The organism is Allorhizobium sonneratiae, from assembly GCF_023700755.1.
Lineage (GTDB): Bacteria > Pseudomonadota > Alphaproteobacteria > Rhizobiales > Rhizobiaceae > Allorhizobium > Allorhizobium sonneratiae.
Genome location: NZ_JAMKOJ010000015.1, coordinates 1 through 54,674, shown reverse-complemented (window position 1 = coordinate 54,674; position 54,674 = coordinate 1). Strand labels below are relative to the sequence as shown.

The 54,674-nt window shown below is 56.2% G+C and carries 52 protein-coding genes and 3 pseudogenes; 26 read left to right on the top strand and 29 right to left on the bottom strand.

Features of this window, described 5'->3' with window-relative positions; translation table 11 throughout:
- The coding region (locus NAC44_RS20425) for a glycosyltransferase family 32 protein (protein WP_250943438.1) at nt 1–774 on the bottom strand (774 nt) is incomplete at its 3' end.
- A 432-nt stretch (nt 775–1,206) separates the two neighbouring features.
- Here NAC44_RS20425 and NAC44_RS20420 point away from each other — a divergent pair.
- The 3 genes from NAC44_RS20420 to NAC44_RS20410 are packed head-to-tail and all read left to right on the top strand — an operon-like array spanning nt 1,207 to nt 4,069.
- Nucleotides 1,207–1,947: a DUF6088 family protein gene (locus NAC44_RS20420; protein ID WP_250943437.1), complete on the top strand. Its 741-nt coding sequence runs from the start codon at nt 1,207–1,209 to the stop codon at nt 1,945–1,947.
- Nucleotides 1,928–3,037, top strand: coding sequence for a nucleotidyl transferase AbiEii/AbiGii toxin family protein (locus NAC44_RS20415; RefSeq protein WP_250943440.1), 1,110 nt, complete (start codon nt 1,928–1,930; stop codon nt 3,035–3,037). The genes NAC44_RS20420 and NAC44_RS20415 overlap by 20 nt, the downstream gene beginning before the upstream one ends.
- Nucleotides 3,038–3,079: 42 nt before the next feature.
- The gene (locus NAC44_RS20410; protein WP_250943436.1) at nt 3,080–4,069 is read left to right on the top strand and encodes a restriction endonuclease; all 990 of its coding nucleotides are present in this window, start codon (nt 3,080–3,082) and stop codon (nt 4,067–4,069) included.
- A 96-nt stretch (nt 4,070–4,165) separates the two neighbouring features.
- On the opposite strand, the gene NAC44_RS20405 is transcribed toward NAC44_RS20410, so the two are convergent.
- The 3 genes from NAC44_RS20405 to NAC44_RS20395 form a co-directional block, all read right to left on the bottom strand.
- Nucleotides 4,166–4,726 (bottom strand): PD-(D/E)XK nuclease family protein, encoded by a 561-nt coding sequence (locus tag NAC44_RS20405; RefSeq protein WP_250943435.1) that lies wholly within the window; start codon nt 4,724–4,726, stop codon nt 4,166–4,168.
- 72 nt (nt 4,727–4,798) lie between these two features.
- Nucleotides 4,799–5,782, bottom strand: coding sequence for an IS5 family transposase (locus NAC44_RS20400; protein ID WP_250943434.1), 984 nt, complete (start codon nt 5,780–5,782; stop codon nt 4,799–4,801).
- Entirely contained in the window at nt 5,772–6,101 is a 330-nt protein-coding gene (locus NAC44_RS20395) for a hypothetical protein (RefSeq protein ID WP_250943432.1), read from the bottom strand. The genes NAC44_RS20400 and NAC44_RS20395 overlap by 11 nt, the downstream gene beginning before the upstream one ends.
- Nucleotides 6,102–6,193: 92 nt before the next feature.
- On the opposite strand from NAC44_RS20395, the gene NAC44_RS20390 reads away from it, so the two are divergent.
- Nucleotides 6,194–6,496 (top strand): type II toxin-antitoxin system RelE/ParE family toxin, encoded by a 303-nt coding sequence (locus NAC44_RS20390; protein ID WP_250943430.1) that lies wholly within the window; start codon nt 6,194–6,196, stop codon nt 6,494–6,496.
- A complete protein-coding gene (locus NAC44_RS20385; RefSeq protein ID WP_250943428.1) occupies nt 6,489–6,815 on the top strand; it encodes a helix-turn-helix domain-containing protein in 327 nt (108 codons plus the stop codon). Before NAC44_RS20390 ends, NAC44_RS20385 begins: the two co-directional genes overlap by 8 nt.
- Before the next feature lie 180 nt (nt 6,816–6,995).
- On the opposite strand, the pseudogene NAC44_RS21465 reads toward NAC44_RS20385, so the two are convergent.
- The 7 genes and pseudogenes from NAC44_RS21465 to NAC44_RS20345 all read right to left on the bottom strand — a co-directional run bounded on the left by NAC44_RS21465 (nt 6,996) and on the right by NAC44_RS20345 (nt 14,069).
- Nucleotides 6,996–7,861, bottom strand: a pseudogene (locus NAC44_RS21465) (IS6 family transposase).
- A 256-nt stretch (nt 7,862–8,117) separates the two neighbouring features.
- Nucleotides 8,118–8,333 (bottom strand): hypothetical protein, encoded by a 216-nt coding sequence (locus tag NAC44_RS20370; protein ID WP_250943426.1) that lies wholly within the window; start codon nt 8,331–8,333, stop codon nt 8,118–8,120.
- Nucleotides 8,333–9,082 carry a COG4280 domain-containing protein gene (locus NAC44_RS20365; RefSeq protein WP_250943424.1) on the bottom strand — a complete coding sequence of 250 codons (750 nt, stop codon included), beginning with the start codon at nt 9,080–9,082 and terminating at the stop codon, nt 8,333–8,335. The genes NAC44_RS20370 and NAC44_RS20365 overlap by 1 nt, the downstream gene beginning before the upstream one ends.
- Before the next feature lie 35 nt (nt 9,083–9,117).
- Complete coding sequence (locus NAC44_RS20360) at nt 9,118–10,170, bottom strand: ABC transporter ATP-binding protein (RefSeq protein ID WP_250943421.1); 1,053 nt, start codon at nt 10,168–10,170, stop codon at nt 9,118–9,120.
- A complete protein-coding gene (locus NAC44_RS20355; RefSeq protein ID WP_250943419.1) occupies nt 10,167–11,879 on the bottom strand; it encodes an ABC transporter permease in 1,713 nt (570 codons plus the stop codon). The genes NAC44_RS20360 and NAC44_RS20355 overlap by 4 nt, the downstream gene beginning before the upstream one ends.
- 190 nt (nt 11,880–12,069) lie before the next feature.
- On the bottom strand, nt 12,070–13,035 hold the full coding sequence (locus NAC44_RS20350; RefSeq protein WP_250943417.1) for an ABC transporter substrate-binding protein: 966 nt from the start codon (nt 13,033–13,035) through the stop codon (nt 12,070–12,072).
- Between the two features lie 122 nt (nt 13,036–13,157).
- On the bottom strand, nt 13,158–14,069 hold the full coding sequence (locus NAC44_RS20345) for a MurR/RpiR family transcriptional regulator (protein WP_250943415.1): 912 nt from the start codon (nt 14,067–14,069) through the stop codon (nt 13,158–13,160).
- Between the two features lie 266 nt (nt 14,070–14,335).
- Here NAC44_RS20345 and NAC44_RS20340 point away from each other — a divergent pair.
- A pseudogene (locus NAC44_RS20340) lies at nt 14,336–14,677 on the top strand (IS21 family transposase); the annotation flags it as partial.
- 72 nt (nt 14,678–14,749) lie between these two features.
- On the opposite strand, the gene NAC44_RS20335 reads toward NAC44_RS20340, so the two are convergent.
- From NAC44_RS20335 to NAC44_RS20290, 10 genes are all read right to left on the bottom strand, one after another.
- Entirely contained in the window at nt 14,750–17,461 is a 2,712-nt protein-coding gene (locus NAC44_RS20335) for an ABC transporter permease (RefSeq protein WP_250943412.1), read from the bottom strand.
- Nucleotides 17,401–18,048, bottom strand: coding sequence for an ABC transporter ATP-binding protein (locus NAC44_RS20330; protein WP_420840003.1), 648 nt, complete (start codon nt 18,046–18,048; stop codon nt 17,401–17,403). Before NAC44_RS20330 ends, NAC44_RS20335 begins: the two co-directional genes overlap by 61 nt.
- A gap of 28 nt (nt 18,049–18,076) precedes the next feature.
- Nucleotides 18,077–18,739, bottom strand: a complete 663-nt coding sequence (locus tag NAC44_RS20325) for an ABC transporter ATP-binding protein (RefSeq protein WP_250943407.1) — start codon at nt 18,737–18,739, stop codon at nt 18,077–18,079.
- Between the two features lies 1 nt (nt 18,740).
- Nucleotides 18,741–19,340 carry a hypothetical protein gene (locus NAC44_RS20320; RefSeq protein WP_250943405.1) on the bottom strand — a complete coding sequence of 200 codons (600 nt, stop codon included), beginning with the start codon at nt 19,338–19,340 and terminating at the stop codon, nt 18,741–18,743.
- A 96-nt stretch (nt 19,341–19,436) separates the two neighbouring features.
- On the bottom strand, nt 19,437–20,243 hold the full coding sequence (locus NAC44_RS20315) for a COG4705 family protein (protein ID WP_250943402.1): 807 nt from the start codon (nt 20,241–20,243) through the stop codon (nt 19,437–19,439).
- 90 nt (nt 20,244–20,333) lie between these two features.
- Nucleotides 20,334–21,008, bottom strand: coding sequence for a class I SAM-dependent methyltransferase (locus tag NAC44_RS20310; RefSeq protein WP_250943400.1), 675 nt, complete (start codon nt 21,006–21,008; stop codon nt 20,334–20,336).
- Nucleotides 21,009–21,322: 314 nt separating this feature from the next.
- Nucleotides 21,323–21,577, bottom strand: coding sequence for a DUF1344 domain-containing protein (locus NAC44_RS20305; RefSeq protein ID WP_250943399.1), 255 nt, complete (start codon nt 21,575–21,577; stop codon nt 21,323–21,325).
- 231 nt (nt 21,578–21,808) lie between these two features.
- Nucleotides 21,809–22,372, bottom strand: a complete 564-nt coding sequence (locus NAC44_RS20300) for a dual specificity protein phosphatase family protein (RefSeq protein ID WP_250943397.1) — start codon at nt 22,370–22,372, stop codon at nt 21,809–21,811.
- A 14-nt stretch (nt 22,373–22,386) separates the two neighbouring features.
- Nucleotides 22,387–23,757 (bottom strand): sensor histidine kinase, encoded by a 1,371-nt coding sequence (locus NAC44_RS20295; RefSeq protein WP_250943396.1) that lies wholly within the window; start codon nt 23,755–23,757, stop codon nt 22,387–22,389.
- A complete protein-coding gene (locus NAC44_RS20290; RefSeq protein WP_250943394.1) occupies nt 23,744–24,427 on the bottom strand; it encodes a winged helix-turn-helix domain-containing protein in 684 nt (227 codons plus the stop codon). The genes NAC44_RS20295 and NAC44_RS20290 overlap by 14 nt, the downstream gene beginning before the upstream one ends.
- Nucleotides 24,428–24,759: 332 nt before the next feature.
- Here NAC44_RS20290 and NAC44_RS20285 point away from each other — a divergent pair, with 332 nt between their 5' ends.
- The 5 genes from NAC44_RS20285 (at nt 24,760) to NAC44_RS20265 (ending at nt 29,423) form a co-directional block, all read left to right on the top strand.
- Nucleotides 24,760–25,404, top strand: coding sequence for a hypothetical protein (locus NAC44_RS20285; protein ID WP_250943392.1), 645 nt, complete (start codon nt 24,760–24,762; stop codon nt 25,402–25,404).
- A 37-nt stretch (nt 25,405–25,441) separates the two neighbouring features.
- Complete coding sequence (locus NAC44_RS20280; protein ID WP_420840000.1) at nt 25,442–26,209, top strand: COG4705 family protein; 768 nt, start codon at nt 25,442–25,444, stop codon at nt 26,207–26,209.
- An 81-nt stretch (nt 26,210–26,290) separates the two neighbouring features.
- Nucleotides 26,291–26,842 (top strand): phosphatase PAP2 family protein, encoded by a 552-nt coding sequence (locus tag NAC44_RS20275; RefSeq protein WP_250943389.1) that lies wholly within the window; start codon nt 26,291–26,293, stop codon nt 26,840–26,842.
- Between the two features lie 14 nt (nt 26,843–26,856).
- Nucleotides 26,857–27,153 (top strand): hypothetical protein, encoded by a 297-nt coding sequence (locus NAC44_RS20270; protein ID WP_250943388.1) that lies wholly within the window; start codon nt 26,857–26,859, stop codon nt 27,151–27,153.
- A 113-nt stretch (nt 27,154–27,266) separates the two neighbouring features.
- Nucleotides 27,267–29,423: a bifunctional DedA family/phosphatase PAP2 family protein gene (locus NAC44_RS20265; protein WP_250943387.1), complete on the top strand. Its 2,157-nt coding sequence runs from the start codon at nt 27,267–27,269 to the stop codon at nt 29,421–29,423.
- Between the two features lie 38 nt (nt 29,424–29,461).
- Here the strand turns inward: NAC44_RS20265 and NAC44_RS20260 are convergent, their stop codons facing one another.
- A complete protein-coding gene (locus NAC44_RS20260; protein ID WP_250943386.1) occupies nt 29,462–30,049 on the bottom strand; it encodes a cation efflux transmembrane domain-containing protein in 588 nt (195 codons plus the stop codon).
- Between the two features lie 16 nt (nt 30,050–30,065).
- Nucleotides 30,066–30,341 carry a metal/formaldehyde-sensitive transcriptional repressor gene (locus tag NAC44_RS20255; protein ID WP_250943385.1) on the bottom strand — a complete coding sequence of 92 codons (276 nt, stop codon included), beginning with the start codon at nt 30,339–30,341 and terminating at the stop codon, nt 30,066–30,068.
- Nucleotides 30,342–30,469: 128 nt separating this feature from the next.
- Here NAC44_RS20255 and NAC44_RS20250 point away from each other — a divergent pair, with 128 nt between their 5' ends.
- A complete protein-coding gene (locus tag NAC44_RS20250; protein ID WP_250943384.1) occupies nt 30,470–31,627 on the top strand; it encodes a nickel/cobalt efflux transporter in 1,158 nt (385 codons plus the stop codon).
- Between the two features lie 10 nt (nt 31,628–31,637).
- Here the strand turns inward: NAC44_RS20250 and NAC44_RS20245 are convergent.
- Nucleotides 31,638–32,511, bottom strand: a pseudogene (locus NAC44_RS20245) (IS5 family transposase).
- A gap of 331 nt (nt 32,512–32,842) precedes the next feature.
- On the opposite strand from NAC44_RS20245, the gene NAC44_RS20240 reads away from it, so the two are divergent.
- Together NAC44_RS20240 and NAC44_RS20235 are read left to right on the top strand one after the other, a co-directional pair.
- Nucleotides 32,843–33,517, top strand: coding sequence for a response regulator transcription factor (locus NAC44_RS20240; RefSeq protein ID WP_250943383.1), 675 nt, complete (start codon nt 32,843–32,845; stop codon nt 33,515–33,517).
- A complete protein-coding gene (locus NAC44_RS20235; protein WP_250943382.1) occupies nt 33,514–34,896 on the top strand; it encodes a sensor histidine kinase in 1,383 nt (460 codons plus the stop codon). Before NAC44_RS20240 ends, NAC44_RS20235 begins: the two co-directional genes overlap by 4 nt.
- 22 nt (nt 34,897–34,918) lie before the next feature.
- On the opposite strand, the gene NAC44_RS20230 is transcribed toward NAC44_RS20235, so the two are convergent.
- The gene (locus NAC44_RS20230; RefSeq protein ID WP_250943381.1) at nt 34,919–35,977 is read right to left on the bottom strand and encodes an ABC transporter substrate-binding protein; all 1,059 of its coding nucleotides are present in this window, start codon (nt 35,975–35,977) and stop codon (nt 34,919–34,921) included.
- A 255-nt stretch (nt 35,978–36,232) separates the two neighbouring features.
- Between NAC44_RS20230 and NAC44_RS20225 the strand changes: the two genes are divergently transcribed.
- From NAC44_RS20225 to NAC44_RS21460, 4 genes are all read left to right on the top strand, one after another.
- Nucleotides 36,233–37,066: an ABC transporter ATP-binding protein gene (locus NAC44_RS20225; RefSeq protein ID WP_250943380.1), complete on the top strand. Its 834-nt coding sequence runs from the start codon at nt 36,233–36,235 to the stop codon at nt 37,064–37,066.
- On the top strand, nt 37,066–37,956 hold the full coding sequence (locus NAC44_RS20220) for an ABC transporter permease (RefSeq protein ID WP_250943379.1): 891 nt from the start codon (nt 37,066–37,068) through the stop codon (nt 37,954–37,956). Before NAC44_RS20225 ends, NAC44_RS20220 begins: the two co-directional genes overlap by 1 nt.
- Nucleotides 37,957–38,018: 62 nt before the next feature.
- Nucleotides 38,019–39,050, top strand: a complete 1,032-nt coding sequence (locus NAC44_RS20215) for an ABC transporter substrate-binding protein (protein ID WP_250943378.1) — start codon at nt 38,019–38,021, stop codon at nt 39,048–39,050.
- A 361-nt stretch (nt 39,051–39,411) separates the two neighbouring features.
- Nucleotides 39,412–39,624, top strand: coding sequence for a DDE-type integrase/transposase/recombinase (locus tag NAC44_RS21460; protein ID WP_420839999.1), 213 nt, complete (start codon nt 39,412–39,414; stop codon nt 39,622–39,624).
- Between the two features lie 305 nt (nt 39,625–39,929).
- Here NAC44_RS21460 and NAC44_RS20210 read toward each other — a convergent pair whose 3' ends face one another.
- Genes NAC44_RS20210 through NAC44_RS20195 form a run of 4 tightly spaced genes read right to left on the bottom strand, consistent with a single transcriptional unit; the run spans nt 39,930 to nt 41,983 of the window.
- Nucleotides 39,930–41,060, bottom strand: coding sequence for a site-specific integrase (locus NAC44_RS20210; RefSeq protein ID WP_250943377.1), 1,131 nt, complete (start codon nt 41,058–41,060; stop codon nt 39,930–39,932).
- Nucleotides 41,057–41,305: a type II toxin-antitoxin system Phd/YefM family antitoxin gene (locus tag NAC44_RS20205; protein ID WP_250943376.1), complete on the bottom strand. Its 249-nt coding sequence runs from the start codon at nt 41,303–41,305 to the stop codon at nt 41,057–41,059. Before NAC44_RS20205 ends, NAC44_RS20210 begins: the two co-directional genes overlap by 4 nt.
- 10 nt (nt 41,306–41,315) lie before the next feature.
- A complete protein-coding gene (locus tag NAC44_RS20200) occupies nt 41,316–41,693 on the bottom strand; it encodes a type II toxin-antitoxin system VapC family toxin (protein ID WP_250943375.1) in 378 nt (125 codons plus the stop codon).
- Nucleotides 41,690–41,983 carry a type II toxin-antitoxin system Phd/YefM family antitoxin gene (locus NAC44_RS20195; protein WP_250943374.1) on the bottom strand — a complete coding sequence of 98 codons (294 nt, stop codon included), beginning with the start codon at nt 41,981–41,983 and terminating at the stop codon, nt 41,690–41,692. The genes NAC44_RS20200 and NAC44_RS20195 overlap by 4 nt, the downstream gene beginning before the upstream one ends.
- Before the next feature lie 188 nt (nt 41,984–42,171).
- Between NAC44_RS20195 and NAC44_RS20190 the strand changes: the two genes are divergently transcribed.
- The 8 genes from NAC44_RS20190 to NAC44_RS20155 all read left to right on the top strand — a co-directional run bounded on the left by NAC44_RS20190 (nt 42,172) and on the right by NAC44_RS20155 (nt 54,476).
- Nucleotides 42,172–43,311 carry an RHE_PE00001 family protein gene (locus NAC44_RS20190; RefSeq protein WP_250943373.1) on the top strand — a complete coding sequence of 380 codons (1,140 nt, stop codon included), beginning with the start codon at nt 42,172–42,174 and terminating at the stop codon, nt 43,309–43,311.
- Between the two features lie 124 nt (nt 43,312–43,435).
- Nucleotides 43,436–43,912, top strand: coding sequence for a hypothetical protein (locus tag NAC44_RS20185; RefSeq protein WP_250943372.1), 477 nt, complete (start codon nt 43,436–43,438; stop codon nt 43,910–43,912).
- 146 nt (nt 43,913–44,058) lie between these two features.
- Nucleotides 44,059–48,648, top strand: coding sequence for an HTH domain-containing protein (locus tag NAC44_RS20180; RefSeq protein ID WP_338022111.1), 4,590 nt, complete (start codon nt 44,059–44,061; stop codon nt 48,646–48,648).
- Entirely contained in the window at nt 48,645–50,564 is a 1,920-nt protein-coding gene (locus NAC44_RS20175; protein ID WP_250943370.1) for a hypothetical protein, read from the top strand. Before NAC44_RS20180 ends, NAC44_RS20175 begins: the two co-directional genes overlap by 4 nt.
- Nucleotides 50,565–50,679: 115 nt before the next feature.
- Nucleotides 50,680–51,555, top strand: coding sequence for an HNH endonuclease (locus NAC44_RS20170; RefSeq protein ID WP_250943369.1), 876 nt, complete (start codon nt 50,680–50,682; stop codon nt 51,553–51,555).
- Between the two features lie 339 nt (nt 51,556–51,894).
- On the top strand, nt 51,895–52,386 hold the full coding sequence (locus NAC44_RS20165; RefSeq protein ID WP_250943368.1) for a MarR family transcriptional regulator: 492 nt from the start codon (nt 51,895–51,897) through the stop codon (nt 52,384–52,386).
- A gap of 123 nt (nt 52,387–52,509) precedes the next feature.
- Nucleotides 52,510–53,169 (top strand): Abi family protein, encoded by a 660-nt coding sequence (locus tag NAC44_RS20160; RefSeq protein ID WP_250943367.1) that lies wholly within the window; start codon nt 52,510–52,512, stop codon nt 53,167–53,169.
- A 77-nt stretch (nt 53,170–53,246) separates the two neighbouring features.
- Nucleotides 53,247–54,476 carry an HNH endonuclease gene (locus NAC44_RS20155; RefSeq protein WP_250943366.1) on the top strand — a complete coding sequence of 410 codons (1,230 nt, stop codon included), beginning with the start codon at nt 53,247–53,249 and terminating at the stop codon, nt 54,474–54,476.
- The last annotated feature ends 198 nt before the right edge of the window (nt 54,477–54,674 follow it).

Below are 54,674 nucleotides of genomic sequence, written 5' to 3'. Positions count from 1 at the left end.
TAGCAATGCCTCTTCACAACCAATCGGAATTTTCGCAACAGAGCCGCATCCTTCGTTGATGATTTCGAAGACTGATCGGGTGAGATTTCCCGGGCCGGTTGTCGCCTGAACCTCAGGCAACTCGGTCTCTTTGTGCGCTTCAAGAGATGCAGTTGCATTTAACAACGCTCTCTCCACGATTGGATGATTAGGCGGGGCGATCAAAGGCGTTGTGTTGAAGTAAAAAATCCATCCCGGCTCATTAGCGCCGGGCTCGGTGAATATTGCCGGTGGCACCATTTGAGCCGTGGGGATATCGTAACAGAATGGCTGCAGCTTCAATCGTCCATCTACAAAAAGGTGATCAATGGGCATGCCATGGTAGACATCGTCGGCGTCGATGTAGAAACCGCCCTCGACAAGCACGTAAGCGTAACGGAAGTAGTCCGACATCATTGAAGGGTGGTAGCAGGCCTTGAAAGCGTCCTCGTATCGCTCCCCTAGCCGACGCCGAATGAACTGGCTCGCAGAGATCATATCAAAGACTTCTAGCTCAAACCCTGCGCTTTCCAGTTGCCTCCAGGAATCCATGCACGCTCTGACATCATCGGGCAATCGCTGCAAATCGTCCCAGAACTGTACTATGCGTTTTGGGATCGGGCCGGGCCGCATCGTTAGATCAACCGGAGGGCACTCACGCCGCTGCACTATATCACGAACGAAATTAGATCGCGCACGTTCCCCAGGCGCCAATGGATCTGCCTCGACAGCTTGGTTCACTTTTGTTGCGTTCATTTGCGCTGTTCCCCCTTAGCAATGTGCTAAAGTTAGATCGCGCGGTAATTGTAGGAAATCCCATTTTCACTCGCGTACTCCGATTCTTGTGGACGAAGGTTCCATGGCGCTGGAACCATGCAACCTGGACGGCGGACTACAGTTGGATGCGAAGGACCCCTTAGTTTTTTGGGTCAGCTTTTTGTAGAATTTCCGCGGAGTCCCCTCGTTGGGCTCGGACGTGAGGCAATCGCAATATTGATTGATGACGTTATAACGCCGGGCAAGACCGGACGTTAATTGCCAGCGCTTGGCTTCTTATAAGCGTTGCCTGTAACAGCCAGTAACTATCGTACTGACCGATATTTCAATATAAAAATTGGTCAGTAGAAAACGATTTGTTGCAAGTGACCAAAATTTGTATATAATCTTCGGTCACAAGGTAGGATGGTTATGCCGGATCCCACATCGGACACTCTGGAACGCATTCACCAAAGGATCGCCGGTGCGGCGCCTTCGGGCGTTTGGTCGCGTTCCGATTTTTTGGACATCGCAACGCCTAATGCCGTCGAAAAGGCCCTGCAGAGGCTGACCAATCGCGGCGACATCCGCCGCCCTCATCGTGGTCTTTACGACAAGCCAGCTATCAGCCAACTGACCGGCAAGATGGTGTTTCCGCCACGCGCCTCATTCATCGATGCCATCGCACGACGTGACAAGCTTCGTGTTTGCGTCGATGGCATGACGGCTGCCAATGATCTTGGCCTGACGACGGCCGTCCCCGCCAGGTCTACAATCTATGCGGACACATATCCCCGAACCATCGAGATCGAGGCCAATGCCGGCGATGCGGAGGCCACGAAGCCGGTTATCTACATCTTGGACTTCAAGCGCATTTCGGCAAAGACCGCTTTTTGGGCGGGCCGGCCGGCAATGCGAGTGGTCCAGGCCCTCCATTGGTTTCGCGACGAGCGCTCCAATCTGGAGGCAGTTGTCGATGGTATCGTCCGCTACCTGGCACGAAGCCCCCACAGGCAGCCGATCATCGAGGATCTGCGCGAGAACATCCATGCCATCCCAGCCTGGATGTACCAGGCTGTGGAGACCATAACTGCCGATCCGTCGCCCCAGAAAGACGGAAGCACTCTGCCGGGCCGCGAGGGAATGGATGAACATGCGCCAGAGTTTCGTTGATATCCTTCGCTCAAGCGTTGACGAGCGGAGAGCACTATTCTCCGCCGCTGCGTCCGACCTGGAGACGCGGGCCGAGAATATCGAGAAGGATCTCTACGTCTGCTGGGTGCTAGACTTCTTGTTCAACCGGCGCAGGGACGATGCTATCGGCCTTTACTTTAAGGGCGGCACCAGCCTCAGCAAGGCATATGGCCTGATAAAGCGTTTCTCCGAAGACATCGACATCGGCATCCACAAAGCAGATCTAAAAGTTCCGCTGGAGGCCGATATCGCAGCCCTTCCCTCCGCCAATCAGCAGCAGAAGGCTCTGGCCGAGCAGGTGGACGAGGCAGCACGCCATTATATGTCCGGACCGCTCAAGCGTTTGCTCGATGAGGAAATCGCCGCGGTCGAGGCCCAGTCCGGGCAATCGGGACATTTCTCCCTTGATTTCGGATACGATCTCTACCGAAAGAAGGAGGCGCTCGATGTACTGGTTCTGGGATACAAAAGCGTCTTTGACACGAGCGGCGGTTATGTCGAGGCGGCAGTGCGTATCGAAGGCGGGGCCCGCCCGGATCCGGTTCCGGCCGAGAAGCGAGAGATAATTCCATACGTTGCCTCGGAGATGAGAAAAGGCACTGACCTGGTCGTCCAGAATGTAACGACCGTCAAGCCGGAGCGCACTTTTTGGGAAAAAGTTCTGATCCTTCACGCAATGACGGAGATGACGGAAAAACGAAGCATGCAGGGTAGCCCTGCGCTGAAAGTTCCAGACCTCAATCGATACTCGCGCCACTATTACGATGTTCATCAAATTTGGACGAATCCCGACTACGGCAAGGCCACTGCATCGATGCTCGACCTCGCCGAGGCTTGCCGCCGGCATAAGGAGCTGATGTTTCGCGCACCGGACCATCGATATGATCGAGCCGTGCCCGGTAGTTTTCGGCTGGTACCTACGACCGAGATGCGTAAGAAACTCGAAGCCGACTACGAAAAAATGTCCGCCATGATATTTGGGACGCCGCCTGAATTTGAGTCGGTCATGACCAGCATTCAGGAGTTGGAGGCCTATCTCAACTCAACCTCGGACAAGCCTTCACTTTGATGGCAAAGGCGAAGGAGCCAACCGTTGACCGGAGCCCGAACCATGACCGGCATCACAGCGGATAAGATAAACGCTGCGCTGGGACTTATCGATCGCTTCGAGAACGGCGAACAACCTCTGACGCCTCAGGATGCTGAGCAGCTTGTTAGAAGGATATTCGACGCCTGCGGCTACGATGTTACCCAATCTGGCTTCGTTGGGGGCGATCAAGGTGTCGACTGTTACTTTAGCGGATTGATCGACGGAAAAAATCAGACAGTCGCCGTCGAGGTGAGGGTTGGACGAAGGCCTGCGGATATCAAAAGTGTTCAGCAGGCCTTCGCCTTAAAAAACCAATCCCCGAATTTCGATCGGGCCATGGTGATTTCCAGGGCGGGGTTTCTAGCCGAGACGCTTCGAGAAGCCGAAAGCATGGGTCTTGGTGAAATCGATCTATTTGGCCCGGCCGCCTTACGCAACTGGGTCACGAAGCAGGTAATTCCGGAGGATGTTACCGCAAGCTACGAGAGGATCGTCGGCGGCGCCATGAAATCGCTTGCAGACTTGGTGGCGCGATATCCTCAAGCGCTCGCCAAATTACAGTGGTGGGAGGTTGAGGCAGTTCTCCGCGAAGCCTTTGAGGGCATGGGTTTTGGCGCCAGAAAAACGAGATCGTCCAAAGACGGTGGGTTCGATTTGGAACTTACTATATCAGAGGGAGGGAAACGGCGCGTATTCTTGGTCGAGGTCAAGCACTGGACTGATCAGCGGCCGGGTTCGGGGCATCTCAAGAAATTGATTAAGGTGACTCTGTCAAAAGAAGTCGAAGGAAGTTTCTTGCTATCCAGTTCCGGCTTCACCAAAACAGTTTATAGCGGCATCACGGAAATTTCGGTACCGGTGCGGCTTGGTGCCGGCGAGAAGATCGTTGCGCTCTGTCGCACCTACTATCGCCTCAAGAACCAGCTCTGGCGTGAAGACGTAAACCTCCATCAGGAGCTCTTATCCGGAACCTGGGCAATCGGTGATCGGACCCGTGGCAATAATCGATAGCTCAACATTGAACCACGGTGCTCTGCGACCGCAGTTCCGGCGCAGCGCCCGACGGGCCTGGATAAAGTCAAGCAGACGGTGCTCTCGTCACCTCCTTCAGTTCTGACCAAGTCGAAACAGCGCGCCAACAATCGGCATGTGTATCCAGAGTTCCGAGCAGCGTCGTCCGGTGATTGATTCCACCGCGCCTGCATAGGCAGCAAGCTGCGGCGCGTGGCCAACGGCTCGTTCTTCCCAAAGCTCGAAACGACCGGGAAAGCTCTTATGGTCGATAATAGCGAAATCACCTCCGGTCTCGACCAACATATCAATACGGCCCTTGAGAAGCTGATTGGCTAGGGGGGCTGTGACAGGCACTTCAGCAATGCTGCTGGCCGCCGGCCATCGGCCGCGGCGCCAAGTGGCCAGTCTGTCACTAGCGATAAGCGCGTCGTCCCCTTTAAAGCCGATGACGTCCCAGCGCGTCAGGATAGACGATGCGTCGGCCAGCCGCTTGTCTCGGTCGCGGTCTGGATCATCATAGCCGATGATGGAATGGAGCGCTTCGCCCAGCGCTGCGATGTCGGCGATCCCGTCAATCGGGAGCCTTCCGCCAAGGTCAACCCTTTCGACGATCTTCCAGCTTCCACCTTCCGCCTCGCTTGGTTTCAGGAACAAGGGCGGACGGGGTGGCGTAGCGTTGTTGCAGCGATCAGATTCCGGCCGAGAAAACCCTACCCTTTGGATTTTTCATGCGACACGCCTGAATTCCGGGCGGCCGAGTTTGGTCATCCGGTTGAGGACGCGGACGCCGATCTTTACTTCAGTCTTCTGATTTGGAAATGCCCGTGCTCTGAGTTTTTGCCCGATCACAGTCTTCCAACGACCCATCTGGGTTTCGATCCGGCTGCGCTGATTGTAGCCGGTGGATTTCTGCCAGGCGATGCGGCCCTTGGTATTAATTTCGGCGATATGACGATCGCGTACCGTCGGGCTCTGTCCCGATTGCGGGCTTGAAACTGCTGTTCTGGGAGGCGGGATGACGACCTCGACGATTTCGCCAAGGCGCTCAGCAAGAAACTCTCGCGTTGGCGCTCCGTCATAGGCACCATCGGCGAGAAACCTTGAAACCGGGGTTTGAATCTGGTCCAGAAGATCAGGCAAGGCCGTGGGATCACCAACATCGTCCGTGGTCAGTTGTGAGCATATGATGTCTCCGCTGACAAGATCAAGCCCAAGGTGAAGCTTGCGCCATCTCTTGCGTTTCATTTTGATTTTGTGCTTGTTTTCAAGCCATTCGCCCTCACCGAAGACCTTCAAACCTGTGCTGTCCATTACCAGATGAGCCGGTTCACGGTTGGACGCCGCTTGCCGTCGCAAAGGCGGTAAAGTTAAACCTGTGCTGCGGCGTGACAGGGTTGAGAAATCAGGAACGGCAATATCCACGCCCATCAGCATTACGACACTGCGCATCAGGCCTTGAGTTTGGCGAAGAGGCAAGCCGAAGGCAATTCGCAACGTCAGACACATCGTAATCGCAAGGTCTGAATATTTCGGCTGGCCGCCTCGAGATGTGCGGCGAGAGGCCGACCATAGACAAAGCACTTCATCGCTTATCCAGACGGTCAAATCACCGCGTCGGCGAAGGCTCTCATTATATGCAGCCCAGTTCGTGACCTTGAATTTCTGCCTCGGTATCTTGTGCCGACGGTCTTCATTAAACTTATGCGGCATCCAAAATACCCTGTGACCAAAAACAGTCGCCTGATATCAGTAACTTCAGCATTGCTGCAACAACGTCGATTTTACGTATGTTTCTACCTGACAAGGTTTCGTCAACGTCGCCTTCCTCATCGAGGCATTCGCACGTCGCATCATTGGCTGCCCCCGCGGCCATTTCCCCACATCGGAGCGCCGGCTTGAAGCCCTGAAACGCGGGGAACTCCGATGGAGCGATCGCGGTAGGGGGTGGGAGGAACTCGTGACAGATGGCCGGAGAAGGTGCCGTCGCAAAAGGCCCAATTTCAGCTTTGATTCCTTGGATAATGATCATTTGTCCGCGTTTCCGAAGGAAACGGCCAGTATTGCCCTGAAGGGAGATATGGGCTATATATCCCAAAGTATCTATATCACTCAGGATATGAAATGACGGAATGGAAGGTCGTGTTTCATGACCGTTTCAAAGGCGAGATCACAGACCTTCCAGCCGATGTTCGGGTCGAATTGCTCGCGCATCTGGTGCTGCTGCGCGAAAGAGGCTTTCGACTGGGACGACCTGAGGTCGACACCCTTGAGGGGTCCAGGCACGCGAACATGAAAGAGCTGCGCGTCAAGGTGTTGAAGGTTCAATGGCGGTTTGCCTTTGCCTTCGATCCGGAGCGAAAGGCCGTTGTCCTTTGTGGTGGTGCGAAGAGCGGTGTGAGCCAGTTGGAGAAGAGACATGGATGATCTCGATAAGTTGATACAGACGCTGCCTGAGGATGAACAACGCGCTGTAGCAAAGCGAGCCGACGAGCTCGTCACGGCGCACAATCTGCGTGAACTGCGAGCACTCGCCGGACGGACGCAGGAAGACGTGTCCGCCGGGACCGGTTTCAAGCAGACCAACGTCTCAAGACTGGAGAAGCGCGCCGATATGAAGCTGTCGACCCTGCGCGACTATGTCGAATCCCTCGGTGGCACGTTGAAGATCGTTGCGGATGTGGCGGGCAAGAAAGTCGATCTTTCCAGCATCGCGGAGCGCTCCCGTCACGGCTCAAAGGTCTGAGGGGCTTGTCGGAAATTCTTTTTGGTTAACTAGCTGTTGACCACGACGGTGGAAATTCCGCTCCCGATGTAGCGGAGCGTAGCCATGATTCTTCTGTGGTTGCCGCCCGTGATGCAAGAGGTTTCTAGGATATTGCCACGTTGTTCAAGGCTGGTCGCGCGCCACCACGGTGCGAGTATTTTATGCGACCATTTCAGCGGTGTACTCGGCCCACAGGCCGAATGCGTCAATCCGTGCGTGGCGGTATGAAATGGCTGAGAGATTGTAGCGGCGTGGGCGGAAGATCGAGTTGATCTGGTCGTGGACTGACAGAAAGCGTTGCGCCTGGCGAGGTGATTTGAAACGCCCCATGATCTTCTCGCGTTTCCGTGTCTGGCGATGCGAATTTTCAATTCTGTTGTTCAGGCCCTTGTGAGCCCGATGATCGGCATCCGGCGCGATGGCCTGTATCGGCTTGACGTAGCTGCCGAGCTTGTCCGTCACGACGACGCGCGGCTCGCCAAATTGCCTGACCAGCCTGGAGAAGAAGCGCTTGGCGGCCTTGGTGTTGCGACGTGGCTGAACCAGAATGTCGAGTACATCGNATCCGGCGCGATGGCCTGTATCGGCTTGACGTAGCTGCCGAGCTTGTCCGTCACGACGACGCGCGGCTCGCCAAATTGCCTGACCAGCCTGGAGAAGAAGCGCTTGGCGGCCTTGGTGTTGCGACGTGGCTGAACCAGAATGTCGAGTACATCGCCGTCAGCGTCGATTGCCCGCCAGAGCCAGAATTTCTTGCCGCCGATCACAATGACAGCCTCATCCATGTGCCACTTGTCATTCGGCTTTGGCCGGTCTCGGCGAATGCAGGTGGCAAAATGGCGGCCAAAACGATTGATCCAAAGACGAACGGTCTCCCGGCTGACGATCACGCCGCGCTCCGCGAGCAGATCCTCCACATCGGCCGTGCTCAGGGCAAAGCGATGGTAGGCCCAAACCGCATAAGCGACGATCTCACGTGGAAAACGAAAACCCTTCAGACGGGGAAAAGCGCTCGGCAATTTCATCGTGCCTCGATACCTGAAACGCATGCCTTAAACAACTTGGCAATACCTGCGTGAACAACGGACGGATGCGCGCCTTCACTGCCCGCAATTACGACGCCCACAGTTCAAGCGTTGCTTCAATTGATAGTCCCGCCATCCATGACCTCCGAATCATGGCGACACATCGATCCAGAAGTCTGAAAAATGTGCAACTGTAATGTTAGCCGGAAACCAAAATCGATCCTGTTGAATGAGTTCTTATCAGTCATCTTTGGTATTACGGCTTTTTCTTTCGCGAGGCGCGTAAAACGCTTTCAGCGAGAATGGCAATCACACCGAAAAACAGCAATGCCCCGCCGGTCCATGTCGGCGCTTGCATCACCGTTGTGAGCGCTGTTGCAATGGCGATAAGAATGAGGGTGAGCGCAGCCAGCATACCATCATCGACAAATAGGCTGAAAAGCTCTGCAAAAACAGCATGGATCGCTTTCATCATGCAACTCCTTGAAAGTTTTTGTTTCGGGTGCGCAGAGTCCGCACGGTGATCAGCGAGAAAAGCGCGAGAATGACAAAAAAGCCGAACAGCATCAGATCGGCCCCCGGCCAATCCACGCCTAGCCCTTCCCCGGTCCAGAAAATGCCGAAGCTGGTCAGCATGAGGCCAACGATAAATTTCAGTGTGTTTTCCGGCACCTTGGCTAGCGGTTTATAGACCATCAGGCCCACGGCCAGCACCACAATTAAAGCAGCCAGCGCCCCATAAGCGGCGTAAAGCGTAGCCTGATGAGCAGCCCCAACGGCGATGACGATGAAGATGACTTCTACCCCTTCGAGAAGCACGGCCTTGAAGGCAGCAAGACCTCCAAGATAGGCGGCGCGCACATCGGCCCTCTGTTGTGACAGAAGTTCCGTCTCCTTGGCAAATGCTTTTTCCTCGTCATGCAGGGCAATATAGCCAGAGGCGCGTAAAATCGCCTTGCGCAGCCAGCGCATGCCAAACAGCATCAGCAGGACACCCACCACATATTGCAGGCTGTGTAGCGGAACCATCGTCAGCAGCGGACCGAAAACAATGACAATCATAGCAAGGGCAATAAACGCTGTAGCCGAGCCGATAAAAGCGGAGCGCCAGCTCTGGGTGATCCCGACGGCCAGCACAATGGTAAAGGCTTCCACCACCTCGACCAGCGAGGCGAGAAAGGAAGCCGTAACCGTCGTGCCCATGGCAGTAAAATGTTCCATAACGTATCCTTTTGTTTTTTGTTATAATATCCCGATCATTCCTGCGGCGGGGGCAGCAGGAGCAAGCGATCCGGCGGCAGCGAGATTGGCAATTCGGTTCCAGGCATCGGGCCTTCCGGCCAATCGATGCGAATGCGGTGCTGACCAAGCTTCAGCTCCAGCCGCCAGCAGCGCCCCTGATAGGCGCGGGTCAGAACGGTGGCATTCAGCTGGTTTTGCGGATGGACGTCCGCTGGTTTTATATCTTCCGGGCGCACCACTAGCACAGCCTTGCCGCAAACCCGGCCTTTCGCAGTCAAGGCAGGACCTTCGGTGCCCTCTATACGAAAATATCCCTCTAACGCTTCGCCCGGAACCAGTGAGAACCCGCCGATAAAGGCGGCAACCCAGGCATTGGCCGGGGCTTCATAAATCCGTTCAGGTGTATCGAGCTGGGCAATTTCGCCCTTGCGCATCACCGCGATGCGATCCGACACCGCCATGGCCTCGGACTGATCATGGGTGACGTAAATCACAGTTGCGCCTTCGTGACGAACAAGCTGCATCATTTCGCTGCGCAGATCTTCACGCAAGGCTGCATCAAGATTGGAAAGTGGCTCGTCAAACAGCATCAGTGCCGGGCGCTGCGCCATCAGGCGGGCTATGGCAACCCGCTGTTGCTGCCCTCCGGAAAGTTCTCCGGGATAACGGTTGCCAAAAGCCAAAAGCCGGGTGACCTCCAGAGCATGATCGATACGCAGGGTAATCTCTTTGGCGGGCAGTCGGGCCGCCTTTAGCCCGAAAGCCAGATTGTCGGTAACGGTCATATGTGGCCAGAGTGCATAATCCTGAAACACCATTCCAATGCGGCGTTGTTCTGCGGGCACTTTTAGCCTGCGGCTCCAGATCACCCGATCATTCAGGCTGATTTCTCCATCGTCTGGGTCTTGCAGCCCGGCAATGGCCCGCAACAGCGTGGTTTTGCCAGAACCGGACGCACCCAGTAGCGACACCACCTCACCCGGCTGTACGGTGAGATCAAGCGCATTCAGCACTTTTAGACCGCCGAGCGATTTGCTGATCTGACGGCATTGCAATGTGGCAGTCATGATTTCACTCCGGGAAGAGATGCGCCATTTGGAGCGAAACTGCGGGAAATGAACCACATAGCTCCGGCAAGAACCCCCGCAATCAGTATGGTCAAAAGAGATAGTGCAGATCCCAAACCATCCTGATCATGGTCAAACAAGCCAACTGCCAGAGGGGGCATAGGCGGCCCGGTTTGCGGCACCAGAAGCTGGGACATCGGCAGCTCGAACACGGTGCGAATGAAGGTGAAGATAAAGGCGGTGGCTATAGACAGGAAAACCAGCGGAAAGGTAATGCCGAAAAGCCGTTGCCAGCGATTGGCGCCAGCGAGGCGGGCAGCATCGCCAAGTCCCGGCGAAAGCTGACCAATGGCCGCCAGTATCAGCACGAGACAGTAGGGCAGCGCCGCAGCGACATAGCCGGTGATCAACAGTGAGGCATCACCATAATGGGGAAAAGGCCAGTCACGGAATACAGGCAGGCGGTTCCATAGGAGGATATAACCAAAGGCCAGCACGATGCCCGGCACAGCAACCGCTCCGAGCGATATGGTCAGCACCAGCGGGCGCAGCACGTTACGCGACCGGTCAACTGCTACGGCCAGAAACAGCGCCGCAAGGCTGGCGATCCCCGCCGTGATGCTCGCATAAACAAGGCTCCTCATAAGCGCCATATCGGTCTGGCTAGTTGGGGTGAGTACGGCTTTCAGATGGGCAAGCGTAAAGTTGGCAGGGCTTAACCCACCGGCAAGGGTTGCGGTCAGAGCCCGCAAGACAATTGCCACTAGAGGCAAGACGGCAGAGAAAAACAGGATGAGCACTGTGATGGCAAAAGCCAGCCAGCGCCAGCGCCCCTGATAGAGGCGGGCCGGGCGAGAGCGGCCGGAAATCAGTTTCGGATCCTGCCTGCGGCGCAAAAGCCGGTCAGCCAGCACCGCCATCATGACCAGGGCCAGGAGCATCAAGGCCAATGTTCCCGCCAGAGGAAAATCCACAGGATAATCGCTGGCGGCGGTGTAAATGCCATAGGTCAACAGCTCAAACCGGGCAGAGCGGGCTATGGTTGTCGCCATGCCAAAATCGGACAGCATCTCGGCAAAGCTGGCGATCAGGCTCAGCGCAATGGCTGGCAAAAGCAGCGGCAGGTTGATCCGCGTCCAGATACGCCAGCCACTGGCACCGGCCATGCGTGCAGCATCCTGATATTCCCCGCCCAGGCCGCGCAAAGCCCCGCCGATGATAAAGGCCGGCAGCGGAAACAGGCCAAGCGCCTGCACGACAATGAGACCCGGCAGGCTAAAAAAGGCGTTTGCCCCCTCGTGTGTTACCAAACCAAGCTGGATGAGATAGCCTTCTGGCGACAACAAAAGCACCCAGGCCAGCCCCTTGAGATAAGACGGCGTCATAAACACAACCCACGGAACGATCGCAAGAAAACGCCGCTGCGGCACGGCAATGCGCTGTAATAAAACAGCAAATATGCCCCCCAGCATCGTTGCCGATAGCGCACCTGCCGCCGACAGTTCCAGAGAATGCAGCAGGGTCATCACCACCCGGCTACGACTGAAAGCACGCGTAAAAGGCTCAAGCGAAAAAGAAAAATCTGCCACCGGCAACTGGAAAATGCCGGGCATGACAGCCTGCCCCAGTACCAAAAGCAGCGGCAACAAAATGAGCAGGCAAAACATCAGATAGAGCATCAGCGCCAGCGGGTCGAACCATGATATCAAACGACCTGCAGTCAGAAGCCTATCGCTTCTCCTGATTTTATACCCAAGCCTGGGTTTCAACTTTGTCGCCTGCTGTTGTATTGTCATGACGAACTCGTTTTGCCAAAGGCGGTGACATGATGCTTGGTCATGGGATGAATGACGGCTACCGTCGGCTCGGTGCGAACCGACGGCACTGCCTGTTTGTGGCTTACTGGCCGAAATTATCCTTGTACCACTGCTTCCATTCGATCTCGTGGGCAGAGGCCGCCTTGTCATTCAGCACGATCCACTTGATCTGGGGACGCTCGGCCTTGGCTTTCACACCGTCGATGATCGGCATAAAGTAAAAATCGGTGTCATCGCCCTTCTGCATCGCTGTTTGACCTTCATTGCTTTCGACATAGGCGATGAAGGTTTTTGCCGCGTCCACATGTTTGGTCTTGGCGGAAATACCCAAACCCTGTGGTAGCACGACGGATCCTTCCGAGGGGTAGATGGCGATCACCGGCTCACCTTTGGCCTGCTGGGCCAGAATGCCGGAATCCTGATTGATGCCGATCTTTGCGTTACCAGAGAGGATCGCCTTGTTGATCTTGCCACCGGACGTCAGGCCCGAAATGGCCTTGTTGGTGAGGGTTTTGGTCAGAAGTACCTTGCCCTCTTCCACCCCGTTGGTCTGAAAAAGACCTGCCAGCCACTGATAGGCTGGGCCGGAAAAATTCGGGTCTTTTGCGGCAACGAAACCGGCATACTTGACCAGTTCGGCCCAAGATTTCGGTGCATCCGCTTTTGAGACTTTACTGGTGTTCACCTCGATGGCCGTGGTGGACGCGCCTGTGGGAATGAAGGCGTGGCTGGCCGGGATCAGGGTTTTGCCGAAAGCGGTGAAATTGACCTTGCCATAAACATCGGCGGGAATTGGTTGCAAAACATGGTGCTCAGCCATGCGCTCCAGCACAGCGGAACCATCGACCCAAACAATATCGAATTGTGGATTGTCGCCTTCCGCGGCAATTTTGCCAAGGGTTTCCCCGGTACTGCCTGGCTCGACCAGATCCACCTTGAGACCGGTTTTTGCTTCGAATGCCTTGACGGCGGTTCCAGCCTGATCGAGAGCGTCGTAAATCACCAGATCGGCAGCCATGGCCTGACCAAAAAGCATGGTGGTTGCCATTACGCTCGCAACTGCAAAAGTCCTGAACGTCATTCTCCTGTCTCCCTTTGGGCATGAGGTGAGGAACAGCCGCCCGGGAATAGCCGAACGTCTGGGGATATGTAACTTTGAAGAAGATATTGTTATCGTTTTACTTTTTTGACGCCGCGTTTCAACCAGTCGCGGTCGATCGCGCCCCGAATTTCACTAAAGCTTTCCAGGCGTTCAAACGCTTCGTCCCGGCAGCGTCCGGCCAACGCCAGGATCATGGCCTCGAGAACGACCATGGTGGCGCCATGCATCGCCAGATGATCCGCGCGTCCACGCGGTACCGGCACCACCTCTGCCACCTGATCACCCACCAAAATGCCGAGGCTGTCGCTAACGAGCACGACGGGCACGGACAATTCCGCCGCCCGCTCAAGTACCACAGTTACCTCTCGGTAAAGCGGTGCATAAGCCATCATCAGCACGCCATCACCCGGCTCCATCCACAGCATCTGATCGGCAAGGCCGATACCAGTTTCTGTCAAAGGCAGGGTCGGCAAACCAATGCGGTTGAATTGAAGGGCTGCATAAGAGGCCATCAAACCGGATGGACCGATGCCAAACACCATACGCCGCCTGACGCCAGCCAGCAAATCGATAGCATGCGCAAAACGAGTCGCGGTTTCGTCCTCCTTCAGGCTGAGCAGGGCTTCCTCATGCAAACTGATGACATGATGGAGAGCCTTCGCTGCATCTTCGCCGCATTGATCAAGGCTTCGTTTCAAACGCCGTCCGGGAGAGGGAAGGCCAGTCAATTCAGTCAGCAGCGATTGTCGCAAGGATGCTAGGCCTGAAAAGCCAAGCGCCTGCGCCGTGCGCACCACCGTTGCATCACTGCTACCCGCCTCGCTGGCAATTTGAGCCGCAGAGCCTAGAAGCACGGTTTCCTTGCGCTCAATAAAAAAACGGGCCACACGCTGCTCGACTGGTGAAAGCTTTCCCAGTGTTTTCTGAACCTTCTGCTCGAGCGTGTCAGCGCCGCCCGGATTCCCAGCTTTTGACGCCATGAAAACATTGCTCCATTCAGTTCGGTAGCATTTGCTACGAAAATATAACTAAGATAATTTCATTACGTGCTGATGACACCTGAAGATAAAATATCGATCAAATCTGACAATTGGGGGTCGTTTGCGGGAGGGGCAGGAATCCGCCCCCTTGTTCCGAGATGATGCCGCCCCTTTGAACCGGGTGTGGCGTGGGTGTTCTGCCGGTGTGAAGTTCCTTCCGTCTATGATGATGGGGAAGGAACGGGATGCCTGCGGAGAGACTGGAGATGCGGCGTGCCGGCGAGATACTGAGATATCGGGCCGAGCAAGGACTGGGCCATAAATCGATTGCGGTTCGGGTCGGGCCAGCGCCGTCGACGCTGCGGCGGGCCACGGCTGCTGGGCTTTCGTAGCTCTTGGAAGACGACGTGAACGATGCCGTTTTGGAAGCGGCGGTCTACAAGGCGCCCGGGACGAAGACGGGCCATCGCCGGGCCCACGAGCCGGATTGGACCGAGGTGCATCGCGAGCTCAAGCGCAAGCACGTGACGCTGCAAATTCTCTGGGACGAATATATCGGCCGTTATCCGGATGGCTATCGCTACAGCCGATATTGTGACCTTAACCGAGGCTGACTGCCTCCAAAAGACAGTCATGAATCACATAACAAGCCGTTTGGAAATCCTAAGAGTCCACACTTCCTAAAGGTTACGAAGGCCTAGCGCGGTGTTTTGGTAAGACGTCCGAATGGCTATCGCCACGGCTGCAAAAATTGAGATCAGCACAGTTATCAATGCCGCCAAGACGTAGGTCCAAGGTATCGATAGCGTTTCCGGAGGTGGATCGAAAACGCCGGTCAACAACTTCACGAGCATCCACGAAATTGACAAGCCTGACGCGAGCCCGAACAAAAGGCCGCCTAAAGAAATCAAGGCACCTTCCGCCCACAGGAACCCGGCGATCTGTTTCGGCGTTGCGCCAATGACCTTGAGAATAACGAAACTTCTGTTGCGATCTGCGAAGCCGAGGACCAGCATCAATCCTGCAGCCGATGCGGCCATTGCAATGGCAAAAGAGAGTTCAATCGTTGTCAGCAAGGACATGTCCACCGCCGTCAGACTCGAGCCAATGATGTGTGAAACGCTGCCGATATCCTTGACCTGAAGGGCAGGGGCATCGGTCAATGCAGATCGCACATCGCTCGCCACCTTGGCAGCATCGCCGCTTGTGCGGATCAGAGCGTATTCCGAAGCCGCCGCTCCCGTCATCCTGGCGATATAGCTTGCGTTGGCGACCAGGAACGAGTCCTTCGGTGCGGTAGGAAATTCGCGCGCGACCCCGATAAACTTGAACGGAACAGCGCGATATTGATGATCCGAGGCGTTCATGAGTCTCAGATTGATCGTATCGCCTTGCTTGAGTTGGAAGTCGTTCACCGTCTCTTCCGAAACCAGAACACCATCAGGAGTCTTGGCGAGCCTGTTCAATATTTCGGCCGCGCTGCCGCCGCTGAAGTAGGCATTCGACATGCGTGTGGCTTTGCCAATCGTCGTAGGATCGACGCCGTACATATCCTGCAGGTCGGAGCCGACATAGGCAAACCTGTGCTGCATGGGAATGACCGAAGTGACGCCGGGCAGACCGGACAGCTTGTCGATGTAAGGCGACGCCGGATGTGCACTCGAGCCGAAGATTGTGACGTCAGAGCCGTTGGTCAACTCGGCATCCACTCTCGCCTGCGCATTGTAGGTGGTGTTGAATATTGCCGTCGACGTCGCGAAAGATATAGCAAGAGCCGTCATCGCAATCCCGGTCGTCAGGCGCCTTGTCTGATTTGAAAGAGAGGAACTGGCGACGTCGGCGAGCCCTCCCGTGAACGGCCATATGAGTGCGCGAAGCAGTCTGCCGTTCGTTCGGATGATCACCCCGGACAATCGAATGGTCAGAAGACCGAGGCCGACCCAGAAAAGTGCAGGCGCAAGGAACGCCTTGTAGTCCACAGACGTGGCCGGCACTCCTTCTGGAGCCAGTACGATTTGATAGCCGGAGCTTGCAAGCTGCCAAAACGCCAGACCGGACAGGCCAAGAAGGATGTAGTCGACGCCATAGCGCTGCCACCACGAAACATCGTCCCGATTGATCTGGCGCTTGGTCATGGAAACCGTTTTGGCATTTGTCGCGCGCCAGACGGGCAAGACAATCGCCATCAACGAAAGAAGAAGTCCCATGACCGCAACCGCTGTCCAGATCCAGAAGGAGGCGCTGCCTGAAGTCGATGCCCCCGATAGCGTTCCCATCAGGAGTTCCGTGGCGGAGACGCCCAATGCTGTGCCGATCAAGGCGACGGCGACAGCTTCCGTCACAACCAAACTCATGATCTTGCCAATCGGTGCGCCGCGAGCACGAAGCAAAGCCAATTCGGAACTTCGTTGCCCCGATGCGGTCCCCGCGATACTCAATGTCAACATGATCGCAAGGCCCAGTCCCGGAATGCCAAGGAAAAGGAAGAGGACAGTCGCGTAAAGTGAATCGCCTCTGACCGCTTCAAGTCGCGATCCGATATTGTCCGCAACCAGGGCTTGGCCGGCGACTTTAGCTTCCAGGTTCCTGGCTGACTGCGAAACACTGAGATATGCCGCCGTTGGACTTGACGGCAATTGTTCGTGCGCGAGGCGCACATGGAACTGAATGCGTGCCGAATCCGGGCGGACCGTCGTCTGTTGATCGAAAATACGGTGCCATTCGGCGGGCGGAAGGACGAGCACGTTGTCCGGCGGAGCCTGCGGTGATGCTTGCGGGGGCAGGCCGACACCTTGAAAAAGGGAATCTGCATCAGGCAGATCCACGACGCCGGAAACCTGTACCTGAACCGAAGGCAGGCCGATCCTCTTTACAGTGATAAAATCGCCGGGACCAGCATGCAAATTTGCCGCCGTCTGTTGGGCCAACAACGCTCCAGTCGCTGATCCCACCAAAGAGCGCACTTCCTTCGGGAAGATTTTGTCGTAGCCGGAGGCGAAAGAAATCACCTTTCCGGGACCGGTGGTCTGAACAGTTCCGCCTGTTGTCGCTTCGAACCCGTCAATCTTGGCGAAATCTGCCTCGGAAACGTCCTTTACCACGGAGGATGAATGGAGCGCTTTCAGAATGTCTTCCTTGTTCGCCGACGGCACCAGTTCGATCTGCCAATCGATTGGAACTGAGTTAATGGCGCGCGCCGTCATGGTCGCCGAGCTGCCGACAAGAAAGCTGGAAAGAGCGCCGAGAAGGCCAACGGTCACGGCGATGCCGAGCGCCGCTCCTGCCAAACGCGTCGCGCGCTGTTTGAAGAGTCCCGATATCCAAAGCCTGATCATTTCGGTTCCATTTCCAATTTTTGTGGCGTCGCCAAACGGCCATGTTCGATTGACCATCGCGTTTCCATGAAGCCTGCAACCAACTTGTCGTGTGTTGCCACAACGAGCGCCATATGGCTTTCGTTGGCAAATTCGAGAACGCGGCCAAGGAAATCGTGTGCGGTTGCGCTGTCCAATTGCCCGGTCGGTTCATCAGCCAGGACGAGCTTCGGCTTCACGACCAACGCCCGCGCCATGGCCACTCTTTGGGCCTGTCCGCCAGAAAGCTCCTCAGGCAGTTTCCCGGCGAGTCCTTCGAGTTGCATACGCTCTAGGATCGCGGATGCGGCGTCCGCGTTTCCCACAGTGTTTCCCATCAACTTCAACGGAAGCATGACGTTTTCGTGCACGTTCAGCGCCGGAAAGAGGCTTTGCGCCTGAAAGACATAGGTAACCTTTGCTGGCTGTAGAGATGCCTGGTCGCCAAGCGCCGGCCAGGTTACTGTCCCTTCGGTCGGGGCAATCAATCCACCCAGAATGTTGAGGAGTGTCGACTTGCCACTTCCCGATGGCCCGGACAGCACAATGCGATCGGCTTTCGCGATGTCGCAGTTGACATCGCTGAGAACGCGGACCTTTTCGCCGTCCGGCTGAATAAACTCCATTCCGGCGTTTCGGACCCGAACGAGAAGCTCATGCATCGCCGATCCTCCCGTCCCGAAGGTAAATGATCCGATCCGCGCGATCCGCAAGTGCCGTGCTGTGGGTCGAAAGCAATGTTGCCTGACCGGCTTTCCTGCGCTGGTCGAAAAGCTCGAAAAGAAGCTGCTCCGTTTCTGCATTCACTTCGGCTGTCGGCTCGTCCGCGATCAGGACGGGTGGGGCAGCCGCAATCACGGTCGCGAGGCCCGCGCGGGCGGTCTCGCCGCCGGACAGACTGGCAGGATAGGATTTGGCACGATGTGAAATTCCAACGGCCTCAAGCAGCAAAGACACGCGTTCGGTGTCTATCCTGCCCGCGACCTGCATTTGAAACCCTATATTTTCTTCGACCGTCAGATGTTGGAACAGGTTGGCGCTCTGGAGCATGATCCCGAAATTTAGGGCTCGAAGGCGCGCACGGACTTTTTCGCTACGTCTCGTCAAGCGTTGTTCATTGACGGAAACCCAGCCACCGTCCGGCTCGTCGAGACCTGTCAGGCAGCCAATCAACGTCGATTTTCCGCTTCCTGATGGACCGACAAGGGCGACGGTTTCACCGGCATCCAGTGACAGACTGACGCCACGTAGCGCAGCGGTTTCGTCGTCGCCAATATGGAAGAAACGATAGAGTTCCACAGCATTGAGAACAGCCATGTTACTTCCACCTGAACGAGCGCGACATCAAGTTCCACTGGTCGACATTGTCGGCACCGTAGGGAGCGTAGAGCTGCAAGGAAACTGTTTTGCCGCCTTTGTGGTAGACATAGATTTCATTCTCCAGCCGCACCTGCTTGTTGGTGACCGCATTCGGTTCGGAATTGGAGCTGAAGGAAATCCGGACTGCTTTTCCGGCCGGCAATTGAACCTGTTCGACCTTGCCGAGCTTCAAGGCGCGGGAGCGCTTTTCCAGATCGGGGATGAAGGCCGTTTTCACCGTGTCCAAAGTCGGGACCGCGTTGTCGGCTGTTTCCTTGACTAGAACGCCGTCCAGCTTGTCGACAAAGCTTACACCATTTCCAAGGTCGGATCGCGCCCAGCCCTCCGGTACCTTCAGGCTGTATCCAGACTTGGCACTATAGGTGACGAAGACCTGGCTATCGGGGATATCGCCCGGAGGGTTCTTTTCCGGTGCGACAGCCTTTTCGGCTGCGGAAGCAGGAACCGCGAGCAAAGGCGATACCGAAGCCGCAACGACCGACGTCGCGACCAGGGCATAGGCAAGAGTTCTTTGGATATTCGTTGTCGTACGGGTCATGGGACACTCCTTTTCGTCCTGATGACCCGATTGAACGCCAGAATTCTTACATGCGCCGATCCTGAGCTTTACACTTTGGTAAGCTTGTCCAGAATGTCAGGCGACCGAGGAGCCGCTTGCGAGCGACGGTCGAGGACGGGCGGCAAAGGCCGAGTATCCCACGAAGACACAGATAAGGATCGCTAAAGCCAAACTGACCGGACCTGTGCCCCAGTCGAGGCCTCCGCGCTCGTGCGACACGCCCATCCAATCGGCGAAGGAAGCTCCGAGCGGGCGGGTCACGACATACGCAAACCAAAAGGCGGGAATTTCCGGCATACCAAACTTCCAGAATGCGATTCCGGGAACGGCGATGACAACCGCGAACATCAGTCCGGAAACGAAATATCCAAGTCCGAGACTGCTAGCGGTCATATCACCCGCCGCAGTGCCCAGCGCGAACGTTGTCAGCACCGTTGCCCAATAGAAGAATTCGCGGCGTTTGGTGTAAATGCTGTGGATCGAAAGCGTCTGCTCGTTCCAGAACCAGGCGGCGAAAATAATCAAAAGCGAGACACCGAAGAAGGCGGTCGAAATCCAATAGGGAACGCCGAGGCCGACATGAAGAACATCGGCGGCCATGGTGCCGAAGACCGATACCATGACGACAGTGAGCCAATAAATCCAGACGTTGAAACGAGGCATGAAGAACTGCACCGCTAATGAGATCAGAAAGCAAGCACCACCAATGGCGACCGCAATCGGCGGATCGATGCGATGAACAAGGAAGTCGGACGTCGTCTCGCCCATACCGGTCGTCAATATCTTGATGGCCCAGAAAACCGCAGTGACTTCGGGAACCTTTGAAAACCAGGAACGAGAAGCTTCATTCCGGCTGATCGGATCGCCAGAAAATGTGTTCATGAAATCTCTCCAGTTGTTTTTATGTTGTCAATGAGCTGCTGAAAAACCTCGGCGATCTACCCGCTTTTAATTTTAGAACAGATGCGACATTCACCCCTCTTTCGTGATCTTCGCGAGAAGTCCCCTGAAGCGGAACGGAAGCCACATACTTCGAATCTCGATCATGTCCCCACCAAAGTCGCTGGTTTGAAGAGTTCTATGGAGACTTCGCTCGTCGAAAGTATGCCTGGTTTCCCGTCCATCGAACTGCAGCCATGGCATGCGCGATTTGTCCGTTACATATACGGATAGCGTTCCCCCCGGCCGCAAGACGCGCCTGGCTTCCGCCAGGGCTGAGGATATCGGGTCTACAAAATAGAGAACGTTGACAGCAAGAATACCATCCACAGATTCATCCCGGAGAGGTAAGCGCTCGAAAGTCCCTTGCTTCAGCGACATATTGCCCTCGGCTATGGCCGTCTTGTTTTTCGCTCTTGCCAATCGCCGCATGGTTGGAGACCGGTCAACCCCTATAATGGAACCCATCGGTGCCATTTTGGAGAGCCGGGCGAGGCCGAAGCCCGGACCATGTCCTATTTCCAAAAGGTCGGCGGTGGGTTTTATATCCAGCAAGCTAATCGCTCCCCTGTAGGGGAGCCAATTGATCATTCGCATGGCTACCGAAATGGCAACTCCGCCTTGGCCTTCCGGAATAGCGAACTGCCTAGCGATATAATCATAGACCGACTGTTTCTTCGTGCTGAATTCTACGTTTTCAAAGGGCATGCGATATCCGTTTCCGTTTATTTCTCCACCTGGACGGAGCGTTCCAGCGGGTGCCTTCCTTTGTCATGCCGATCATTGGGCAAGCCAATCGAACTACCGAAGGTCAAGCGAAGATGCGGCAACGTGAACCACATGGATTTTTTCGAACGGAACGGTATTGAGTGGCCCCGCTGGATGCCGCAACCAGGCAGTCAGTTGCCGTCCCTTGCTAGGCCCCGTTGATTACTCACGGCTTTCCGAAACTTTACAAATTTGTAAGGTGCCGAAGTTGGAGGTGCTCCCCGGAAACTTTCGCCGGGGGAGACCGGTGTCGGTTATCTTACAACCTTGACACTCGAGGCGACGTTTTTGCCTTGCTGTTTGGCATAGGCGATGGCCACCTTTGTGCCGGTTTTGAAATTTTCTGCCTCGCTGCCTTCCGCCAGGGTATACATGCTGCCGTCCTGCAAGGTTATGGCATCGTGTTTCGAGTCTACGCTTTTGACGACCCCGTTGATGGTAGCAGCGCTTGCTCCAAACGCCGTTAAGCTCGCGGTGATGACGACCAATGTACTAATATATTTGTTCATTTCTTACTTCCTAAACCCCAGACAATTCAGAGTAGGGAAATATTTAATTTGAATGTTGGCAATTAATTGTCTAAAAATATACAAAGTTGTATATCATTATTATTTATATTTCATCATCTTCGTCCGTTTATTACATAAAATTGCTGATGGCAGAAAATATATTATATAATTTCGGACGACCCTCGATCGCATATTTTTGGTTTTGATCTCTTTCAACTTCAGGCGCTGGTATCAACCTTTGCCGAGATCAGCCTCAATCCGGTCCCATGTCGCGTCCATCGGATAGGCAGCGGACAGGTAGGGAATGCCGATATGGCCATAATAGAATGAAATCTGTCCCTCAGCCTTTTCCAGCGGTGCGCCGGCAATTTCAGCAAGATAAAGGGCTGCCGCGAGACCACTCCGGTCGGCTCCCGACTTGCAATGGATGAGCAACGGCTTCGGAGCCGCCTTCATGAGGGCCACAAGCCTCTTAATATCTGCGTTCTGCAACTCCTGTGACGCAGACATCATGAAGTCGTAATGTTCGATACCGGCTGCGTTGGCCGCACGAATTTCTTCACGGTACCAAGCCTGGTCTGGGTTCGCACCCCGAAGATTAATGATCGACCGTATCCCGACCCACTTCCGATATCGGCCGACATCCGATGCCGAAGGTTGCGCTGACCTGTAGACCTCGCCATTAACGACTGCGTGAAAATTGCCGTCGATTTGGAGAAAGCCCAGATAGGCAAGGGCAACGAGGGCGAACCCGGCAAACGGCAGCAATATTCTCCGCTTCGATTTCCGTGGCATTTTCTATCCAACTTTCAGTTTTGTTCAGCGGGACGCTCCCAAGAAAGCACGAAGCGCGCGCCGGGATGGTTGTCCTCGATCCCGATCGCCATACCGTGCAGATCGGCGATCGCCTTGACCATGCTGAGGCCAAGTCCATGACCGGGAGAGTTACGGCTCTTGTCGAGACGGTAAAGGCGTCGAAACACCTTCTCATGCTCATCTGCCGGAATTCCGGGGCCGTTGTCGGCGACAGTGGCCAGGCAATGGTTACCCGTATGTCGCAACGATAGACGGATTGCCGTTCCAGCAGGGCAGTGGTTCATGGCGTTTTCAACCAGATTGACGAACAGTTGCATCAGCAGTTCCTTGTCGCCTTCGATGAAGCAATCGGGCGAACTGGCGGCATCAAATGAAAGTGTCTGAGCATTGTCCTCGGCGACGTCCCCGAAAATCTCCACCACGGTCCGTAGGAGCTGGTTGAGGTCAACACTTGCAAACCGCGTCTTGCGCGTTCCCGCCTCGATCTGGGAAATTCGCAGCAGGGCCTGAAAGGTCGCGTTGATCTGATCGCTTTCCGCAAGCGCGTCCCGCAACTGCTCTCCGACGGATTCATTGTTTTCCTCTCGCAGCGATGCCTCTTCCAATATGAGCTTCAGCCGATTCAAAGGCGTTTTCAGGTCATGTGCGATGTCGGCGCTTACCTGGCGCATGCTTTCGATGAGGTCCGAGAGCCGGTCGAGCGCCGAATTAATCTGGGTGGCAATCAGGTCGATGTCGTCGCCGGAGCCTGTCAGGCGAACACGCCGTGACATGTTCCCATCCGAGATCTCGGTCATGGTTTCAGCGATGGCATCGATGCGAGTTTGCGCGCGCCGGGCAAGAAACAGTCCCGCAAAGACGGCCAACAATGTTGTAAAGACAGACATCCATGCGAAGTTCGCGAGAATGATCTGCCCCAGGTCCTCGGTGGCTTCCAGACTTTCGCCCACCAGCAGATTGTTACCGTCGATCGTACCAGTTTTGACCCTGAAACGTTCATTCCCCGGCAGACCAAGCCTTTCTCCTGTAATCGTTTGAAGGCCTGTCGCGGGGACGAATTTGGCGATGTCTCCGGCCAGCCGTTTGCCAGCCGCTGAGCCCAGATAGAATATCCTCCGGTCTCCGTTCTTGAGGCGGCTGAATGAATTCATGCTCTGGACCACGTCTTCGATGTCACCCGGCGCATAGCTCGACTGGATGACAGAATAGGTTTCGGTGACCGAATTATCGAGTGTCGAATAGATTTCCGCCCGCAACAGAAGATAGGTAACGAGATAGACCAGCAGTGATGAGGTGACGAACAACAGCCCATAAGCAACAGCCAGCCGGAATGGCGTGCTGCGCTGAAGTCTAGCGAGGTGCATGAATGCTATATCCCGTGCTACGCACCGTGTGCAGAAGCGGCACTTCGAAGGGCTTGTCGACCTTTGTGCGCAATCGACTGATATGGGTTTCGACAACACTGGTCTGGGGATCGAAATGTATGTCCCAGACCTTTTCCAGCAGCATGGTTCGTGTGAGAACACGGCCTTCCGCCCGCATAAGAGTTTCCAGCAGCAAAAACTCGCGTGGCTGAAGCTCTATGGTTTGACCCGCCCGATGGACCTTGCGCTTGACTAGATCGAGTTCGAGATCGGCGATCTTCAGGACGGTGCGCTGCTCCTGCACTGGAGGACGCCGTGCGAGCGCGTTCAACCTGGCGATCAGTTCAGAGAACGCAAACGGCTTGACCAGATAGTCGTCTGCACCGGCCTCCAGGCCCTCCACCCGATCGTCCACGCCGCCCATGGCGGTCAGAAAGAGGACGGGGGTGCGCACCTTTGCGGCTCTGGCGGCTCTGACGATGGAAAGTCCGTCAAGGCCGGGAAGCATTCTATCGACCACCATCACATCATAATTGTCGCGGTCCTGTGTTGCCTGAAACAAGCCATCCCGGCCGTCGTGACAGACGTCGCATACATGCCCTGCCTCGGTGAGCCCCTTCGCAATGAAGGCGGACATCTTCTCGTCGTCCTCGATAACCAGTATGCGCATATCGCTTTATCTCGTCGTAATCGCTGATACCAAGTTTAGCTTGACTTTATTTCCTCAACCTTCCCGGAACTATACGGTTTTGTAAAGAAGTCCCTCTCTATCGGCACAAACACCAATTTTCGACGAAACGGCCTTCACGGCGACTGAACAATGTGGCGGCGCACATTTGTTACAAAACCGTATGTTTCGGGAAAAGTGCTCGTAGTCCCCGCACATTAGAACGGTGTCATCGAGCGTATTTGATCGCAGAAAGCGATGTGACCTGCTTATTTCCCGATGAAACGGCGCAAGCGGCGATGATTGCCCCATGCGCAAAGCCGAAGAGGGCAAAAATGAAACAATTCCTCCTTGCAACTGCGTTGATCGCCGTGCCAGTCGCGCTCTTTTCCACCTATGAGCACTATATGGTGCCGCCTGCTGAGGCTGCCCAGGCTCAAAGCCAAGCCAAGGGCCTTGGTGACCTTGCTGATTTCAAGACGATCACCAAGGATGTCAAGAAGATCGCTGCGACCGGCGACTTCAAGGCGGCGGAAAAGCGCGCATCCGATTTCGAGACAGAATGGGACGACAAGCAGGCGACCCTGAGACCGATGGATACGGAAGCGTGGGGCAATATCGATGCCGCCGCCGATGCGGTCTTCAAATCGCTTCGTAATGGGACGCCGACTGCGGACAAGGTGAACGCTGCCCTTGCCGACCTTCAAATGGCGTTGGACAAGTCCGGCGCTGTCGGCGGCAAGGCAGGAACGCAGTCCTTTGTCGCGGGCATTGCCGTTACCGATGCAATCGGACATCCCGTTCCGTGCGAAGGGCTGATCAATCAGCTCAAGGCCGCCTCGGCCAAGCCCGGCATTTCCTCAGACAAGCAGGCGAAAGCGGCGGACTTTCTGTCGAAGGCGCTGGAGCGCTGCAACGCCGACGACGACCAGCGCGCTGACGCCTTCTCCGCGCAGGGCATTGCACTGCTGACACAATAAGCGCGCAGCGACCCTAACGAATAAAGGACCAATGAACATGGAACCCGCAGTTCTCAATAACCGCGTGCCGCAGGTGACGGCCGATTTCTGGATTATCAAGCTTCTTGCTGTAACCATGGGCGAAACGGCAGCAGACTATCTCAATGTAAATCTGGGTCTCGGGCTGACAACGACCTCCTTCATCATGACGGGTGTGTTGATCGTCGCACTCATCGCTCAGTTCAAACAGAAGCGTTATGTGCCGTGGGCTTATTGGCTTTCTGTCATCCTGATCAGCGTGGTCGGAACGCTCATTACCGACAATCTCGTCGATAATTTCGGTGTGCCTCTCGAGGTCACAACCGCAGTCTTCACCGTCGCACTGATCGGCACCTTTGCCCTTTGGTACTCGTCGGAAGGGACGCTTTCGATCCATTCGATCTATACCAACAAGCGTGAGGCGTTCTACTGGCTAGCGATTCTCTTCACCTTTGCGCTCGGTACCGCCGCCGGGGACCTTGTTTCAGAGCGCTTCGCACTCGGTTACGGCAGTGCAGGCATCCTGTTCGGGATGGCGATTGCGTCACTGAGCTTCGGCTACTTCTTCCTGAAGCTCGATGCGATCCTTGGCTTCTGGCTCGTCTACATCCTGACGCGTCCGTTGGGTGCATCGTTCGGCGACCTTCTGTCTCAGCCGAAGGAATATGGCGGCATGGGTTTCGGCACGATCAATACAAGCATCGGCTTCCTGATCGGGATTGGTTTGATCGTCGCATATATGACGGCAACATATAAACCTGAGACGGTAGTGGCGGAGGCCCGGTGACCCCTGGGGCTCTGCTGGCTGGAGGGCTCCGGAGCGGCGCATTCGCCGCTCCGGGGTTTCGTTCTACAAAGAGAGGTTTGCATGTATCACTACGACCTGATTATCACTAAGGCCATCAACGGTCTTGCCGGGCAAGTTCCGGCACTGGACACATTCTTCATCTATCTCACATCGATCGGTGTGCCGCTGATGGTCGCCGCTGTCGCAGCACAATGGTGGCGACGAGACTACCGCCCGGACGTCAGACACGCTCTCGTCGCATCGGGCCTGACTTTCCTTCTTGGCCTTTCCTTGAACCAGATCATCCTGCTGTTCATCCACCGCATGCGTCCTTATGATGCAGGCCTCACGCACCTTCTTCTTGCGCCAAGTGCAGACTTTTCGTTTCCCTCTGACCATGCGACAGCATCGTTTGCGGTTGTCTTCGCCTTCTTCGCGCATGGGCTCAAACGGTGGGGAACGGCATTTGCCTTCGCCGCAGTGCTGATCTGTTTTTCGCGCATCTACGTCGGAACCCATTATTTCACAGACATTCTGGGTGGTACTCTGACAGCGCTGGTCGCCGCATTGCTAGTTAAGTTTACCTATCAGCCGAACACACGCATCGACCGGCTGATTACCCGTCTATTTTGAGTGAGGCACCCGACATGATTTCGACGAAATTTTCCGTGGTGCTCGTGGCAATCATGCTGGCTTCGGCTCCATCCATCGCCATGGCAAATACGCCGTGCAAAGGTTCCGCGGCAGCGCATTTGACGGCAATCGCTGATCATGTCCAGCAATCGATTATCAAAGGCGACTTCCCTTCGACGGAAAATGCTATTGTCGATGACGCGGTTTTCAATGCCGTAGTTACGCTGCAACGCCCAAGACCAAATCGGGATGCCGCACTGAAAACCGCTGGCTTGCTCCTACAGGCCATGACGCGTCATTGCCGGAACTAACTTCCCTGAACGCAGGCTTCCTGGACTCTATTCGTCTCCCAAAATCGACTGGGATATGCTGCTAAAGATACCGGTGTTTGCATCGCTCGCTACTCTTCGCAATGTTTTGAATTATGCTGACCAACCTGATCGCCCAACTGGTAGAATTTCTTCACGCGCATTCGCACATCGCCTATGGCGTTGTTTTCCTGCTTGCTATGTCTGAATCGCTGCCCGTGATAGGAGCCATTGTTCCCGGAACCGCAGTTATAATTGCGCTGAGTGCATTGGTTCCAAGCGGCATCCTCGTCGTATGGCCGCTTCTCGGCGCGGCAACGCTTGGCGCTATCGCAGGTGACGGGTTCGCGTTTTGGCTCGGTCATCATTATCACGCGAGTATACTTTCTGCCTGGCCGTTTTCACGATACCCTATCGCCATCCGGTATAGTGAGCGATTCTTCGAAAAATACGGGATGCGGAGTATCTTCTTTGCCCGCTTCCTTCCTGGCGTCAGGGCGTTCGTTCCGCTTTTGGCTGGCACTCTTGGCATGAATGTAGGACGCTTCTATGCGGTTAATACTTTTTCCGCGGCGGTTTGGGCTCCCGCACATATTCTTCCTGCTATGCTGCTCGGCGTGACTTTCCATGCCCTCGGCCCAGCTGCGAAGCCGCTTGGCGCGTTGCTTTTCACGCTCGTCGTACTCTCATGGCTGTTTGTCCATGGATTAAGGTTCGCACTAAGCAGGGGACTGCCTCACCTCCAGACAGCCGGTGAAATCATCCAGAACAAGCTGTTGGAGCGATCTGACCGTGCTTCGCGATTTTTCATTCAACTCCTCGATCCTGCGGGCAACGAGTTGCGCGTCATTGTGCTGCTGGTTCTTGTCATGATAGCTGGAGCATGGCTGTTCTTCGGCATTCTGGAAGACGTGTTCACGGGCGATCCGCTGGTCAACGCGGATATCGCCGTCTATCACCTCCTGCAAGGATTCAGGTCCTACCCCAGCGACGCCGTAATGGTCACGATTACCGAGTTCGGCGACACGGTTGTCGTCGTTGCCGTGACCGCCGCATTGTTCGCCTATCTTGTCTGGGCGCGGGCAAAACACACAATTGTCTTTTTCCTTGGTGCTGTCACAGGGGCATCTGCCGTCAACACTGCAATCAAGGTGGCCCTCCATCGGGCAAGACCGGTCGATGGTCTCTACACGGGCTGGAGCGCTTTTTCCTTTCCGAGCGGACACAGCACCGTTAACATGGCTCTTTATGGCGCGTTGGCATTTCTCATAGCTCTGCATGCTAAGGGAAAACTCGCTGTTGCGGCACCGCTTGCCTCCGGCCTTCTTGTGCTCGCGATTGCCTTTTCACGTCTATATCTCGGCGCTCACTGGTTTTCTGACGTCGTAGGGGGAATCGCGTTCGGCTTGGCATGGATTGCATTGCTGGCCGTTTCCTTCATCCTTAAACCCAAAGAAAAACTCAATCCGGCCATTCTGGCATCAATACCAGTCATCATTCTGGGAACATTTGGTGTCTGGCATGTCGTCCACAGCCACACGGCTGATATGACGCGATATGCGGTTCGCGATGAGTTGCCCCAAGTGGAACTCAGCACTTGGTGGAGCTCAGCGAAGAATGCCGCGGGAACAAGAAGGGTGGACCTTACGGGCGATCTCGAGGAACGCTTTTCCCTTGAATGGGCCGGGGCAATTGCACCCCTGAAGGAGTCGCTTCTGAATCTTGGTTGGCAAACGACGCCCACGCTGAGTCCTCGGTCGATCGGTGCCCTTGCTGGTGGCGTATCGCCTGAGTCGTCGGTTCCCACTTTTCCGCTACTTGCGTCGGGACGATTCCCAACGATTGTTCTGGTGCACAGTACGAGTGATGAGCGCAGCCGTATTGTCTTGCGTTTCTGGAAGGAAAGCATCGCGATAAAGGGCCGAAGCGCGATGCCAGTTTGGAAGGCCACATTCACGCGCGAAGAGATTAGTCGGCCGTTGGGCCTATTTTCTCTACCCGTCGAAATCGGGGACGGTGCGGATGTCGGAATTCCCCTTGTCGTCAAGTCTTTAGAGAAACTGGGGGTAGTCTTTTCATTGGGCGATGAAACTGTACGCGCCCATTCTGCAGAGTGGCGGGGAAGGGAACTAGGACGCCTCGATCAAACTGCGGTGCGGGGGTACTCGTTTGCCCCGACGCAAATTTCAGCATTCCGCGGCGCGACGAACCTTCGTCTCACGTTAATGAATAGCCGCTATTTGGAGAGAACTCTGCCAGTGCTAAACTGCTAACGTCGGAAATGGGAGCGCATTCTGGTCGTGGGGAAAGCCTAGACATGGGCCTCGGCGTGCTCTTCGCGCGCCGCTTCCCAGATCTCCTTAGCCGCGTCAAGGTTTATGACCGCAATACCAAATCCAACAATAAGGTCCGGCCATGCGGAATGCCAAAGGAAAGCCGTTACCAACCCCGCCCCTATTATTGCAACGTTGGCATAGGCATCGTTGCGGGCCGACAGGAACGCGGCACGTGTCAACGAGCCCTTGGCGTGGCGGTAATTGGCAAGGAGGAACGCGCAGCTCATGTTGACCACCAATGCCCCCAAGCCGGTGAGGGAAAGTGCGAAGGGGGCAGGAGGTAACGGGTTGAAGAACTTGTGCCACGTCGTCCACAGGAAGGCCACCCCCGGAGCCAACAGGATCAAGGCCATCAGCATGCCGATGCGGGCGCGGCTCTTTGCTGACCATGCCATCGCGAAAAAGATGAGCAGGTTCACGGAGGCGTCTTCGAGAAAATCGGCGCTATCCGCCAGAAGTGATGCGGAACCGATGTTTAGCGCAACCATGAATTCCACGCCAAAATAGGCAAGGTTTGCGGCCGCGACAATCATCACGGCCTTTCGGAGTTTATTGTCGAGCATTTGCGTGGCCTCTGGTCTATTTCAGGTAAGTGCGCAGAACGTCAATCAGTTCGGCGGCTCCTTCGTCGCGTTCTGCCTGCGTCAGATTTTCTGCTGCTAGGTGCATGCGGATGTGGTCTTCGATAACCTCGCCCATCAGGCCGCTGATGGCTCCCCGCATGCCTGCGATGGCGTGCATGACCTCGCCGCAACCTTTTTCTTCCTCCAGCATCCGTTCAAGGCCTTCAGCCTGTCCGCGCAAGCGTCGCACGCGATTTATCAGCTTCTGCTTTTCGTGGACGGTATGGCTCATAGGTCTCTCGCTTGAATGTCCGTGGTTTTCTTAACCCACTACCATAACAAACACAGAAACCGGAAGTTGACGACATATAGGGTAGCCCCCTATACCATTTTATAACGCGCCAGCAGAAAGCTTCTACCATGAACTCGCTCACCGACCTCCTTCAACAAGGCACCGCACATGCGTGGCTGTTCATTCCCACGGCCATTTTGCTCGGAGCCCTGCATGGACTAGAGCCGGGCCATTCCAAAACCATGATGGCGGCCTTTATCATCGCGGTGCGCGGCACGGTCAAACAGGCAATCCTGCTCGGTCTCGCGGCGGCCATTTCCCACACGGCTGTGGTCTGGCTGGTTGCCCTGGGCGGCCAATATCTCGGGCGCGGGATGAATGCGGACACCAGCGAGCCGTATTTCCAGATTGCCTCGGCCGTCATCATAGTAGGGATTGCGTTCTGGATGCTGTGGCGTACTTGGCGCGAGCAACAGCTTGAGGCGGCCCACCATCATGACCACCACCATCACCACGACGATGAAACTCGCCGTATCGACACTGGTCACGGGATAATGACGCTTGAGGTTTTCGAGGACGGAGTTCCTCCGCGCTTCCGCATCCGCTTTGAAAGAGGTCACGGCTGGTTCGCCAAGGATGTGACCTTGGTGACGGAGCGGGCGGATGGCTCGCGACAGGCCTTCACCTTTGCGGAAAAGGGCGGCTATCTGGAAAGCGTGCAGGAAATCCCTGAACCCCACGCCTTCAACGCCCGCGTCAGCCTTGGCCACGGCAATCACACTCATGACTATGACCTCGCGTTCAGCGAGGGCGACCACAGCCACGCCGGACTTGACGTGAACGACGGCGAATACATGGATGCCCACGAGCGCGCCCATGCCAACGATATTGCCCGCCGGTTCCAGAACCAGAGCGTTACCACGTGGCAAATTGTCATGTTCGGCCTGACCGGCGGACTTATTCCGTGCCCTGCGGCCATCACCGTGCTGTTGCTGTGCCTCCAGCTCAAGCAGCTTTCCCTCGGCGCGGTCTTGGTCTTGTGTTTCAGCATCGGCCTTGCGATCACGATGGTGTCGGCAGGTGTTCTGGCCTCGCTGAGCGTGCGGCACGTCCAAAAGCGTTGGTCTGGTTTCAGCAGCTTCGCGCGCCGCGCACCGTACGCTTCTGGCGCGCTCATGCTTCTGATAGCCCTCTACATGGGTTTCGCGGGTATCGAGGGTCTGCAAAAGGACCATTTGCAGGGCGTTGGTGCACGGATCGCTGAAATGGTGGATTTCCGTCTTTGATGGATACGCGCTAAACGGTGGCCTTGTTGACGTGGACGGATTTCGAGCCTGCGCACCAGCATTCGATTGAGGACGGCGCAGCAGATGGCGACCTCTTTACGCTGTGCTGCGAGTGAGCGTGCCCGCAGCTGCCGTCCGATGATTGATTTGTAACGGTTGATCGCTGTCTCTACCAGGGGTCGGTTGCCGTAGCCGGTGGCGATCTGCCACTTCATTCTTTCATATGGGTTTATCGCCGCGATATGACGGTCTTGCTGGCCCCGCGGATGACTGTCCGGCCGCTCCAACGCATTGGCACGTCGCGGAATCACGACCGCCGCATCGCCAATGTTTCTGGTGACCGCGTCGTAAGTTAGCTCGCCGTCGTAAGCGCCATCGGCCGTGAAATGGCCAATCGGGCGATCTCGTCGAGTAGCGACTCCACCTGCGAGGCATCGCCAGCATCCTGACCGTTCATGACATGGGCGATGATGTCGCCGCTATCGGCATCCAGTGCCAAATGCAGCTTGTGCCAACCCTCGCGGGATTTGATACCATACTTGTCCTCCAGTCATTGACCAGTGCGTAGACCTTTAGCCCAGTGCTATCGAAAGGACGTGGAGAGGGCCTTTCCGAGGGATCCGAATCGTGTCGCTTCTTTGGCACTCCTGGCTTACCGGCCCGACGGTTCAGGGTAGAATGGTCGAGGACGAGGAGGTCCAGTCCAATCAGCTTCATCACCGATACGACACAACCTTCCGTCTGACGCAGCCTCAGACCGAACAACAGGCCCGGCGTCAGAGCGGTCTTGATCGCCTATCGGAACAACGTGGCTGGCCACCACGTGTTGTCCGCTTCGGCGCCGACCAGGACGATAGTGCCTCCGGCGTCATCCACAGGGTCAGGCTACCAAGCTGACAAAGGCCAACCTCATATTCCGCCTAGTTCGTGATCTTGAATTTCATCTTGCTGATATGATGACGGTGGCAGGCATTGTGTTTGAAAGGCATGTTCAGTCAGCCGCATTATTTCCACCAGAGCCTATTAAGCCACCGCCTATGAAGGATCCGAGCACCAACGCTCCTCACGTCGACTTAGATACAAGGAACGATGCTAGCCCGTTTTACCGTCGCAAATTTGGATCGACAAAACCACACATCAAAAATACGATCGTTAAGCAAACTACTTAAGGCTGTAATGCCGGGTTTAGGGTCCAAGAGGGAGGAGGCAGAAACCATGCGGCTCTTGTTGGTGGAGGATAACGCTACACTTTCCGAATGGCTCGCGAAATTGCTTCGTAGCGAGCATTACGTCGTCGACTGCGTTGCCGATGGTGCAGTTGCATTGGATGGAATGGATCTTGCGAACTACGACCTGGCTATCATCGACCTCGGCCTTCCGACCATGAGCGGGCAGGATCTGATCCGTCGCATTCGAGCACGCGGCCTCGCCATGCCGGTGATGATCCTGACTGCGGAGGACAGGCTCAGCACACGCGTAGAAGGGCTCAACATCGGCGCGGACGACTACATGACCAAACCGTTCGAGATCGAGGAACTCGATGCAAGGCTGAAGGCGCTGTTGCGCCGCTCCCGTCTCTCGATGGTACAGGAGTTGCGCTTCGGTCCCCTGGCCTACAGTATGACGACCCGGAATTTCTCGATTGATGGCGAGCCTCTCGCCGTTTCCCAACGTGAACACGCCCTTTTGGAAATCCTTTTGCGCCATAGCGGCGCGACGATTAGCAAGGAAATCCTCCTCGAAGGCATGTATGGCATGGATGACGAGGTCAGTCCGGCAACCATCGAGGTGAACATTCACAGGCTGCGCAAGAAGCTCGAGAAGACGGCTCTTTCTATTGAGACCGTGCGTGGGCTCGGTTATCTTCTGCGGCTCGCGCGACCGATATGATGCGGCTTTTTTCCCGCCGGAGCCTGCGTCTGAACCTGTTGCTCCGGGTCATGCTGCCATTAGCCGGCGTGCTGTCACTAACCCTTTGGTTCTCCGCCGGGTCGGCTTCCCGGCAGGCTGACCGCCTAAACGAGCAACAATTGCTGGCCTCGGCCCGCGTGATCGCAGAACAGGTCCGCTTCGAAAACGGACGTATCCGGGCCGCGGTGCCGCCTTCAGCGCTTGAACTCTTTGCCTCAGACAGCCACGACGAAGTCGCCTATCGGGTGGAAACGGTGGATGGGCGTCTTGTGGTCGGATTTCTCGATCTGCCTATCCCTTCCGCCTCCATCCGGGACTTTAAATATCTTTTTTATCCAGCCATGTTCCGCGACGAGACCATGCGCGCTATTGCCCTGCGCCAGCCGATCGTAACTCCGGAGGGTTCGACTTCGGTCCTGGTCTTGGTCGGGGAAACACTCAAGAGCCGCGATGCGTTGGAATGGCAGCTCTGGCTACGCGCGTTTGTGGAACAGGCGGGCGTCGTGCTCGTGGCTGCCTTTCTCATCTGGATTGGCATCAGCCGCGAACTTCGCCCTCTGCTGGCGCTGCGCGAGGCAGTATTGTCACGCCCTGCCGATCACCTTGAGCCGTTCGACTCGGATACGGTCCAGTTAGAACTGCACCCGCTCGTCGAGGCGATCAACAGCCATATGGCACGCCTTCTGGAAGTCGTTGGACGTCAGCGCCGATTTCTCGATGCCGCAGCCCATCAGCTAAGAACGCCGCTCGCCGTCATGAAAACCCAGATCGCCTATTCCCTTCGCGCCAAGGCCGAGGAGGAGCGGCGCGACGCTCTTGCGGCCGTCGGCGAAGGTCTGGACGGCATGTCCCGGATGACGTTGCAGCTCTTGGCGCTGGCGCGGGTGGAAAACATCCGCAACCTGCCGCCGCGCGAGGTCGACATGCGCGCGCTTGTGCGTGAGATCGTAGGTTCCGCAGTGCCGAGAGCGCTCGACCAAGGTGTGGCCCTGGTCGTCGATGCCTCGGAACCGGCCCCTGTCATGGTTCGCGAGCGGCTGTTGCGCGAGCTTGTGAGCAATCTGGTCGAAAATGCCATTACCCATGCCGGCAGCGGCGCTACTGCCACGATCTCGCTTGCGCCCGAAGTCGATCGCGTCGTCTTCAAGGTCGAGGACGACGGCGAAGGACCTGGGGAAGACGATCTATCCCATCTCACGCGCCGTTTTCAGCGGGGGGCCAATGCGGCTTCGAGCGGATCTGGTCTCGGCCTGTCGATTGTCGCGGAGATTGCCGATATCTGCAAGGGCGAATTGACGCTCTATCGTCCAGCAAGCGGCAAAGGCTTTGGGGCGAGGGTTGTTCTACCTGGGCCTTAAGAAAGACAATAGCCAACCCTCATCAGCGTTGGGGAACCTGTTCGACGAAACGGTCAGAATAGGTCCTCGACAGGTCGATCTGCTTGCCGCGCACATTGTCGTTGAATTGCTTGAGAACGGAAAGAACGGTCTGCGGTCCGCGCTGCGGCATGCGACCATCAATCGTGAACATCGCCTTGCCGCTTTCGAGCGCCTGGACGTAGAGTACCTTGTCACCAGCATAAAAATCGTGCGGGACGTGTTCGGCGATCTCTTCAGCCGTATGACCAGCGATAAAGCGGAGGGCGCGAACCAGAGCGTTTGCAAGCTTCTGCGCGGTCTCGGGATGACTGTCGACCCAGGCTGTCTGGACATAAAGACAGGCTGCGGGATAGATGCCGCCAAGTGCCGCCCGCGTTCCCTCCGCATTGCGCATATCTATCATTACATGGGCAAGGCCAAGCTTGATCAGGCGGGAGACGGTAGGCTCCGTTGTCATGGCAGCTTCGACCCGGTTCTGTTTCATTGCCGAGATAAGGCTGTCGCCAGCGCCGATCGGATCAGGAAAGACGCTGTCGAAGGATAAGCCAGCCTTGCCGAGGAGATATTCTGTCAGAAAATCGGTTGATGAGCCGAGATCAGTGATGCCGACATGCATACCCTTCAGATCGGCCATTGTCCTTAAGTGTGCAAGGCGATTGGAGATCATCTCCACCTCGCCAGGCGAGGAGGAGAACTGGACGATGCTTTCGGTATATTTTCCAAGCCCCTGAAGGTCGATCGTATGGTCGTAGAAGCCGATGACACCCTGCACGGCCCCGGCCAGCATTTCATCGGCGGCCTCGACGCCCGCCGGCTCGCTGAGCAGATGAACCGTCAAACCCTCATCGTCAAAATAGCCGAGTCGATCAGCCAGAACGGCAGGCAGATAGATCTGCTTCTCGATACCGCCGACCATTAACGATACATCTTCGGCCTTGGCGCTGGCCAAAAAAACAGGACCAACAAAAAACGCCACCGCCAGAGCAGTCGCTCCCCGGCAAAATGCGCGAGCAATGGCGCCTTGCCTGTCTAACGTGCCGACACGCTGCCGTGGCCGCATGATTGGCCTCCTCCTACCCGTGCATTTCTATAGAACTGAAAGGTGGGTGTAAGCAAGCAATGTTATTACCTTTTCACGGAGGAGACATTCAGGACAAATAGACGGAGAATACAATGCGGCGTAAAACGCCGCTTCAGAGGCGAGATACAAAATAAATCGAATATTTATTCGCATATTCTTGTCGCGGATCGACTTTTTGCGCCTCATTGAAACGGTTCTTTGTCGAAATGTCCTTCTCCTCCGAATGGAGGAACCATGACAGATATTACTGAAGGACAGGCGGGTATTGAACTGTCCAACGTAACGAAACGTTTCGTCTCGCCGACAGGTGTCGCCATGACGGCGCTACGTAACGTCAATCTTACCGTAGAGCCCGGCCAATTTTGCGCCATTGTTGGTCCGACCGGATGCGGCAAATCGACGACTCTGACAATGGCGGCAGGGCTCGACATGCCGAGCGCCGGCATCGTCAAAGTTGGCGGCAAAGTTGTCGATGGGCTGACGAAAGGAGCCGGCTTCGTCTTTCAGAGCGACGCGCTCCTGCCTTGGAAATCGGTCCTGACCAATGTCGCGCTCGGCCCCATCTTTCGGGGTGTCGACAAGGCAGAGGCAAATGCCGAGGCGCAGGACTGGCTGAAGACCGTCGGCCTTTCCGGTTTCGAAAACCATTATCCGCACCAGCTTTCCGGCGGGATGCGCAAGCGGGTAAGTCTTGCCGCGGCTTTGATCAACAAGCCATCCATGCTGCTGATGGACGAACCCTTTTCGGCGCTCGACGTTCAAACGCGCGCCATCATGTCGAACGAACTTCTGACGCTTTGGGAAAAGACGAGACCGTCTGTGATGTTTGTTACCCATGACCTCGAGGAGGCGATTGCTTTGGCTGATCGCGTGGTCGTGATCTCGGCCGGGCCAGGGACCGTGAAGGCCGTCTTCGACATCGATTTGCCCAGGCCGCGCGGCGAAGTCCAGGAAATCCGTTTCCTGCCGCGCTTCCTCGAACTCTATCAGATGATCTGGAACGCGCTGCGCGAAGAAGTGGAGCGTGCCTACTCCAAAACGACGGACACTGCCAGGGGAGCTGCGTGATGGCGATTGCCGATCTTGTTGATAATCCACGCGCCGAGACACTTTCACAGGAAGAACGGAGCGTCGTTGAGAGTGCACGTAAGCGGGCGGCCAAGCGGAAGCGTGCTGTTCTGGTCGGACGCGTCCTTCTGCTGGTCGTTTTTCTGGGCGCCTGGGAATTGGCCGCGGATAAGGGCTTTCTCGATCCCTTCTTTTTCGGTTCGCCGATCGGCATTGTCGAGCGGCTCGCAGACTGGTTCGTCAATGGCACCGCCTATGGGTCACTGTGGCTTCAGGTGGGCATTACCCTGGAAGAATCGTTGCTAGGCTTCCTGGTCGGCGTTGTCAGCGGAATTTTCTTTGGCGTCGTGCTCGGCGAAATTCCTTACCTGGCCGATGTGATTGGGCCATATATCAAGGTTGTCAACGCCCTGCCGCGTATCGTTCTCGGCTCGATCTTCGTGATGTGGCTCGGCCTTGGCCTGCCATCGAAGGTTCTTCTGGCTGCGGTGCTGGTCTTCTTCGTGGTCTTCTTCAATGCTTTCCAGGGAGTACGAAGCGTCGATCGGAACCTGATCGCTAATATGCGCATTCTCGGGGCTTCACGCATGCAACTGGTACAATATGTGGTGTTTCCGTCCGCGATGACGTGGATCATCGCGAGCCTGCATGTTGCACTAGGCTTCTCCATAATCGGTGCAATCGTCGGCGAATTCTTGGGAGCGGAAAAGGGGCTCGGCCTCGTTATCGCCACGGCGCAGAATACGTTCGATGCCAACGGCGTTTTCGGCGCGATGCTCCTAATCGGACTGCTCGCACTCGGCGCGGAGGCCATTATGGCAAAAATCGAGAAGCGACTCCTTGCTTGGCAACCGGCCCATTCACGCGAGCAGACGGCGCAAGGGCTATAACTCCGTTCGCCGCGGACCCACCAGAACTATCGAATCATAAACCATGAAAAGGGAGTGAAACCATGGTGAAAAGTATAAAGTCGACCGCAGTTGTGATGGTGGCACTGATGGCTTCGGCTTTAGCAGTCCATGCGGAAGACGCAATGCCAACCGTCAAGCTAATGGTGGGTGGGATCGATAAGCAGATCTATCTGCCTTACCAGCTCGCCCAAGGGCTTGGCTATTACAAGAAGTACGGCGTGAACGTCGAGCTAAGCACCGAGACGGCTGGCGGCGTAGGGGCCGAAGATGCGGTTGCCTCGGGCGAGGTGGAAATGGCTGGAGCCTGGTACGTGCATACCATTGACTTTCAAATGCATGGGAAAAAGGTGATCGGTATCGTCCAGCTTTCCGGAGCACCGGGCGAACGAGAAATGTGCGCGAAGGGCGCAAATATAAAGACACCTAGCGACTGGAAGGGCAAGGCCGTCGGCGTGACCGATATCGGCTCCGGCACCGACGATTTGACACTCTATATGGCCGCGCGCGACAAGCTGACGTCGAAGGACTTTACGCGGGTTTCGGTTGGTGCAGGAGCAACTCTTATCGCGGCTCTTCAGCATGGCAAGATCGTCTGCGGCATGACCACACAACCCACAGTCAACGCAATAGAAAAGAAAGGCATAGGCTACTCCGCCTTCGATCTCGCCTCGACCGACGGCGCGACCAAATGGCTCGGCGGCACATGGCCGACCGCGTCGGTTCTTGCTCGCGCTGACTGGGTTGAAAAGAACAAGGCAACGACGCAGAAAGTGGTCAATGCTCTAGTTGCGACCATGCATTACATTGCAACACATTCGGCTGCCGATATCGCCGACCATCTGCCGCCCGCCTTCACGAGCAATCCACTTTCTACCAAGCAGGAATATATCGATGCCCTCAGCAAGGATAAAGGGCAGTTCCTGCCCGACGGGATGATGCCAAAGGGTGGACCCGAAACAGTTCTGGCGGTCGAAAAGGCTGCGGGCAAGGTCAAGGGAAATGTCGACCTCGCCGCGACCTACACCGACGAGTTTGTCATCGCCGCCAATAAGGCTGAAGGCTACACCAAGTAGCATCTATTTCGATAACGCAAATGTTGGAGGGCTGAATTGGCCCTCCTTTTTTACGTCTATTTTGCTGATGCTAAATGAAAACATATATATCATATTTATTTTGGCTCTGTCGCAAATATTCCGCGCAGCTATGCAATGGGTTCCGTCGTCAACTTTCAGTTTATCTGATCGGGTCATAGATCTCGGCTGATTTCAGCATTACAGATTGAGGTTTTCGAAGATAATTGATTTCAAATACAGAAATTGCCCAAAAGACGTAATTTTATACGCGTTGTTTTTCTACGTCCCATATGCATCCTAGCATCGTGATCTGGAAAAGATTACGGCTGAGCGGGGGGCGTCGATCATACGACGAGTCCAGATGGGTGGTGAAATATCCCCCCTTATTGCACTTGAGGCCCATCGTCGGAAATCAGCGACCAGCAACTCATGGCGAATGGACGAGATATATGTCAAGGTAAATGGCAAGTTGGTCTATCTTCATCGAGCGTTCGAAAAGCGCAGCAAAACCCTTAATTTCATGCTGTCCGAGCACCGCAGCCAGCACCTTCTTCGACGGTACCATAGCCAATAATTCAAGATCAAATAGTTAGCAAGGCAGGCAACCGGCAGACGACGCCGGGATCGCTAAATTTATATCTCATCAAACTCGCGCGTTTGGGTGGTTACCTTACAAGAACATCAGATTCGCTCCCAGGGAATATGGTTGTCTGACGTGGTCTCAGCCGGCAGACAGACATTCGCCTCGGAACTAAATGGCCGCGACACTCAGATGTGGGTAATTGCAAGCCTCATCGGAGGCTTACGGACTGTCTCGTCTGGAAAGATCTGCAAGCGTTAACCCCTTAGTCCACCCCGTCAATGGTGTCAGTCCACGACTCAATCCAGCAACCGCGACGCCCGGCCACTGCGCCGTTGGGCGTTGTTGTAGTATTCCGACGCCTGCTGCACGGATCGATGGCGCGACTGCTCCATTGCCTCCGGCAACGGAATGCCGCGATTGGCCGCTTCGGTGAGATAGCCTGATCGCAGACCATGGGCGGAAAATTCCGCCGGATCCAATCCCGCCAGAAGCGCGCGCTGCTTGACGATATCGTTGACGGCCTTTGGGTCGAGTGCGCGAGGAGAGACATTGCCCCAGCGATCGATCCCCCGGAACACACTGCCGCGATCAATGCGCGCAGCAGCCATCCAGGTATTCAGCGCCTCGACGGGCCGACCAGTGAGATAGACCACTTCGTCATTGTCACCACCGCTGGTCTTGGTGCGTCCCAGATGGATGGACAGCGAAGGGAGCGGAGCGCCGCCATCAACAGGAACGGGAGCTTCCATGGTCAGTTGTTCCTTGCGAAGCCCCGCAATCTCGCTGCGGCGTCGACCGCCGGAGGCAAAGGCGACCATCAGGATAGCGCGATCGCGGAGGTCCTTCAGACTGTCTGTACGGCAGGTGGCCAGCAATCGCTTAAGGACGTCGCCGGTCACCGCCTTGGCGCTCTTGCGCATGCGTGGTCTCGGGGTCGCACGCACAGCAAGCCGGATGGCGGATTTGAGGGCGGGGGAGGCAAAGGCTCCCTGCAATCCCCGCCACTTTGTCAGGGTCGACCAGGTCGCCAGCCGCCGACGGACGGTATCCGGGGCATGGGGTCCAGTCGATCGCAGAAAGCCCTGCAGCCGCAGCTTGTCCTCGACATCACCCGGCATACCATGCTGCGGATCGCTCAATCGTTTCTCCGAATCCCAGAGATGATGGGCAACGAATTTCAGGAGGAGGGCTTCGGGTGCCGGCCACGGCAGAGATGCACCGGTCGCTGCCAGCGACCAGGCCTGGAGGTAGGCGAGATCCGAGGTCAGCGCCCGCAAGGTGTTTTCGCCCATGCCCTGGTTGACGAGGTGCCGGAGTGTCTCAACATCCTCGTCTGTCAACAGTTCTGCGAGTTCGTCGCGTCGATCCATCGGGAGGACTGCGGCAATCGTGTCGAGTTGATGAGCACGGCTGGCAAGACCAGTCATTTGGGCAGCCCGTTTTCATCATAAAAATCGGAGTGGTCGGAGGTTGTGCCTGGCGGCACGCTCTTGCGACCTTCTACTGCCAGTCGCCAAAGGGTCGCTGCGGCAGAAGTCTCTTTGGCGACCGGCGTTAGCCTTGCAACGGGCCTCTCGTCGCGGCAGATCACAATCTCATCGCCCCGATGTGCCAGCTCAATCAATTCCTCGAGCCGGTTCGCCGCTTCCGTTACCTCGACAAGAATTTCCATTGCTCTCTCCTCACCAGACCCGCGCGTGCAGCACCGCATCGAACACCACGTCTGTCGAGACGAGTGCGCAATGCTCCAGTCTGGTTTGTGCTGCAAGGATCCGGTCCCAGGGATCACGATGTTCCCAGTCGAACGCAGCTGCCAATTCGGCATGCATGTCGTTGATGGCAAGGGTTTGCAAGCCGCTGGCGGTGACAGCGGCGCGCAATTCCTGGGGCTTGAGATCAAGCTTCTTCAGCCGCATCTTATTGTCGAGTTCATAGAAAGAAACGGCGCTGACAAGCACGATGTTGCTCTTGTCCTCGATAAGGGCGCGTGCATGCGGTGAAAGGCGCGCACTGCCGATCGTCCACCAATAGACGGCATGGCTGTCGAGCAGGAGCTTCACGGTTTCTTCCCGCCATCGACAGCTTTACCCTGGAAGATCCCGGTGTCATCATTCCAGTCGCCTGCATCGATCGCAGCCTGCTCTGCGTCCTCAGCGTCGAACAGGTCGTCCGAAAGTCCCCGCTGCGCCAGGAGCCCAAAAGGTCGCTTACCGGATCGATCTGCGGGACCGACACGGGCATAGATCTCATTGCCGCGCATGATGATGATCTCTTCACCTTGGTTGGCACGTTCAAGAACCTCGGCAAAGTTCTTGCGCGCCTCACTGATCTTGTAGTGCGTCTGGGGCATCGTTGGCTCCGATTTCAGGCTTGAACGTCAGAATAACACGACGGAAACAGGCGTACAATAGATATGTACATATCATATCCGATAAGGGTTACTTATCGGCGGTGAGCCACCGCGGGCCTCTGTATGCCATGTGGGGAACCGTAGCTATACTATAGCTTTCGTTTAAAGGATCGTTTACCATAAAAACAATGGCTTACGATCTCGCGAAATTGCCCATCCACACCCTGCTGCGGCCGATCTCCGACGCCAGCAGCGCTCTCGCCCGCCTCGATGAGAGGATCTCGCGTTCTCCCGTCGGGCAGGGGTGGATCGAACGCCAAAATTTCACCGACGCCTGCGCCTCCCTGTGGATCGACGGCGAACTCGTCCACCTCGAAGACCTCGTCCTCCACGATGCCACCCGCGACGTCCGCACCCCAACCCACGAACTCACCATTGCCCGCGACGTCCTAAAAACACGCCGGCGCATCGCCGCGCAATCACCGGACTGGGTTTTGTCCCCAGACGGTATCCGAACCTTGCGACAGACCCAGGCGTGGCCTGGACCGTCAGAAGGTTCTGAAAACACCGCGGACCACAGCAGCGTCGAACATGCGAAAATGGTCGAGCGGGAAGGGGAGGGGGACGATAGTGAAGAGGCGGAAAATCTTCCCGGCGTCGATTATGCCGCCATCGATGCGGTCCTGGCCCGATCACAGGCGGCGATCGAGAGCGCCAGACGGCCCGGCGGCGCCAGCGCCGCGGCCGAAAAGGACCCGCTCGTCTATGATCTCGACTCGGACGAAGACGCGCGGCTTGAGGAGTGGCGTGGCGTGTTGCGCCAAGCTGAACACCTGCCGGCGGTGCTGCAGGCGATCATCGCGCTCGATGCCTGGAACGAGCTTTCCGTGCTTCAGCATGCCCCCTGGCTTGGCCGGTTGTTTGCTGCGTCGATCCTGCGCCAAGCCGGCATCACCACCGGTGCGCATCTCGCCGCCATCAATCTCGGCCTCAAAACCATTCCCGTCGATCGGCGCCGGCATCATGATCGCGAGACGCGGTTGCTGGCGATCTCAAGGGCGCTGAAGATTGCCGCGGAGACGGGGCTGAAGGAGCATGACCGGCTGGTGCTGGCGCGGCAGATGATGATGCGGAAGCTTGAGGGACGCCGCACGTCGTCCAGGCTGCCGGAGCTTGTCGACCTTGTCATGGCGCGGCCGCTGATCTCAGCCGGGATGGTGGCGAAAACGCTCGAGGTGACGCCGCAAGGGGCAAGGCGGATCGTGCAGGAACTGGGGTTGCGGGAGATGACGGGCAGGGGGAGGTTTCGGGCGTGGGGGGTGGTTTAACCTCTATGAATGGAGGACTTAGCCCGATGCTGAATTTGGACGAGTTAGGAAAAACAGCCGCCGGTCACCGCTTGCTTCGCGTGTAAATTGGTGGCTTCTTCACCTAAACGGGGTTTGAGGACCGATGTTATTTCCGGATCAGCTTGAAGAACTTGGAAGAAATCCGCCCGGAGAAGCCGTCGCCCGAGCTCTGGCGGAGCTTATAGAGACAGACGAATATCTACTCCGCATCGACGCCAATGAGCGCTCCATTACGTTCCGCTTCGCTCTCTATCTCCAAGCGCATCTGCCCGATTGGACGATAGACTGTGAATATAATCGTGACGGGGTAGAACCCAAGAAGCTTGGGCATCTCGGAATCTATCCCGACAGCGAGGACGATGATGCCAAGACAGTGTTTCCCGACATTATCGTCCACCGTCGGGGTAGTCGAGAGAACTACTTGGTGATCGAATTTAAGAAGTCCACCAGTCGCGTTGACCGAGAGATCGATCTCGCTAAGCTGCAAGGTTACAAGGAGCAGCTTGGCTATCAATTTGCACTGTTCGTTGAAGTTGGGACATACGAGCAAGCTGTTGTTACTCAACTTCGATGGATATAATCCCTAGTGCTACGCCGTTCGATTCACGCCTGGGGAATCGCCTTTCCTCATACTTGTAAACTCGCGCACAGCGTGCTGAATCTCGAAAAACACGTTGAGGTATTGCCCTGGCTGAACTGCGCCCCATCTCTGAAAATTACGAACGCGTGAACCTCCACGTCGTGTTTGTCCATGGCCTTTCCGGACATCTGAACACAACTTGGCAAAGTTCGGATCCTATGGAACCGATGTGGCCCAAATGGCTTGAGGGCGACATTTCAGGGGTCGGTCTATGGCTTGTGGGCTACCCCGCAGCAAAGACCAACTGGGGTGGCCATAGTATGCCTCTCGCCGACCGCGCGGGAAACATTCTGGCATTGTTGTTGGCAGAACCGCGGCTGGCTCAGGGAGATATTGCGTTCGTGACTCATAGCCTCGGCGGGCTGGTGGTTGAGCAGACCCTCCGAACGGCCGAACGGGACTCCGAAACCGACCGCCGGGCGCATAGCTTTCTTTCCCGTGTCAAGAAGGTCGCCTTTCTCGGTACTCCCCACCGAGGCGCGCTTCTGGCGAGCGTTCTCACAAAAATAGGGTCGATCGTCCGTGCATCGGCATCCACCCGAGATCTCGTCACGAACAATCCTCAGCTCCGGGACCTGAACCTGTGGTATCGCGCCTTCAGTGCCAACAACGGCGTTGAAAACTTGCAGCTCGCCGAAGGTCGTCCTGAGACGTTCATGGGGATCAGGCTTCCTGATGTGATAGGTACAATTGTTCAGCCGAATAGCTCGGATGCCGGTTTACCCGAACTTCCCATTTTCGTTGACGAAAGCCATCGGACGATTTGCAGCCCGGCAAGTCGCGGCAGCGAGGTGTATATCCACGTCCGAGACTTCTTGGGAAGACCGCCTGCGCCTGCGCGCGGCAGATCGCGGTTAGTTGAAGCGGTCGAGACCAACACGACGACGCTCCAGGAGCTGATATCGAGTGATAGAGAGAAGATCGAAAAGCTAGGTAGTATCGAGCGATCCATTGAGAACCTGTCCTGGCGGCGCCTTAACCCGGCGCTGGTCGACAGTGAAGTCGAGCGCCGGCTGCAGATACTCAGGAAAACGCGAATGTTCGGCGGCGCGGACCCGATAGCCGGGGCGCGCGAACTTGCGGCTGACTTGCGCACCGGAAACCTTTCAGCATGTAGTGCTCGCGTCAAATCAACAGCTTTGGCCTGGTGCGCAAGACTTCTCGCGCTCACCAACCCCGAGGAGGCAGACGACCTCCTCTTGTCGATTGACGTGCCCGATTCTGAACTTGTCGGTATCGCGCGCAGCCTGTTGACCGCGGCCCAAGGCAAACTGGATGACGCACTTGCCAGTCTGACATCGATGAACACGGAAAAGGCCATTGGCTCAGCCTTCATCCTGGTTCTTCGTGACAAGGGATGGCCAGGTGCGGAGAAGTGGCTTCATGCGTCTGGCCTCGATATCTCAAAGCTCGATAGCGACGCCAGGTTTTACTATATCAAGTCGGCGCTGGAAGGCGAGGACTGGGAGGCGGCTTACGAGGGGAGCCAGAAGCTGTCGGAGTCGGATCTGCAGCGAACCCCCGCATTGCTTTCCGCCCGCGCCGATGCCACCCTGATGCTGGCCGTTCCGGAGGAACTGAGGCTTTTTCTCCTCCAGTTCATGCCGTTCGACCTCTCCACCTACCCACTTCGTGGCGACCCAGCGTCATTCGATTTGCGGCGACGTGCCGTCCAGTATTATGAACAATTGAGAGATGGGATGCGGGAGCTGGGCCTGTCCGCTGTCGCTGCGAACGCTGACGACAAGGCGCTCTGGCTTCGATTGATGGATCCCGAAACCAGAATTGAAGCACGCGACGATCTGCGCAAAAGCCTTCAAGATCCTTCTGTTCTCCTTCGGCGCCTGAACTTCGCCCTCCGCTTTGGTATCGCGGTCGATCTCGACCAAGTTGAGCAGGAAGTTGACCGACAGACCGCGCTGTCAGGGGGCAGCTCTGGGGAGGCCGCGTTCGCTCGTTATGTGCTAGCACATGCCAAACCCACTGCCGCGGAAGCGGCCGCATATCTCGATCGGCATCGATCCCAGCTTCTTCGACATCTCGAGTGGAAGGCTGTCTACTTCTTCGAGATTGAGGCACTCGCAAGAGCCGGAGAGCGCGCAACCGCCGAGGAACGGTTTGCCGAGGCAACTAGCCGCGGCTTGACTGAGCAGGAAACCGCCCAACTGCGGAGGTTGCTTGAAGCGCCCGCTAACGACGATCCTATCAACCATCTGATGAGCACCTTTAAAGCTTCAGGGCTGCTTTCCGATCTCAGAACACTGGTGGTCGAGCTCGACCAAGCTGAGGACTGGGAGAAAATTGCCGAATATGGCAAGCTGCTCCTCGATAAAACAGACGACCTCACCGATGCGCAGCGTTACGCTGGCGCTCTCTATAACCTGGAACGCCAAGAAGAAGTCCTCAAGGTCTTCGATCGCTACCCAGCTCTTCTAGCCACGAGCCCAAAGCTGAAGCTTCTACACGCTCGCGTGCTTGTGGAGCTTGGATATCTCAACGAAGCGCGAACGGCAGTCAGCGCGCTCAGATCCTATAGTGACTCGGAAGTGGCACGCAATCTGTCGGTGACGATTGCCGTCGTCTCGGGTGACTGGGAGTCACTACAAGGGTTTGTCGAAACGGAGTGGACAGAGCGAGATCATCGAACCGCTCTCGAGCTCCTGAGAATGGGTCACCTCGCGCAACAGGTCGGAGCCGCGCGAGCGAAGGAATTCGTGCGGGAAGCAGCAATGCGCAGCCTGGACGACGCGAAGGTTTTGATGGGCGCATACCATATCGCAACTTCTTCTGGCTGGGAAAACACCGACGAGGTTCATGGATGGTTTCAGCGGGCCGCGCAACTGTCGGAGGGAATGGCTGACCCTCCCGTCCTGAAAATGTCGATAGAAGATCTTATCGACGAACAGCCGGAATGGGGCAAGCGAACTTCGGACACATGGGATAATCTTGTTGCAGGCAAGATACCTCTATTCGCTGCGGCTCGCCTGCTGGGGCGCTCGTTGGTTAGCCTTCATCTTCTCCCTGCTGTCGCCAACCTTGTCGAAAGGGATCCCAGAAAGAGGTCGAGCATTTACAGCTTCAGTGGTGCGCGGCGGCCGACGCGGTTTCCACTCCGCGTCGTGGCCATGGATATTACGGCCCTATTGACAGCCGCATTTCTTGACGCTGTCAACGAGGTCCTGTCTTCGGTCGAGACCGTCTTTATACCGCATAACACGCTGTCTCTTCTTTTCGAGGAGAAGTCCAAAATCCTATTCCACCAGCCAAGCCGTGTGGCGGAGGCGCAAAAGCTTCGTCGATTAATTTCAGACGGAAACCTTCGTGTCTTCGAAAGCACGACTCCTCCTCCCGAATCCCTCGCGCGCGAGGTAGGAGATAGCCTCGCTGAGCTGCTTGTAGAAGCTGCATCGCCTCATCACGACGATGGGCGCGCAAGGCTGGTGGTGCGAGGCGGTCCGATCTACAGGGTCAGCACGTTCATGAAAGAAGAGGCTGATCTGCGAGTTTACACCGAGCAGTTATGCAGCTGTCTCGACATCGTGGAAAAGCTATCGCAGAAGGGCCTACTTCGAGTCCAAGAGGTTGAACGTGCTCGCGCCGCCCTCAGCCTGCGTGAGGTGCCATGGGAGCCACCGCGCCAGATCCCTGATGGCGCTGTTGTCTATCTTGATGACTTAACGGTCGCCCATCTTCAGTTTCTTGGATTGTTGAACCAGCTCCATAAGGCGGATCTTGTTCCTATGGTCCACTCCAGTGAGGTTGACGAAATTGATGCCCTCATTGGTCATGACGCCCTTGGCGACGAGCTCCTTGCAGTGGTCGAAAAGCTCAGATCGTCAGTCCGGGAGGCTTTGGATTCAGGGAAAATCAAACTCGGAAAAGCGGTCCGGGTGGACGAAGAAGGTCCACGAGCCGCCATGGCCCACCCTACGCTCGGGGTCCTGCGTTTCGCGGGGCACGTTGATGCAGCCGTCGTTGACGACCGTTTTATCAATCAGCATGCATGGCTAAATGATGATGGGAGCCAAAAGCTAGTTATCGCCACAACCCTGGATGTTCTCAATCACGCGTGCGATCAGGGAAACATTTCGCCGGAACGACTGAGCGAAGCACTTACTAAACTTCGCCAAGCAGCATTCCTGTTCATGCCGATCACCGCGGAAGAGCTGAGTTCGTTGCTCGGCGTCACCGAAATCATCGATGGAAAGGTCATCGAACGCGCTGAGTTAAGAGCGTTGCGGGAAAGCATATTACTCGTGCGAATGAGAGACGTCTTGCAGGTTCCTGGAGAGTTGGCCTGGCTCGAGGACCTGCATGCTGCCTTGGTACGTACCCTTAGCCTGTTATGGCAGGATCCGCTGGACGAATTGGCGGCAAATGCGCGCTCGGACTGGCTCTTGAACGTGCTCGATGTGAAGGGGTGGTCCCATCGCCTCGGCGAATCCAGCACCGAAACCGTCGATCGCTACCGCAGGTGGATCGCCAGCCTCATGCTTCTGTCAGCCTCACGTTCGGAAGAGATCAAAACCGCGTACTGGAACTGGCTTCAGAAGGGTGTTCTGGACACGATCCAGCGCGAAGACCCGGAGACATTTGCCTTTTTGGTCAAGCATGCCAAAGAGGTGGTCTCCGAATTGACCTCTGATCTGGAAACAAAAATTGGAGCTATCTCATGAACGACATCCGGCGAGACCTGATGGCTGAGATTGCTCTTAGTAACATTCCTCCGAGCATCGTTCGTGAATTGTTGGACGATGCGGCATTCGTCAATGAATGGCAGATCCCGATCACAATCAAAATTGCAATCGGCAACAACGGTCCGACTTTCGAGAGGGACCAATTGCTCAATGGGCTCCGAAAAAGCGTAGACGGCCCCGAAGTCGCACAAAAAGTTGTCGATACGAACGGAGAGCCATGGTCGGTTGTCGCAAGTGCCGTTGATGATGAGGTCAGATTCTTTTTGAGCGATGCGACATCGAGGTATCGCTTGAAGTCTTATGCCGCCTTAGCCGCTGATCCTGAGGTCCGACTAAAATGGTTCGGCGCCACCTGCGCCGAAATGAACATCCACGGTGAGCTAGCAGAACTTTGGAATTACCGGCTTGCCCGGCCAGATGCCCTTGGTGACGACGAACTCACCAAGCTTGTTGGCGAACTCGCGTTGATACCCGCAGGGGTGTATCAGGGCTTGAACGCTAGCCTTATGGAGGGGACCGCGGACCTCTCCAATCTCACCCCATCCGATCCCCGGTACTACGAACTCTTGATTGGAAAGATCAACGAGCACGCCACCCTCGATGAATATATCGATGAAGCCTCCCGGATGATCGGCAGATGGCAAGCCTGGAAGCCGGAACAGGGCTTCCGGTTCGCGCTCTCACTGTGCTCGCTTGGGTCAATTTCCAACGCAGTTCAGTTGCCCGATGTCGGAGAAGAGATGCTCGCCGAGATCTTTTCCAGGATTGCGTCAGACGATGATCCACTATCGAAGGTCGCGGCAGTAGAAATTGCGCTCGCGCACTGCGATACGCAGCCCGTACTGGCATCCTTTATTGAGGCGGTGGTCGGGGACATAATCTCCGACGATCCGCACAGGGACGAAAGCGAGTTTGCGCTTCTGTCACGGATGACGGTGCTCACCGCATCCGAGCTTTCCAGGAAAAAAATCTTTCCTCGAAGCCAACCCTATTATCGCAAGCAAGCCTCTCTCGCTCAGGCCTCTGTCATTTTACGGGCTTTCAGCGGCACACCTGTCGATCGCACCGCGGTCGTCCGGTGGGCGGACGGGCTTGGATGGTCCCACGATTTCTACCTTCAAGGTCTCGTCGATTTGCGGCTCGAACCGCGTTGGCTGCCTGACTTCATAAGTGCAGAGCAGATCCGGGCAGATTTTATCGGTCGGATCAGGAATGCCGTAGCAGCAAACGACGATAGAATTACGTGCGACCGTCTTCGCACGCTCCTTGTTGGTCCTGATTCACCGCTCGCAAAGGCGGTGGACTGGCCCTTCGCGAGCCTTCCCAGTCCTTTGGAGGGCTCGACAACGCCGCAAGGAAGAGTACCAGAGCATATTTTGCATCAAGTCCGCGCCTCTCTCGAAGCGGAAACCCTAAGCGCGAACTCATTCGCAGGTCTCGTGAATGTTTCGCTCGTAGACGTCCTACCGTCGGAACTTTCCGCGCTAGCTGCAGCGGGCCTCAGGCGTGTGAAGTTCTCGATAGAGAACCTGGACGACGACGCGCGCGTCTTCAGTCTTATAAGCGGGCTGGCAATTGTTGCTGCAGTCAGTCGAAGTGGTGAACTTGCCGATACGCTTCGTATCCTGACTCGCATATTGCGCCGACGGAAACGCTTTAAACCGAGCGCGAATGATGAAGTTCGGGTGGCGATGATTGCGGCAGCATCTCGTTCCGACCTGGCCCAGTGGTCATCCTTTTGTGGTGAGTGGCTGACCGAGGTCGCATTCGAAATTAGCGACAAGGTGGAAGCCTCGAAGCTACTTTTTATCTTGCGTCAGATCCAAGACCGCGAGGCATCACTCATAAGCCCACTAGCTAAAGCAAACGCCGCCCTCGAGGCTTACTCGTCATAATATTTGCGGTCGTGGGAGGAGAGATATGCCGACAAGCGGACCAAGTATCACTGATATCAAGCTTCTATTTGCGAGATCCGGTAATCGTTGCGCATTTCCGAAGTGCAAAGCTCCGATGGCCCTCGGCGATACGCTGATCGGTGAGGTTTGTCACATCAAAGGCGCTCGTCCGGGCAGCGCTCGTCACGATCCTGCTCAGTCGCCGACCGATCGTCACCTCCGCGAAAATCTGATTTTGATGTGTCCAACTCACCATACGGTGATTGACGATGACGAGTCCTCCTACACGGTCGAGCGCCTTCACCAAATCAAGTATGACCATGAAGGAGGCGCGTCGCCCGTATCTGACGATGAGGTTGCCCGCATCGCGATTTCGCTTCTGCAGAACGTTTCGACCGAAGGGCAGACAGGCGGCCTCTCCGCGCATACCGTCAATGCCGCAAGCATCACGGTGCAAGCTTCGGGGGTAAGCAGCACCCCGCTTAACGAGCGCCAAATTCAGGCCGTCGAGAACCTGTGGCAGATTCTCCGAAATTTCTCGACCGAGTTCGGCATGGTCCTCTTCGTCGATTCCATCCTATTGCCGCAGGAGATGGATGCATACTTCAGTGGCGCAGACGAGATGCCCGTAATGGATTGCGTGCTCGAGTTCCGGGATTTCCAAGCGGCGATCGCAAAGTTGGCGAAAGCCGGTGGTGACGAGGCTTCAAAGGAGCGACCATTCGTCAGCCAGCGACTATGGTCCATATATTTCGTGATCCAAGCGATCTATGGACGAGCATCATTGATGCTGACAAATTCCTATAAGGAAGAGCGATACAAAGATTGGCGCAGCGATAACGGATGTGATCAGTTGCTTAGCGCGGTTCTTCCCGCCCCTGTCGTAGATCACCTCAAAGGACTGCAGGGCAACGGCCTTCGTACCGCGATCGATTATTTGGAGGATCATTTCCTCGTCGAGGCGGGCATGCGGAAGGCCTCGTCAGGTTAAGGGCGATTTCCGCCCCTGCGCTTTTGCTTTAAGAACGCGAAAAACGATGGGGCCATTCAGCGGGACCGCCTCGAGCACCGGCGCGCAGGCGGGTTATCAAAAACAATGCGTAGGGGTAGGGGAGGCTATTACCCTACGGTGGGGGATCGATTTGGCCCAGGTGGGGATGAAAACATCACCACTAAGCATCGTCAGTCAATCAGCCCTAACGGCTAGGTAAACGAATCACGAGTAGGCAGGTGCGGTAGAATTCTATCCCACCTCGCTCCGGCCGCCCTATTGAAGCGCGCGGGTTCTTCCATCACATTCTCGCTACGTTCAACGTTTGCGAGATTTCCAATGACCACTCAAGACAATACCGTCGTCGCCTTTCCGACGAAGTCTGACGAACCAGCGCCCAGTAGCTTCGACAAGATCTGGGGCAAGAAGATCAAAAGTCATGGCTATGCCGCCATCCCGACCATCCTCATCCGCTCCCAGCATCGGCTCGGCATTAACAGCACGCAGTTCTGTCTGCTGATGCATCTGCTCGACCTCTTTTGGTCGCCGGACCGTCCCCCCTTCCCCACTAAGCAGCAGCTGGCCGACCGGATCGGCATCAAGCAGTCCAGTATCAAACCCAACATGAAGGCGCTGGAGAAGGCCGGTCTCATCCAAAGAGTGCAGCATAAAACCTCATCGGGCGACTGGGGCGCCAATACCTACCACCTCGATGGCCTGATCCAGCGTATCAAGGACCTTGAGCCTGAATTCGCCCAAGAGAGAGCCAAGCGGCAGGCAGAGAGGAAACGTGTGGAGACCCCCAAGGGCAAGAGGCTCAAGAAGCAGTAGGGTAGGCCCAGAAACAAATTACCCCGGCCGCATGCCTAGGGCAGAGACGGTACCGGGGTTTACGAAGCAAGATATATACAGGGGTGGGGGACAAATCAACCCCTGGGACCTATGATGAGCACCATGAGCATGGACGAGACCATACCCTACCACGGCATAGAGGACATCCTGTCAGCAGACAGGTTCGGCACCTATCTAGGATGGGCAGGCGGAGACCGCAACAAGGCTGTCTCCCTCTATACCCTCAATGCCCTGTTAAGCGAGAGCCTCCAGCTCCCCCTCCACATGCTGGAGGTGGCATTGCGCAATCGTATCCATCAGGTCATGGCCGAGGCGCATGGCGATACCTGGTTCGACATGCCCAAGCACCAGCTCAACGCCATCCAGCTCGACATGCTCGCCAGAGCCCGCCAGGATCTTGCCGAGAAGGGCAAGGACGACACTCCTACCCGGATCGTTGCAGCGCTCACCTTCGGCTTTTGGACAACCATGCTTGGTAAGGAATACGAGAACCTGTGGCAGCAGACCCTGAAGGACATCGCCAGGCGCGAGGATGGCAAGGGTCTTCGCCGCAAGGACTTCACCAGGCCGCTTGGTCAGATCCGGACCTTGCGCAACCGCCTCGCCCATCATGAGACGGTCCTCTATTGGGATCTGCCGAAGCACTACGGCAATATCCTGCAGATGATAAGCTGGCTGTCGCCGGTCGCGGCCGACTGGTGCCGGGCGTATTGTAGGTTTCAGAGCCTCTATCCCGTCGAGGGCGTCAATTTGATTTCCTAACGAGGATCTGCCGGCGTCCATCGTTCTTATAGATGCGCTGGCATTGTCCTTCCAGACTACGGAGCGAGGAGTGCATTTTGTCCGAAATATTGCCTAAGCGGCGTTGCATTTACTGCTTCCAAGAAAAACCGATTGAGGAGTTCTCCTTGGAGCACATTTGGCCCGATGCGCTGGGCGGAGCGCTCTGTGGGGACTTTTTCAAGACAAGAGAGGTTTGCGAAAAGTGCAATAACGTATGCGGTCTCTTCGTCGACGGCGCGTTCATCAAGAGCTGGTTCGTGCAAATGGAGATCGCAAACCAAAGCTACCAATTCTTGAATCCATCCAAGCCGACCGCGGTGCCTTTGCACTATCTTGGTGTCGAGCCCAGTTTACCAACAGAGGAAGGAGAGATCTGCGAACGATGGCAGGGCCCTGCTGGCGAACGCATCTACCATTTTCACCTTGCTGACGAAGAACGCTGGGATACCTTCGCCGGGGGAGACACGATCCGCCGAAAGAAAAAGGATCCTGGACGGGCTTATCTGGCCTTGACGTCCTCCAACGAATATTGGTCTCTGACCGCGGCCCTCAGCTTCAAGCAACAATTCGCGATGGCCAAAAGATGTGTACTTACTGAGGTCGCGATTGACGACCCAAAGTTCGCGCCGATTTTGCCGGTTCTGTTTCCTCAGGGAGATCCAGCGGATCCACAGCAGGCGCGAGACAAACGTGTCCTGGCGCACGCTCTCTCAAATAATGGCGTTCACACCCGGATACCTGTTCAGGCTGATTTCGATGGCCGATTCCTATGCAAGCTTGCGCTTGGCATTGGACATAGGATCTTCGGCAAACGTCATGGCGAGAGCGGCTATGGTACTGAGCTGCGCAAAGGTCTTTGGGCCAGGCATAGTCGGGAAAGGCGGGAGCTCCGGATTCGTGGAACGGGTATGCTCGGGGACGGGCGGGCCACGGTTGCTCAAGAGTTACGGGAATTCCTGACATGGCCTGGCGCTTGGACGATCTGCATTTGGAACCACGGCGATCGGCTTGCCGCGCACATTCATAGTCCTGGCGGCACCAAGCTCTCGATCGTGATCGCAGAGGAGCTATCCAGCTACCCTGTGATCGATGCCGCAGTCTATAGGGACGGCCAGATCTACATTATTTCACTGCCAGGAGAATCCTTCGTCGGTCCTCTGGCCTTGCCCGAAGTCGTCGCACACAAACTTGGAAACAGAGTTGTTCCCATCCTCCGCGAGATAGAGATTTCCAGGGACAATACGAGCCTCCTTCCACCGAAAAAGCCATCGCCCCCCGCCGACTGAGTCAGAGCGCACCGCAGCACTTACTAGGAATGCAAGGCCGGTCGGAAGAACGGATGGGTCGGTTCGGACCGCTCAAGAGCAAAAAAGGGAAAAGCGGCAAGCCTGGTAAAGCTCCCTCATGCTGCCCATTCCACTACTGACGCTGCTAACCTGGGCTCTGTTGCGAAAATTCCGATTGGTTGTGAAGAGGCATTGCTA

Bases quoted from the DNA above. Each gene is read 5' to 3' on its own strand.
- NAC44_RS20420 (WP_250943437.1), top strand. From the start codon at position 1,207: ATGCCGGATCCCACATCGGACACTCTGGAACGCATTCACCAAAGGATC.
- NAC44_RS20415 (WP_250943440.1), top strand. From the start codon at position 1,928: ATGCGCCAGAGTTTCGTTGATATCCTTCGCTCAAGCGTTGACGAGCGG.
- NAC44_RS20410 (WP_250943436.1), top strand. From the start codon at position 3,080: ATGACCGGCATCACAGCGGATAAGATAAACGCTGCGCTGGGACTTATC.
- NAC44_RS20400 (WP_250943434.1), bottom strand. From the start codon at position 5,782: ATGCCGCATAAGTTTAATGAAGACCGTCGGCACAAGATACCGAGGCAG.
- NAC44_RS20395 (WP_250943432.1), bottom strand. From the start codon at position 6,101: ATGATCATTATCCAAGGAATCAAAGCTGAAATTGGGCCTTTTGCGACG.
- NAC44_RS20390 (WP_250943430.1), top strand. From the start codon at position 6,194: ATGACGGAATGGAAGGTCGTGTTTCATGACCGTTTCAAAGGCGAGATC.
- NAC44_RS20385 (WP_250943428.1), top strand. From the start codon at position 6,489: ATGGATGATCTCGATAAGTTGATACAGACGCTGCCTGAGGATGAACAA.
- NAC44_RS20370 (WP_250943426.1), bottom strand. From the start codon at position 8,333: ATGAAAGCGATCCATGCTGTTTTTGCAGAGCTTTTCAGCCTATTTGTC.
- NAC44_RS20365 (WP_250943424.1), bottom strand. From the start codon at position 9,082: ATGGAACATTTTACTGCCATGGGCACGACGGTTACGGCTTCCTTTCTC.
- NAC44_RS20360 (WP_250943421.1), bottom strand. From the start codon at position 10,170: ATGACTGCCACATTGCAATGCCGTCAGATCAGCAAATCGCTCGGCGGT.
- NAC44_RS20350 (WP_250943417.1), bottom strand. From the start codon at position 13,035: ATGGCAACCACCATGCTTTTTGGTCAGGCCATGGCTGCCGATCTGGTG.
- NAC44_RS20345 (WP_250943415.1), bottom strand. From the start codon at position 14,069: ATGGCGTCAAAAGCTGGGAATCCGGGCGGCGCTGACACGCTCGAGCAG.
- NAC44_RS20335 (WP_250943412.1), bottom strand. From the start codon at position 17,461: ATGGTCAATCGAACATGGCCGTTTGGCGACGCCACAAAAATTGGAAAT.
- NAC44_RS20330 (WP_420840003.1), bottom strand. From the start codon at position 18,048: ATGGAGTTTATTCAGCCGGACGGCGAAAAGGTCCGCGTTCTCAGCGAT.
- NAC44_RS20325 (WP_250943407.1), bottom strand. From the start codon at position 18,739: ATGGCTGTTCTCAATGCTGTGGAACTCTATCGTTTCTTCCATATTGGC.
- NAC44_RS20320 (WP_250943405.1), bottom strand. From the start codon at position 19,340: ATGACCCGTACGACAACGAATATCCAAAGAACTCTTGCCTATGCCCTG.
- NAC44_RS20315 (WP_250943402.1), bottom strand. From the start codon at position 20,243: ATGAACACATTTTCTGGCGATCCGATCAGCCGGAATGAAGCTTCTCGT.
- NAC44_RS20310 (WP_250943400.1), bottom strand. From the start codon at position 21,008: ATGCCCTTTGAAAACGTAGAATTCAGCACGAAGAAACAGTCGGTCTAT.
- NAC44_RS20305 (WP_250943399.1), bottom strand. From the start codon at position 21,577: ATGAACAAATATATTAGTACATTGGTCGTCATCACCGCGAGCTTAACG.
- NAC44_RS20300 (WP_250943397.1), bottom strand. From the start codon at position 22,372: ATGCCACGGAAATCGAAGCGGAGAATATTGCTGCCGTTTGCCGGGTTC.
- NAC44_RS20295 (WP_250943396.1), bottom strand. From the start codon at position 23,757: ATGCACCTCGCTAGACTTCAGCGCAGCACGCCATTCCGGCTGGCTGTT.
- NAC44_RS20290 (WP_250943394.1), bottom strand. From the start codon at position 24,427: ATGCGCATACTGGTTATCGAGGACGACGAGAAGATGTCCGCCTTCATT.
- NAC44_RS20285 (WP_250943392.1), top strand. From the start codon at position 24,760: ATGAAACAATTCCTCCTTGCAACTGCGTTGATCGCCGTGCCAGTCGCG.
- NAC44_RS20280 (WP_420840000.1), top strand. From the start codon at position 25,442: ATGGAACCCGCAGTTCTCAATAACCGCGTGCCGCAGGTGACGGCCGAT.
- NAC44_RS20275 (WP_250943389.1), top strand. From the start codon at position 26,291: ATGTATCACTACGACCTGATTATCACTAAGGCCATCAACGGTCTTGCC.
- NAC44_RS20270 (WP_250943388.1), top strand. From the start codon at position 26,857: ATGATTTCGACGAAATTTTCCGTGGTGCTCGTGGCAATCATGCTGGCT.
- NAC44_RS20265 (WP_250943387.1), top strand. From the start codon at position 27,267: ATGCTGACCAACCTGATCGCCCAACTGGTAGAATTTCTTCACGCGCAT.
- NAC44_RS20260 (WP_250943386.1), bottom strand. From the start codon at position 30,049: ATGCTCGACAATAAACTCCGAAAGGCCGTGATGATTGTCGCGGCCGCA.
- NAC44_RS20255 (WP_250943385.1), bottom strand. From the start codon at position 30,341: ATGAGCCATACCGTCCACGAAAAGCAGAAGCTGATAAATCGCGTGCGA.
- NAC44_RS20250 (WP_250943384.1), top strand. From the start codon at position 30,470: ATGAACTCGCTCACCGACCTCCTTCAACAAGGCACCGCACATGCGTGG.
- NAC44_RS20240 (WP_250943383.1), top strand. From the start codon at position 32,843: ATGCGGCTCTTGTTGGTGGAGGATAACGCTACACTTTCCGAATGGCTC.
- NAC44_RS20235 (WP_250943382.1), top strand. From the start codon at position 33,514: ATGATGCGGCTTTTTTCCCGCCGGAGCCTGCGTCTGAACCTGTTGCTC.
- NAC44_RS20230 (WP_250943381.1), bottom strand. From the start codon at position 35,977: ATGCGGCCACGGCAGCGTGTCGGCACGTTAGACAGGCAAGGCGCCATT.
- NAC44_RS20225 (WP_250943380.1), top strand. From the start codon at position 36,233: ATGACAGATATTACTGAAGGACAGGCGGGTATTGAACTGTCCAACGTA.
- NAC44_RS20220 (WP_250943379.1), top strand. From the start codon at position 37,066: ATGGCGATTGCCGATCTTGTTGATAATCCACGCGCCGAGACACTTTCA.
- NAC44_RS20215 (WP_250943378.1), top strand. From the start codon at position 38,019: ATGGTGAAAAGTATAAAGTCGACCGCAGTTGTGATGGTGGCACTGATG.
- NAC44_RS21460 (WP_420839999.1), top strand. From the start codon at position 39,412: ATGGGTGGTGAAATATCCCCCCTTATTGCACTTGAGGCCCATCGTCGG.
- NAC44_RS20210 (WP_250943377.1), bottom strand. From the start codon at position 41,060: ATGACTGGTCTTGCCAGCCGTGCTCATCAACTCGACACGATTGCCGCA.
- NAC44_RS20205 (WP_250943376.1), bottom strand. From the start codon at position 41,305: ATGGAAATTCTTGTCGAGGTAACGGAAGCGGCGAACCGGCTCGAGGAA.
- NAC44_RS20195 (WP_250943374.1), bottom strand. From the start codon at position 41,983: ATGCCCCAGACGCACTACAAGATCAGTGAGGCGCGCAAGAACTTTGCC.
- NAC44_RS20190 (WP_250943373.1), top strand. From the start codon at position 42,172: ATGGCTTACGATCTCGCGAAATTGCCCATCCACACCCTGCTGCGGCCG.
- NAC44_RS20185 (WP_250943372.1), top strand. From the start codon at position 43,436: ATGTTATTTCCGGATCAGCTTGAAGAACTTGGAAGAAATCCGCCCGGA.
- NAC44_RS20175 (WP_250943370.1), top strand. From the start codon at position 48,645: ATGAACGACATCCGGCGAGACCTGATGGCTGAGATTGCTCTTAGTAAC.
- NAC44_RS20170 (WP_250943369.1), top strand. From the start codon at position 50,680: ATGGCCCTCGGCGATACGCTGATCGGTGAGGTTTGTCACATCAAAGGC.
- NAC44_RS20165 (WP_250943368.1), top strand. From the start codon at position 51,895: ATGACCACTCAAGACAATACCGTCGTCGCCTTTCCGACGAAGTCTGAC.
- NAC44_RS20160 (WP_250943367.1), top strand. From the start codon at position 52,510: ATGAGCATGGACGAGACCATACCCTACCACGGCATAGAGGACATCCTG.